At 40.7% G+C, this 57,671-nt stretch carries 55 protein-coding genes (2 of these 55 only partly in view); 37 read left to right on the forward strand and 18 right to left on the reverse strand.

Going from position 1 to position 57,671, the window contains the following annotated elements; all coding sequences use genetic code 11:
- Nucleotides 1-190 carry the 5' portion of an MFS transporter gene (locus F886_RS06915; RefSeq protein ID WP_005303205.1) on the reverse strand. Its footprint begins 1,196 nt before the window's first position, so only the first 190 of its 1,386 coding nucleotides appear in the window; it begins with the start codon at nt 188-190; the stop codon falls past the left edge of the window.
- Nucleotides 191-362: 172 nt separating this feature from the next.
- Entirely contained in the window at nt 363-1,307 is a 945-nt protein-coding gene (locus tag F886_RS06920) for a dihydrodipicolinate synthase family protein (protein WP_000050880.1), read from the reverse strand.
- 187 nt (nt 1,308-1,494) lie between these two features.
- On the opposite strand from F886_RS06920, the gene F886_RS06925 reads away from it, so the two are divergent.
- From F886_RS06925 to F886_RS06965, 9 genes are all read left to right on the forward strand, one after another.
- Nucleotides 1,495-2,385, forward strand: coding sequence for a LysR family transcriptional regulator (locus tag F886_RS06925; protein ID WP_005303208.1), 891 nt, complete (start codon nt 1,495-1,497; stop codon nt 2,383-2,385).
- Nucleotides 2,386-2,521: 136 nt separating this feature from the next.
- On the forward strand, nt 2,522-3,043 hold the full coding sequence (locus F886_RS06930) for a sigma-70 family RNA polymerase sigma factor (protein WP_005303210.1): 522 nt from the start codon (nt 2,522-2,524) through the stop codon (nt 3,041-3,043).
- Complete coding sequence (locus F886_RS06935) at nt 3,044-4,060, forward strand: FecR family protein (RefSeq protein WP_005303212.1); 1,017 nt, start codon at nt 3,044-3,046, stop codon at nt 4,058-4,060.
- A 139-nt stretch (nt 4,061-4,199) separates the two neighbouring features.
- Nucleotides 4,200-7,373 carry a hemophilin receptor HphR gene (locus F886_RS06940; RefSeq protein ID WP_005303214.1) on the forward strand — a complete coding sequence of 1,058 codons (3,174 nt, stop codon included), beginning with the start codon at nt 4,200-4,202 and terminating at the stop codon, nt 7,371-7,373.
- 191 nt (nt 7,374-7,564) lie between these two features.
- Nucleotides 7,565-8,356, forward strand: coding sequence for a Slam-dependent surface lipoprotein (locus tag F886_RS06945; RefSeq protein ID WP_002041986.1), 792 nt, complete (start codon nt 7,565-7,567; stop codon nt 8,354-8,356).
- Nucleotides 8,357-8,459: 103 nt separating this feature from the next.
- A complete protein-coding gene (locus tag F886_RS06950) occupies nt 8,460-9,926 on the forward strand; it encodes a hemophilin secretion modulator (RefSeq protein WP_081402219.1) in 1,467 nt (488 codons plus the stop codon).
- 10 nt (nt 9,927-9,936) lie between these two features.
- Nucleotides 9,937-10,857 (forward strand): energy transducer TonB, encoded by a 921-nt coding sequence (locus F886_RS06955; RefSeq protein ID WP_005303217.1) that lies wholly within the window; start codon nt 9,937-9,939, stop codon nt 10,855-10,857.
- A gap of 32 nt (nt 10,858-10,889) precedes the next feature.
- The gene (locus F886_RS06960; RefSeq protein ID WP_081402120.1) at nt 10,890-11,489 is read left to right on the forward strand and encodes a biliverdin-producing heme oxygenase; all 600 of its coding nucleotides are present in this window, start codon (nt 10,890-10,892) and stop codon (nt 11,487-11,489) included.
- 28 nt (nt 11,490-11,517) lie between these two features.
- On the forward strand, nt 11,518-11,958 hold the full coding sequence (locus tag F886_RS06965; RefSeq protein WP_005303220.1) for a YbaN family protein: 441 nt from the start codon (nt 11,518-11,520) through the stop codon (nt 11,956-11,958).
- 5 nt (nt 11,959-11,963) lie between these two features.
- Here the strand turns inward: F886_RS06965 and F886_RS06970 are convergent, their stop codons facing one another.
- Nucleotides 11,964-12,239, reverse strand: a complete 276-nt coding sequence (locus F886_RS06970) for a hypothetical protein (protein WP_005303222.1) — start codon at nt 12,237-12,239, stop codon at nt 11,964-11,966.
- Nucleotides 12,240-12,561: 322 nt separating this feature from the next.
- Here F886_RS06970 and F886_RS06975 point away from each other — a divergent pair, with 322 nt between their 5' ends.
- Nucleotides 12,562-13,269, forward strand: a complete 708-nt coding sequence (locus F886_RS06975; RefSeq protein WP_005303224.1) for a YoaK family protein — start codon at nt 12,562-12,564, stop codon at nt 13,267-13,269.
- Nucleotides 13,270-13,419: 150 nt separating this feature from the next.
- Nucleotides 13,420-15,333, forward strand: a complete 1,914-nt coding sequence (locus tag F886_RS06980) for an esterase/lipase family protein (protein WP_005303227.1) — start codon at nt 13,420-13,422, stop codon at nt 15,331-15,333.
- A gap of 54 nt (nt 15,334-15,387) precedes the next feature.
- On the opposite strand, the gene F886_RS06985 is transcribed toward F886_RS06980, so the two are convergent.
- The 7 genes from F886_RS06985 to betI form a co-directional block, all read right to left on the reverse strand.
- The gene (locus F886_RS06985; RefSeq protein WP_005303228.1) at nt 15,388-16,722 is read right to left on the reverse strand and encodes a basic amino acid/polyamine antiporter; all 1,335 of its coding nucleotides are present in this window, start codon (nt 16,720-16,722) and stop codon (nt 15,388-15,390) included.
- 5 nt (nt 16,723-16,727) lie between these two features.
- The gene (locus F886_RS06990; protein ID WP_005303230.1) at nt 16,728-17,606 is read right to left on the reverse strand and encodes a homocysteine S-methyltransferase family protein; all 879 of its coding nucleotides are present in this window, start codon (nt 17,604-17,606) and stop codon (nt 16,728-16,730) included.
- A gap of 216 nt (nt 17,607-17,822) precedes the next feature.
- Entirely contained in the window at nt 17,823-18,293 is a 471-nt protein-coding gene (locus F886_RS06995; protein ID WP_081402121.1) for a hypothetical protein, read from the reverse strand.
- 90 nt (nt 18,294-18,383) lie between these two features.
- Complete coding sequence (gene mqo / locus F886_RS07000) at nt 18,384-20,024, reverse strand: malate dehydrogenase (quinone) (protein WP_005303233.1); 1,641 nt, start codon at nt 20,022-20,024, stop codon at nt 18,384-18,386.
- A 510-nt stretch (nt 20,025-20,534) separates the two neighbouring features.
- Entirely contained in the window at nt 20,535-22,193 is a 1,659-nt protein-coding gene (betA, locus tag F886_RS07005; RefSeq protein WP_005303235.1) for a choline dehydrogenase, read from the reverse strand.
- 95 nt (nt 22,194-22,288) lie between these two features.
- Nucleotides 22,289-23,761, reverse strand: coding sequence for a betaine-aldehyde dehydrogenase (gene betB / locus F886_RS07010; protein WP_005303237.1), 1,473 nt, complete (start codon nt 23,759-23,761; stop codon nt 22,289-22,291).
- On the reverse strand, nt 23,754-24,377 hold the full coding sequence (gene betI, locus F886_RS07015; RefSeq protein ID WP_005303239.1) for a transcriptional regulator BetI: 624 nt from the start codon (nt 24,375-24,377) through the stop codon (nt 23,754-23,756). The genes betB and betI overlap by 8 nt, the downstream gene beginning before the upstream one ends.
- A gap of 265 nt (nt 24,378-24,642) precedes the next feature.
- Between betI and F886_RS07020 the strand changes: the two genes are divergently transcribed.
- The 4 genes from F886_RS07020 to F886_RS07035 all read left to right on the forward strand — a co-directional run bounded on the left by F886_RS07020 (nt 24,643) and on the right by F886_RS07035 (nt 29,846).
- Nucleotides 24,643-26,265, forward strand: a complete 1,623-nt coding sequence (locus F886_RS07020) for a BCCT family transporter (RefSeq protein WP_005303241.1) — start codon at nt 24,643-24,645, stop codon at nt 26,263-26,265.
- A 120-nt stretch (nt 26,266-26,385) separates the two neighbouring features.
- Nucleotides 26,386-28,452 (forward strand): choline transporter, encoded by a 2,067-nt coding sequence (locus F886_RS07025; protein WP_005303243.1) that lies wholly within the window; start codon nt 26,386-26,388, stop codon nt 28,450-28,452.
- Nucleotides 28,453-28,463: 11 nt separating this feature from the next.
- Complete coding sequence (locus tag F886_RS07030; RefSeq protein ID WP_004794054.1) at nt 28,464-29,078, forward strand: MarC family protein; 615 nt, start codon at nt 28,464-28,466, stop codon at nt 29,076-29,078.
- Nucleotides 29,079-29,330: 252 nt separating this feature from the next.
- Nucleotides 29,331-29,846 carry an acyl-CoA thioesterase gene (locus tag F886_RS07035; protein ID WP_005303245.1) on the forward strand — a complete coding sequence of 172 codons (516 nt, stop codon included), beginning with the start codon at nt 29,331-29,333 and terminating at the stop codon, nt 29,844-29,846.
- Between the two features lie 115 nt (nt 29,847-29,961).
- On the opposite strand, the gene F886_RS07040 is transcribed toward F886_RS07035, so the two are convergent.
- Nucleotides 29,962-30,162: a hypothetical protein gene (locus F886_RS07040; protein ID WP_005303247.1), complete on the reverse strand. Its 201-nt coding sequence runs from the start codon at nt 30,160-30,162 to the stop codon at nt 29,962-29,964.
- 499 nt (nt 30,163-30,661) lie between these two features.
- On the opposite strand from F886_RS07040, the gene F886_RS07045 reads away from it, so the two are divergent.
- On the forward strand, nt 30,662-31,660 hold the full coding sequence (locus F886_RS07045) for a CobW family GTP-binding protein (protein ID WP_005303248.1): 999 nt from the start codon (nt 30,662-30,664) through the stop codon (nt 31,658-31,660).
- A gap of 42 nt (nt 31,661-31,702) precedes the next feature.
- On the opposite strand, the gene dctA is transcribed toward F886_RS07045, so the two are convergent.
- Nucleotides 31,703-32,965 carry a C4-dicarboxylate transporter DctA gene (gene dctA, locus F886_RS07050; protein WP_005303250.1) on the reverse strand — a complete coding sequence of 421 codons (1,263 nt, stop codon included), beginning with the start codon at nt 32,963-32,965 and terminating at the stop codon, nt 31,703-31,705.
- Nucleotides 32,966-33,153: 188 nt separating this feature from the next.
- On the opposite strand from dctA, the gene F886_RS07055 reads away from it, so the two are divergent.
- The 5 genes from F886_RS07055 (at nt 33,154) to pgaD (ending at nt 38,127) form a co-directional block, all read left to right on the forward strand.
- Nucleotides 33,154-33,684, forward strand: a complete 531-nt coding sequence (locus F886_RS07055) for a YaeQ family protein (protein ID WP_005303252.1) — start codon at nt 33,154-33,156, stop codon at nt 33,682-33,684.
- A gap of 87 nt (nt 33,685-33,771) precedes the next feature.
- Nucleotides 33,772-34,110 carry an FKBP-type peptidyl-prolyl cis-trans isomerase gene (locus F886_RS07060; RefSeq protein ID WP_002117532.1) on the forward strand — a complete coding sequence of 113 codons (339 nt, stop codon included), beginning with the start codon at nt 33,772-33,774 and terminating at the stop codon, nt 34,108-34,110.
- Between the two features lie 243 nt (nt 34,111-34,353).
- Nucleotides 34,354-36,348 carry a poly-beta-1,6-N-acetyl-D-glucosamine N-deacetylase PgaB gene (gene pgaB / locus F886_RS07065; protein WP_005303254.1) on the forward strand — a complete coding sequence of 665 codons (1,995 nt, stop codon included), beginning with the start codon at nt 34,354-34,356 and terminating at the stop codon, nt 36,346-36,348.
- A 13-nt stretch (nt 36,349-36,361) separates the two neighbouring features.
- Nucleotides 36,362-37,618, forward strand: a complete 1,257-nt coding sequence (gene pgaC / locus F886_RS07070) for a poly-beta-1,6-N-acetyl-D-glucosamine synthase (protein WP_004794047.1) — start codon at nt 36,362-36,364, stop codon at nt 37,616-37,618.
- Between the two features lie 89 nt (nt 37,619-37,707).
- On the forward strand, nt 37,708-38,127 hold the full coding sequence (pgaD, locus tag F886_RS07075; protein WP_005303256.1) for a poly-beta-1,6-N-acetyl-D-glucosamine biosynthesis protein PgaD: 420 nt from the start codon (nt 37,708-37,710) through the stop codon (nt 38,125-38,127).
- 44 nt (nt 38,128-38,171) lie between these two features.
- On the opposite strand, the gene F886_RS07080 is transcribed toward pgaD, so the two are convergent.
- From F886_RS07080 to F886_RS07095, 4 genes are all read right to left on the reverse strand, one after another.
- Nucleotides 38,172-38,732, reverse strand: a complete 561-nt coding sequence (locus F886_RS07080) for a TetR/AcrR family transcriptional regulator (protein ID WP_005303259.1) — start codon at nt 38,730-38,732, stop codon at nt 38,172-38,174.
- A gap of 28 nt (nt 38,733-38,760) precedes the next feature.
- The gene (locus tag F886_RS07085; RefSeq protein ID WP_005303261.1) at nt 38,761-39,639 is read right to left on the reverse strand and encodes an alpha/beta hydrolase family protein; all 879 of its coding nucleotides are present in this window, start codon (nt 39,637-39,639) and stop codon (nt 38,761-38,763) included.
- Between the two features lie 35 nt (nt 39,640-39,674).
- Nucleotides 39,675-40,463 carry a crotonase/enoyl-CoA hydratase family protein gene (locus F886_RS07090; RefSeq protein ID WP_005303262.1) on the reverse strand — a complete coding sequence of 263 codons (789 nt, stop codon included), beginning with the start codon at nt 40,461-40,463 and terminating at the stop codon, nt 39,675-39,677.
- A 194-nt stretch (nt 40,464-40,657) separates the two neighbouring features.
- Nucleotides 40,658-41,602, reverse strand: a complete 945-nt coding sequence (locus F886_RS07095) for a DMT family transporter (protein ID WP_005303264.1) — start codon at nt 41,600-41,602, stop codon at nt 40,658-40,660.
- A gap of 402 nt (nt 41,603-42,004) precedes the next feature.
- On the opposite strand from F886_RS07095, the gene pnuC reads away from it, so the two are divergent.
- Nucleotides 42,005-42,586, forward strand: a complete 582-nt coding sequence (gene pnuC, locus F886_RS07100; protein WP_005303266.1) for a nicotinamide riboside transporter PnuC — start codon at nt 42,005-42,007, stop codon at nt 42,584-42,586.
- A 14-nt stretch (nt 42,587-42,600) separates the two neighbouring features.
- Nucleotides 42,601-42,900 (forward strand): hypothetical protein, encoded by a 300-nt coding sequence (locus F886_RS07105; RefSeq protein ID WP_005303268.1) that lies wholly within the window; start codon nt 42,601-42,603, stop codon nt 42,898-42,900.
- Between the two features lie 46 nt (nt 42,901-42,946).
- Here F886_RS07105 and F886_RS07110 read toward each other — a convergent pair whose 3' ends face one another.
- Nucleotides 42,947-43,759, reverse strand: coding sequence for an IclR family transcriptional regulator (locus F886_RS07110; protein WP_005303269.1), 813 nt, complete (start codon nt 43,757-43,759; stop codon nt 42,947-42,949).
- A 273-nt stretch (nt 43,760-44,032) separates the two neighbouring features.
- On the opposite strand from F886_RS07110, the gene F886_RS07115 reads away from it, so the two are divergent.
- The 14 genes from F886_RS07115 (at nt 44,033) to F886_RS07180 (ending at nt 57,489) form a co-directional block, all read left to right on the forward strand.
- Nucleotides 44,033-44,338: a non-heme iron oxygenase ferredoxin subunit gene (locus F886_RS07115; RefSeq protein WP_002117586.1), complete on the forward strand. Its 306-nt coding sequence runs from the start codon at nt 44,033-44,035 to the stop codon at nt 44,336-44,338.
- Nucleotides 44,339-44,365: 27 nt separating this feature from the next.
- Nucleotides 44,366-44,665 carry a recombinase-like helix-turn-helix domain-containing protein gene (locus F886_RS07120; RefSeq protein ID WP_005070730.1) on the forward strand — a complete coding sequence of 100 codons (300 nt, stop codon included), beginning with the start codon at nt 44,366-44,368 and terminating at the stop codon, nt 44,663-44,665.
- A gap of 16 nt (nt 44,666-44,681) precedes the next feature.
- Nucleotides 44,682-45,749, forward strand: a complete 1,068-nt coding sequence (locus tag F886_RS07125; protein WP_005303271.1) for an aromatic ring-hydroxylating oxygenase subunit alpha — start codon at nt 44,682-44,684, stop codon at nt 45,747-45,749.
- Nucleotides 45,742-46,506 carry an SDR family oxidoreductase gene (locus F886_RS07130; protein ID WP_005303273.1) on the forward strand — a complete coding sequence of 255 codons (765 nt, stop codon included), beginning with the start codon at nt 45,742-45,744 and terminating at the stop codon, nt 46,504-46,506. Before F886_RS07125 ends, F886_RS07130 begins: the two co-directional genes overlap by 8 nt.
- Before the next feature lie 11 nt (nt 46,507-46,517).
- The gene (locus F886_RS07135) at nt 46,518-47,447 is read left to right on the forward strand and encodes a VOC family protein (RefSeq protein ID WP_005303275.1); all 930 of its coding nucleotides are present in this window, start codon (nt 46,518-46,520) and stop codon (nt 47,445-47,447) included.
- A gap of 28 nt (nt 47,448-47,475) precedes the next feature.
- Nucleotides 47,476-48,687: an NAD(P)/FAD-dependent oxidoreductase gene (locus F886_RS07140; protein ID WP_005303276.1), complete on the forward strand. Its 1,212-nt coding sequence runs from the start codon at nt 47,476-47,478 to the stop codon at nt 48,685-48,687.
- Between the two features lie 42 nt (nt 48,688-48,729).
- Nucleotides 48,730-49,953 (forward strand): MFS transporter, encoded by a 1,224-nt coding sequence (locus tag F886_RS07145; protein ID WP_005303278.1) that lies wholly within the window; start codon nt 48,730-48,732, stop codon nt 49,951-49,953.
- A gap of 23 nt (nt 49,954-49,976) precedes the next feature.
- Nucleotides 49,977-50,498: a cupin domain-containing protein gene (locus F886_RS07150; protein ID WP_002117566.1), complete on the forward strand. Its 522-nt coding sequence runs from the start codon at nt 49,977-49,979 to the stop codon at nt 50,496-50,498.
- Nucleotides 50,499-50,534: 36 nt separating this feature from the next.
- Complete coding sequence (locus F886_RS07155) at nt 50,535-51,359, forward strand: alpha/beta fold hydrolase (protein WP_005303280.1); 825 nt, start codon at nt 50,535-50,537, stop codon at nt 51,357-51,359.
- Between the two features lie 15 nt (nt 51,360-51,374).
- On the forward strand, nt 51,375-52,169 hold the full coding sequence (locus F886_RS07160; RefSeq protein ID WP_004703156.1) for an SDR family oxidoreductase: 795 nt from the start codon (nt 51,375-51,377) through the stop codon (nt 52,167-52,169).
- A 15-nt stretch (nt 52,170-52,184) separates the two neighbouring features.
- Nucleotides 52,185-52,976: an aspartate dehydrogenase gene (locus F886_RS07165; protein WP_005303282.1), complete on the forward strand. Its 792-nt coding sequence runs from the start codon at nt 52,185-52,187 to the stop codon at nt 52,974-52,976.
- Nucleotides 52,977-52,989: 13 nt separating this feature from the next.
- Complete coding sequence (locus tag F886_RS07170) at nt 52,990-54,456, forward strand: aldehyde dehydrogenase (RefSeq protein WP_005303284.1); 1,467 nt, start codon at nt 52,990-52,992, stop codon at nt 54,454-54,456.
- A 40-nt stretch (nt 54,457-54,496) separates the two neighbouring features.
- Nucleotides 54,497-56,137 (forward strand): thiamine pyrophosphate-binding protein, encoded by a 1,641-nt coding sequence (locus F886_RS07175; RefSeq protein WP_005303286.1) that lies wholly within the window; start codon nt 54,497-54,499, stop codon nt 56,135-56,137.
- A gap of 155 nt (nt 56,138-56,292) precedes the next feature.
- A complete protein-coding gene (locus F886_RS07180; protein ID WP_000753763.1) occupies nt 56,293-57,489 on the forward strand; it encodes a hypothetical protein in 1,197 nt (398 codons plus the stop codon).
- Between the two features lie 61 nt (nt 57,490-57,550).
- Here the strand turns inward: F886_RS07180 and F886_RS07185 are convergent, their stop codons facing one another.
- On the reverse strand, nt 57,551-57,671 hold the end of the coding sequence (locus F886_RS07185) for an MFS transporter (RefSeq protein ID WP_005303288.1). 1,178 nt of this gene lie beyond the right edge of the window; the window shows 121 of its 1,299 coding nt (coding positions 1,179-1,299); the start codon falls outside the window, past its right edge; the stop codon is at nt 57,551-57,553.

Below are 57,671 nucleotides of genomic sequence, written 5' to 3' on the forward strand. Positions count from 1 at the left end.
ATTCGGTAATGAGTTGGGGTAAAGCAAAGGCAATTGCTAGAACAGTATACGCGTCAAAAAAGGTCGCTATACCAATGGTAATTCGCATAAATTGCAATCGACCAGTGACTGGTAGTCGTTCTAGTCTTGCAATAATTTCCGCATTTTTTTGATGATGACTAATTTGTTCTACATCCGCTAGATTTGTCATCTTCTATCTCCTTATTACTACATTCCTCGTAGTTTTTTTGTTCTATTTCGCAGTACCTGTTCACCACAGTTTGCATGCTTTTTATTATTGTTTTTAAGAGACATGCCCGATGTTTGGCCTCAGGCAGCGTACAGGAAAAAAAGGCTAGCGTACATGCTAGCCCGAATAGAATTTAAGCAACGGCTTGGGTTAAATCGACCTTGCCAATTCCAGCTTGACGCATTGCATCATGAATTTCTTGCTCAGCACCATCTGACAGTGGAAGCAGAGGTGAACGCACAGTGGCATGGTCCAAAATTCCGCGAGCAACCAGTGCATGTTTAAGCGCGACCGTACCTTCCATGTGTGAACCACGGTGATAAACATTGCGAGTTACTGGTAATAATTGGTCGTGAATAGCACGAGCTTTGGCGTAATCTTTGGCTTTACCTGCTTTAATCATTTCAATTAACAGTTCAGGGGCAATGTTGCCGTAGCCAACCAAAGCGCCGTCTACATCAAACATGGTGTGAAGCAAATATTCATCGTGGCACGTCAACACCTGTAAGTCTGGGCGTTCACGGCGAATAATCGGAATCTCGACATCCCAACGGCGCATATTACGCACACCATTTTTCATGGCAAACACACCTGGCTGTGCAGAAATATCGAGTAGAGTCTCTAGGTCGTAAGTGGCCTTCGTTGCATCTGGATATTGAAATAAAATAGATGGCAAACCACTTTCTTCATAAATTGCTTTATAGCGGTCTTGTGGTGCGCCTTTTTGATAGCCAAAACGCAACCAGCCGTGTGAAGGGTAAATCAAACCTGCCGAAGCACCCGCGCTGACTGCACGTTTTGCTTCTTCTGCTGCAACCGAAGTACCTTCGAGCGTAATCCCTGCGATTACCGGAATTTTGTCATCTACCGATTTAACAAAGCTTTCGATGACCTGCATTTGTTCTTTTTGCGACAAGAATGTTCCTTCACCTGCATGCCCAAGAACAACCAAGCCTTTCACACCATCAATGCTGCCTAACCATGAACCTAAACGTTGAATTGCATTATGGTCTACTTGTCCGTCACGGGTAAAAGGAGTCACAGGTGCTGGGGTTAATCCACGTAAATCTAAACTCATAATCGTACTTCCTATACAGTGTAATTAAATATTCTCTGGTTCTTAATCTGACTTAAATCGTGTTGTAGAGAACATGATTGGAGTATAGGAATAGGTGAGCTATGTAGGAATTACCAATTCTTGAATTTCAGTTATACTGAAAATGTATGGCTCAAAATGCTGCTTATTTACGATTTAGGACGAATCGATGAATTATGAATTATGGAAAATATTTTTAGATGCGGTGGAACTCGGTAGCTTAAGCAAAGTCGCCATGCTGCATAACACCAACCAACCGCAAATCAGTCGGCAAATGAACGAGCTTGAAGCCCAATGTGGTGGTCGTTTGTTTAACCGAACTGGCCGCGGCGTTGAACTCACCGATTTAGGCCAGCATTTACTTCCTAAAATTCGTTCATGGCTAAACGTAACCGACCAGCTCAATAATGAAATTTTACACTCGACCGATACCCCGATCGGGACGGTTCGTATTGCCAGTTTGCCGTCTACTGCACATCCGTTGTTATCGACTCTGTATAAAGTCCTTCAACAAAAATATCCTCTAATTAAACTGTCGGTGCGTGAAGGACAAGGGGTACATTTAGAAAAATGGCTTGAAGATGGCAGCGTCGATTTAGCCATTCTCTATCGGTTTAATCCAACACCTAAACAGGGCGATGTTTACCTTGTCGAAGCTGATACTTACTTGGTCGGCTGTGAAGGAGATGCGCTCACTCAGGCCAATGAAGTCGAATTTAAAGAAGTCAGTGAGTTACCTCTGGTCACGTTTTGTAGACCAAGTAACTGGCGCAATTTTTTAGACCATATGGCCTATGAAAATGGGGTAGAGCTGAATATTGTATTTGAAGCCGACTCGATTAGTTTACAAACCCATTTAGTTTCCGAGTCTCGTATGTACACCATGCTGGGACCGCAAGCGTTAAAGAAGGCCAGCCAATACACCTCAATTCAAGCTGCAAAAATTATTAACCCTGCGCTAAAGCGTTATATTTCTTTGTCTATTTCTAAACATGGCTATTTAACGCCTGCGTGTAAGGCGGTGATGGAAGAAATTAGGAATTTGGCTGATTTGCTTTAAGAAAAGTGCAGCAAAGCAAGCGGGCAATTAATTCAATTTATTAAACAGTGATTTAAGTTTTACTTGAATTATTGCTTGACTTGTTTAAATGATAATTATTATCATTTGTAGGTTCCTTGTTTTGAGTCCAATTGCTGTGAACAAAACTTCTTTGCTTGTAGATCAGTTATATAGAAGTCACCAAAGCTGGCTTCACCAATGGTTGAGACAAAAATTAGGTAATACTGATCAGGCCGCAGATCTGGTTCAGGACACATTTATTAAACTGCTACAAACCCGAGACGAGCTATTCGGCATTAAGGAACCGCGCGCCTATTTGACGTCGATTGCTAAAAACCTGCTGATTGACCAAGTACGCCGTAAACGCATTGAACAAGCCTATTTAGATGGCTTGAGTCAAATGGAATATATGCTTGAAGCGGTGGCTTCACCCGAAGACCAGATGCAAATTATTCAAGCGATTAACCAGCTTTGCAAAGCACTCGAAGGGGTTTCTGAAAAAGCACAGCAAGCTTTTATTTTGCATTATCTCGAAGGCTATACCCATAAAGAAATTGCCGAGCGTTTAAATGTATCGACCAAAATGATTCAAAAATATTTGGCGAGCTGTTTAATTCAGTGCTACCAAAACCGACAAGACATGGACGCTTGCATTTAAATGGCCATGGATAAAAGCAAGCATCACCAACTGGTTGAAGAAGCCGCGCATTGGATTGTTCAACTGAGTTCGGATGATGAAAGCTCACGAAAAACCGCCAAGCAAAAATTTGAAGAGTGGAAAAAAAACAGTGAGCAACACCGCCAAGTGGCTGCCGATATTGAGCAATGTATCGGTTCAATTCAAAAACTTTCCCAAACCAGCGGACATAAAAAAGTTACCAAGGTTGCCCTTAAAGCTGGCCTAAGCTCAGGAAAAGCTTATAAACATTTACGTGCAGGAACAGCTTTTGCCGTTGTGTTTGTTGCCATGAGTGGGGCGTTATTTTATTTAACTGACACCACTGTGGCCTATGTGACTGCCGACATTCAAGGGCAATCGGGGCAGTGGACCACGGAAACCTTGCCAGACGGTTCACGTCTAATTTTACGGGGTAAAAGTGCAGTCAATCTTGATTTTAAAACCAACCAGCGAGTGGTTGAGTTGGTGCAAGGTCAAATTTATGTCGATGTTGCCAAAGATAAGACCAGACCTTTTTTGGTCAAAACCAGTCATGGGCAAATTCAGGCACTCGGCACAGCTTTTAGTGTCAGTTATGACCCTTCGGCAACCGAACTCAAAATGGTCCACTCAAAGGTAAAAGTAGAAGCGACACAGGTTAAAACTACTCAATTGCATAGCACTCGTCAGGCTATTGTCGAGGCGGGACAAGCCATTAAAATGGATAAAAATGGCGTGCAAAAACTGCCTGCACTTAATATCTATAACGAACAACAAAAATGGCAAAAGCATCAGCTTATGGTAGAAAACCTGCCGCTGAATCAGGTGCTACAAGAGCTAGACCGCAACTACAAAGGCAAAATTATTTTTAATGATGCGGCGCTGCAACATGTGCGGGTCAATGCTGTGTTGCCTTTAGACCAAACCACAGAATCGCTTAAGCTTTTGGCTACGGTTTTTCCTGACCTGAAAATTAAGCAAATCACGCCGTTTGTGGTCATGGTTTCTTTAAAATAATAAAAAATTAAATTTATTTTCAATTTTAGGTTCCACTTTTTTGAAAGTCGTTCGTCATAGTAAGTAGAAGCAATAAATATGGATCATTTTAATCTGCTGTATTGAATGATTCTTATTACGATTTACTGGGGCGGGGCAAATGAAAAAAGCAGGAACGGGGCAAAAGCGGAATCGATCGATTTTTCGATTTTCAACACTGGCGTTTGCCATACATGCTGTGTCGATGGGTGGGCTTGTTGTGCTTCCTATACAGCAGGCCTATGCAGAAACAGCCGGAGTGAAAAGCTATAACATTCCTGCGGGTCGCCTTGCTAACGTACTCAACCAGTTTGCCGAACAATCGGGTACTTCAATTGCAATGGATGCCCAGCAACTCCAAGGGTTACACAGTCTGGGCTTAAAAGGCAATTTTGCTGTCGAGCAAGGTTTTGAGCAGCTTTTAAAATCAACTGAATTTAATGCTGTAAAAGTTGGGCAGGGCTACACACTCAGCAAAAAATCTACACCACGCGTCACTTCATCTAAGGTTCAAGCTTCTAGCCTGCCACCAAGTAGTGCTGTAATTGAAGAAGATGCGTCGGTACGACTTACGCCAATTGTGGTGTACGGCAAAGAAGACCGTGACACAGAAGGCTATAATAAAGTTTATGACGCAAACCGTTCTTCGGTCTATGCGGGCAAAGACTACGTTGAGCGATTTAAAGGAACCAACCCAGCCGATGTTTTACAAGGCATGGTGGGAGTCTATAGCGGCGATGCCCGTAATAGTGGCGCACTCGACCCAAGTGTACGTGGTGTGCAGGGTGTTGGTCGTGTGCCTTTAACCATTGATGGCACTGAACAGTCGATTGCCGTGTGGCGTGGCTACAACGGGGTAAACAATCGAAACTATATCGACCCCAATCTCATTGCGGGCATTGAAGTCATTAAAGGCCCATCTTTAGAGCGAAATACCACAACTTCTGTAGGTGGCGGTGTAGTCGTTAAAACGCTAGAGGCCGATGACATTGTTCGTCCGGGTAAGTCTTTTGGTGCCGAGTTAAAAGTAGAAGGCTCAACCAACTCAATTGATCCGTCTTTGCCGGACATGAGTAAAGTGGGCCAAAACTACGATGACACAACGCCTTGGATCGAGATGAATGGGGCGAAATATGACCCCGATATTTATAAAAAGAACCGGACCAGAAGTGATAACTCTCATTTTTCGGGCGATGACTTGGCGGGCCGACTGGCAATTGCCACCAAGCAAGACAAATTCGATTTACTGGCTGTTTATGCAGTACGTGAGCGCGGCAATTATTTTTCGGGGACACATGGCGCGGGCTACTATAAACGAGCGACGCCAGACAGTAGTCTCGATTTTATTCCTTACTTTGCCTATGCCTATCAACCGGGCGATGAAGTTCCCAACACTTCAAGTCATATGGAGTCGTGGTTGTTAAAAGGGACCTATCGCCCAACCGATAGCCAGACTCTTAAACTGACTTACCGAGATACCAAAAATATTTTTGGTGAAATTATGCCATCTCGAATTGTTTGGGGTATTACGCCTGACTTGGGTGTTCCGCAGTGGCCCTTAAGCAATATTCACTCTAAAGCTTATAGCCTCGAATATAAGTTTAAGCCTGAGAATAATCGCTGGATTGATTTTTATGCCAACATTTGGCAAACCGACACCGAAAGCCAGACATACACACGTGGTGGGTGGCCAACCACAATCGACTTTCGAGATAACACTATTATTAACACGGCGATAAGCCATTCTGACAATACGCGTAAAGGCATTACGGTTAGTAATAAAACTCGTTTGCTTGACCAGCTTGATTTGACGCTCGGTGGACGTTTCTTAAAAGAAAAACTGACGTCTGACGATATATATGGCGAATTTGGCCCAAGTTATTCGCTCTATCAGGCACTGCCACGAGCAGGGCGCCGTGAGGAAAAAACGTTCGACTTTAACTTTAATTATCGACCGCTGTCTTGGTTAAGTTTTGATGCGGGTATGCGTTATCGCTCGTATTGGGCTGTTGATGACTTTTTAAATAAGTCTTTGCAGAGCGAGATTGACCCGAATTTAAATCCGCTGTTTACCAAAAAAAGTAGGCTTAAAGAATATACCTTTGAATATCAGACCATGCCTGAGAGTTACACCTCGACTCAGCAGCGTTTAATCAATGTTTTAAAACAGCGCTATGCCACAAAAAATCCTGAATGGGATGGACAGCTCGATACCGTGCCTGCATCAGAGAGCACGTTGTATAACATGATCTGGTCACAGAAAAATACGCTGAGCTGGAAAGCTGATGCCAACGGGCAATTGTCGCTTGCCGATAACCCTTTAAACCAGCTCAATGCCTCTGGACAAAAGTACGTCGTAACTGGCGGTAATTTTATGTCGGTGGTAGACCAAGTTCCGGTTGAGTCCGCCGACAAAGTAAAAGATAGTGGCTGGGCACCGCAGTTAGGTGCCTCAATTCACCTCACGTCAAACAGCAGAATTTATGCACGCTATGCAGAGGAATATCGCTTACCAAGTTTGTTTGAAAGCACTGTCGGTTTTTCTGCCATGTTGCCATATCAAGCAATCAAACCTGAACACGCTTTTAACTACGAAGTCGGTTATGTCTATGACATGCGTGATTGGTTCAGCACAGCACGCAATGCCGACATTAAACTCGCTTATTACTACAACAAAACCAAAAATGTGATTGAGCGTGACCAAAACCTTATTTTCACCAATATGGATGAGCAAAAGCTGTCAGGTCTAGAGCTACAAAGCCGTTTTGATAATGGTGGTTTTTTCACAGACTTGAGCGTGGCCTATAACTTAAAAAATGAAGTGTGTGACACCAATAGTGCCATTAACAAAATGATTTTAGGCGGCACGGTTCAAACCGAGCAGGGCCTTGAGTTCCGTGAACCCTATCAGCGTTGTGTCGATGATGGTTTCCCAAATGGTTACTTGGTGACCATGGCTACACCCGAACTCAGTTTTCACGGTTTGCTTGGCGCACGCTTTTTTGATGAAAAGTTAGAACTCGGTGCACGTGCAACATTTTATAAAGCTTATGAAAGCCCGCTACGCAAAAACAATGATGCTAGCGTCAATAAAGGCTATTACCTCAATGTGCCTTTGGCTTGGGATGACACGTGGATTTTTGATGCCTATGCGCGTTATCAGGTCGATAACTACAACACCGTTGAGTTTGTCGGCAGTAATCTTTCTAACCAGTTTTATATCGATCCTTTAACTCGTAGTGCCATGGCTGCACCCGGCCGAACGATGAAAATTAGTTGGACCACTAAATTTTAAACAGAATTTGATTGCCTCTACACATACATAAAAGGGGAGTCAGGTAACGGTAAATAATAATATTGAATGATTATTATTTACAAAAAGCCCGAGTAGGTTTGCAGCTGGGCCTACTCAATAAACTAAAAATAGCGAAATCGTTATTTTAAATTAAACAATAACTTAGTTTTAAAAAGATGGAGTAACAACAAATGAAAATCTCTCAATTGTTCTTGGGTCTCGTTGCTTGTTCAACTGCATTTGCTTATGCAGGAATTGATGGTATTTCGAGTAATGAAAGTAACATCAAAATCGGTGCTGCTGCCAATGCAAGCCATCCGGGTGGTGTAGCAGCGGTATCGGTTCAAGCTGCGGGTGCGCCATATAACGCTTTTACAGGTTTTAGTTCGTTAAAAGGTTTGGCTCAGGCTTTTGCTGCTCAGGGAACGAGTAATACCAATGTAACGGTTGGCAGCAAAACCTTTAATATTTCGCATATTCCAGTGTCTGCAATGCCACCTTCACACAGTGCATTAGGTAATTTTAACTTTGGTCAGGTGGGCACACAGGAAGTCTATTTTGGTGAATGGTGGAAAGCGGGCGACACGCCGGCAAGCGCGAGCCATACCGTTTACTACGCGGGTGATAACACCAATACCACGGTTCCAACCGCGGGTACTGCAACTTATACCGTTGCAGGGATTAACGGTTCTGGAAGCAATCTGTTAAGTGGTACGTTCACGGCAAATTATGGCGCGGGTACACTTGAAGGAACGCTTACCGGAACAGGTACGGCTGTTTCATCATTAAGCCTAGATGGTGTGGCATTTAACCCGGGTACTGCTGCGTTTGCAGGTTTGGCAACGGCTAACGGTACGGCTGGTGTCGACAACTCTGGTGTGGTGCAAGGTCAATTCTTTGGTGCAAATGCTTCGGCTTTAGCGGGTATTGCCCAGTTTGATAACGTGTCTTACAACACTGCATTTGGCGGTGCTAAAAATTAATGGATGCAAAAGGAATCTACATACGTAGGTTCCTTTTGTTTTTTGGGCTTTTGCTTGGTTGCTTCAGGTTTATTGTTTTATGAAACGAACGCTTTTGTGCTGTCTGACATTGTTGAGTTGTCCATTTTTATATGCCGACGAAGACACACAGCTTCGTCTCAATCAAAGCTTGGACCAAACGCTTTTACAAGAACAGCGACAGTTTCACGAGCAGGGAACCATTCGTAGTAGCGAGCAATTACCAAAACTTCAAATTAATGGACAAGAATATAGTGTTGAGCAAAATTCGGATGATCTTGCCAAGGCGTTATATTTGGCAGTCATGCAAAAACAGTGGCTCAAAGCCACAGTTTATTTAGACCATTATAAGAAATATGTTGGCTATGATCGGGCTTTAACCGACTTTGCCGAAGGGGCAGTTGCACGTTCTCAGGGTCAACTGAAATTGGCTGAACAAAAATTTCAAAGCAGCCTAAAACAACAACCTCATAATTTAATTTGTGAACTTGAGTTAGCGCGCGTGCTGTTTGAACAACAGAAGAATAAGGAAGCAGCACGCCTTTTTATTTCCATTCAAGACAAACTGAAACAAAGTGACCCTGCGGTAATCCCGTCTGGGGTTTTAACCACAGTGAATACCTTTGTTCAGGCATTAAAAAAAAGAGACTCTTGGCAAGGTTCGGTTTCAGCGGGTTACACCTATGTCAGTAATTTAAATAGTTCGTCGGAACAGAGCAAAACATGGACGCTTTATGGCAAAGATAGTAAAGGTAATATTATCCCGATTGAGCAAGTTACCCGTGGGACGCCTAAAGCTGAGTCGGCAACGGGTTTAGATTATGAAGCCAGTCTGATTAAACGCTATGCGATTAAGGGGCATCATGGCGTGGCTTTACGTGCGCTGGCGTTTGGGCAGTCCTATAACGACCACGCGGCATTTAATGAATCTACCATTAACATTAATGCAGGCTACAGCTACTTTGACTTAAAAAATCAAATTGGGGTGAGTCCGCTATTTGAACATAAACGTTATGGCAATGATGGTCTTTACAATGCATGGGGGGCGCGTGCCGAATGGATGCATTTTATCTCGGCAGATAAAGCCTTCAAGCTTGAGGCTGAGGGTAAAGATTTAAATTATCAGAAATATAAAACCCTAAATGGGGTGGAAAGCTCGGTCTTTGCAACTTTCTGGAAGATTTTTCCAGACCAGTGGACTGTTTTTAGTGGTTTAGATGTAGTCGACCATTCGACCCAAGAAAAATATATGGCTGCCTATCAACAGCAAGGTGTGCGTTTAGGCTTAAGTAAGTCTTGGAGTGCTGGTTTTAACACTACTTTATTGAGTTCTTACCGTTGGCGCCAGTTTGATAAATACGCAGAAACTTTCTTAGCTCGTCGTCATGATTTTGAACAGAACTATACCTTTGTTGTGCAAATGCCGCGCTTTGAGTTTTATGGCATGACACCCAATTTAACCTATCGCTATAACCATAATAAAAGCAATGTCGATTGGCTGTATTCCTACGATAAACACAACATTAGCCTCAAGCTTGAGCATCGTTTTTAGGGAATAAGCCATGAAATCAAAATTATTATTCCCTACACATAAGCCGATGTTTATGTTGCCTTTACCACAAGGGCCGAAGCATTTTTATAAGTGCTTAACCGTAGTGGTGGTGATTGGTCTGCATGTGTTTGTTGTCTGGATGCTGAGTCATTTAATTGAACCTTATACTTTTCAAGCAACCCCCAAAGTAGATGCCTTAAAAGTAAGTTTTGTGTCATTGGCGCCTGCTAAAAAGCCATCGGCTGAAAAGACCGAAAGCCAACCTAAAAAAAGTGTAACGCCTCAATCTACGTTAAGCAGTTCAGTATCTTCAGTACCTGAAGAATCAAGAAACTCACCTACAAATATTCAAACATTAGCGTCAAAAACTGCCTCTAAAGAGGTCGTGCAAAATAATTTAAATGACAAACAGCAAGCACAACCCAAAACGACTTTAAACAATTCAACTTCGCTCCAACCATTGCAGCTTACAGAGCGGCGAGCGGTTCATAACGATAAAAAACTGAGTTCGACAGACCTTGAACAAACGCAAACGGAGCATTTGCCACAAAACACTAATAGCGAAACCAAAAGTGGCGGCGTCAAAACACCCGCAATGCAGCAAGAGTATTCCAAAGCACCGAGCACTCAAGTTGAACACGATGACGTTGTTCAGGTGAGTAGTGTGGATGTGCTGAGTTTTGGCGGGCTTGATTATGATGACCGCGAGTTAAAACAACAAAATCGTTTGGTTGAGCTTCGTATTCGCATTAATGAAAAAGGGCAGCCGATCGACATCCAATTACGTCAAAGTTCAGGCATTCAAAGCCTTGATGAACGGGTCATGCAAGCTACACGTAAATCCAGATTTAAACCCCACAAAATTAACGGTCGAGCCGTGACCATTGTTGTGGATTTTCCAGTCCAACTCAAACTCAATCGGGGCCGTTAACCGATGATTAATATCTATTTTGCAGGAGAAAGATGATGAACTCATCTACAGACCAAATCATTAGCAACAGCTTGTCTTTACGTTTGAAACAAGAAACTGCTGCTGAACACGAACGTATGCATCAATTAATGTCAGAGGCAAAGGTATTTTCAAGTAAAGAAAAATACGCGCAATTTACGTTATCTCAATATTACTTTCAGCGTGAAATTGAACATCTTTTTGAAAAAGAGGGTGTGGCAGGACTGATTCCGGACTTAGACATTCGTGGCCGCTCAAAACAAGCACTTGCCGATTTAAATGATTTGGGTATTCAACCCAACGGGCAGCAATTACAGAGTGAAAACGTACAATTACCCGAAGCTTTAGGCTGGATTTATGTGTCTGAAGGTTCAACTTTAGGGGCTGCATTTTTATTTAAAGAAGCTCAAAAGCATTTGGGTTTTTCTGAAACGTTTGCTGCGCGTAATTTAGCGGCCTATCCCGAAGGACGCGCTAAAGTCTGGAAACGTTTTGTACAAGCACTTGATGAAACAGGCTTTGACCAAACCCAGCAAGACCGAGTCGTTCAAGGGGCGTTAGATGCTTTTGGATATTTTGGTCAAGCGCTTGATCAGCTTGATGAATTGAAATAATAAAAAGTGGATAAAGGGAATACCCGATATGGACAAACTCAATCAAGTAAATGTGATCGTAAAACATGAGCAGTCGCTAGCACCTGCTCAACCAGTCAGTAAGCTTGCCCGTTCTGTTTGGGCGCGTTGGGTGTTTATTGGTTTGGCTTGGTTGTGTATTGCGCTTGGCATATTGGGTATTTTTATTCCGGGTTTACCCACCGTTGATTTTATAATTTTGGCTGTGTTCTTTGCGGCTAGAGGCTCTGAAAAACTTCATCAATGGTTTCGAAATCATCGTTATATCGGTCCACTCATTCGCGAGTGGCAAGAACATCGGCGTATTCCTAAAAAAGCAAAATACATCTCGACGTTGAGTATGAGTTTGGCTGCGGGACTGATGATTTGGACCATTCCGCATCCGTGGTTTGTCTATCCGGCAATTTTATGTATGGCAGGGGTATTGGTGTGGATGTGGCTTAAAAAATGAAAGAATTATGATTGGCACTGTTGCATAGTACGCTTCATGGTTTTTACAAAATCACGCGGTACTTCAGGGCTTTGTAAACTTAAACTGCCAAGTTTATGCATGAGTTTAGGAGAGTATTGACGTTCTAAACGATGATAAATACATGTACAACTTGCATGGCTATGACCTGCTGCCATACATTTTAAATAGAAATCACGTTGAGCATTATTTTTTTGACCCGCGAAGGCAATAGATGCAAATAATAATCCACCTAGAAAAACTGAAAAATTATAAAGTGACATATATCTACTCTTGGTTGTTGTTTTTCATTATCCATATCTTGGCATAACTTTTTCAGGTTCAAAACCAATTGATATCAACTTGCGGCTTCATCATAGTTATAACAGTTTTAGAGGTCAAATTGATTTGAAGTTGAGAACCGTTTATTGTTTTAAAAACACTCAATTTTAATTGTTGCCATTTTAAAGACAGTGTTACGACATTACGCACCCTATTTTTTTACATCATTTTTTGTTTTCATAAACACTTTAGTATTACTTATTTTTTAAATCATTTATATACAACTTACTTGTTTTAAAACTCTAATTTAACAGGATATTTTATATGGCAGATACCCCAATTCAAAAAGAGACAGAAAGTACCTGGGCAATATGTCGAGATCCTGTTTTACTGACCATGGTGGGTGGGGCGATTGATACCATTGGCTTCATTGCATTGTTTGGTTTTTTTACCGCTCATGTTACGGGAAACTTAGTGTTGGCAGGCGCTGCATGGGTTAAAGGCGGCGCTGGTATATGGATTAAGCTCGCAGCAATCCCGCTATTTATTTTGACGGTAGTGATCACCAAACTGTTAATTGACCGTAGTCAGATTAAGCACAAAACACTGTCTTATTTATTTTTATTTGAAGCTATTTTTCTATGTGCCTTTATGGTTGCAGGACTTTACTTTGAACCATTTAAAAATCCGGATGCATTAACAGTTGCAGTAACAGGCGGGTTGGGTTTAATTGCTTTGGCTATTCGTAATACGTCCAGCAAAACCCTCATTAAAAATATTAGTCCAAGTACCATGATGACAGGCAATACCACGCAGCTTGGTATTGATATTGCTAACCTACTTAAAAACAATAACGCGGCCAATCGAGCAAGTTTTCTAAAAAGTGCCAGTATTGTGATTGGTTTTGTAATTGGTGCTTTCTTGGGAGCGATTCTCTATGTCTATTTTGACTTCTGGAGTGTAGCGCCATTTATATTACCTATTTTGTATTTCTCTTATTTAGCTTCACAGCAAAAGTTCAACCAAGCTTGATTAGAAAAAAATAACAAATTAGCCTGAATTAAAATGAGTTCAGGCTTTTTTTCGTAATAAAGGAAAATGGAAGCTGAGCCGAAATTGTTCGTTCACTGCTTTACAGGCATAATGACCAGATGGGGAATACATTCGATTAAGGAATGCACAATGACAAAGTCTTATCATTATTCAATCATAACAATAATGGCTTTGCTCAGTGGCTGTCAGGTCATTAATTTAAAAGAAAGTAATTTAAGTAACGCTTTAAAAAGTAAGAATGAAAGTATTCTGACCGACGGCACCTTAAGCCATCAAACTCAAAACTTACTGTATTTAGTCAAAAAAAATGAAAAATCTTGTCTGCAAAATTTTGATGATTGTTTAAATAAAATTCAAAGCTTGTCTGAAAATAGCAGCCGAGAAGAACGCTATGCTGCGCTCAGTGAAATCTATTTAGCCAAGGCTTTAGACGTTGGACGTAATAGCCAATGTAATGTCATTAATAAAAGTAGCAGTTGCCTTGAGCAAGAGTTAGCGCTGTTTGATAAAAGCTTGCGCTATAGTTATGTCTATTTATTTGACTCTGAAGAGTCGCCTTTCGATCGGGTATTTGACCATCGCCAAAATCAGGTGCGTATTTTTTATAACGTGGCTTTGTCGAAGCTCATGACCACGTATTTTAATCATTTAAATACACATCGCTTTCCACCGTTGCTTAAAGCAGATGGGCATGAGTACCACGTCAATTTTGACCATGCTGTAGATGTACAAAAAATTGAAGTCGATACTTTTCGCTCTAGCTATAACATGAACTTTTCTGGCTTTAATACAGTTAACCGTAAGGATGGTTTAGGGGCAGAGTTTATTGTTGGGCGTAAAGAAAATGATGTAAATCACGGCTTCATTTTAGACCCTGATGCTTTTTACGCTCACCAGAATAATCCGAACATACATTTACCACGCTTCTTTCCTGTCACTGCCATTGCTTACCCAAAACAAAAAGCGACAGCAGATCAGGTCATTGCTGGGGCAGATTTAGAAATTGCGATGTTTGATCCATATCGACAAGACCGCGTAAAGGTTGAAGGTGTGGACTATCCGCTTACTGCAAACTATTCGGCGCCTTATGGGCTGTGGTTGTCAAAATATAATTTAGGTGCAGCAGGTTATTGGTCTTTAATTAATAAAGAAAACAATTTGATCATGCCGCATTTATATATGCTGGAACCCTTTAACCCCAATAAGAAAATCATTGTATTTATTCATGGCTTAGCAAGTAGCCCAGAGGCGTGGGTAAGTTTGACTAATGACATTATGGGCGATGCCGAGTTAAGACAAAACTATCAAGTTTGGCAGGTGTTTTATTCTACCAATATGCCCATTTTTGAAAGTCGTTTTCAGATTTATTCATTGTTGAATCAGGCTTTCCAAAACATTGCCAAAGACAGCTATGCTGCACACGATGCAGTGTTGGTTGGACATAGTATGGGCGGAGTCATTAGCCGTTTATTGGTAAGTGATGCTGATGTTTCAGAGCAAGCCATGCAAAAAATGAATGAAGCGCAGTTAAATCGTTTAAAAGAAAATCCAGTCATTCGAGAGCGTTTTCAGTTCAAAGCTTTGCCTTATTTTAAGCGGGTTGTTTTTGTTTCTGCACCGCATCATGGTACAGATTACGCTGACCGATGGTTTACCCAAATTGCACGCCGTGTTATTCGTTTGCCCGCCGATTTCTTTATTGCAGTCGAAATGAGAGATGAGAAAAATACGAAACTCAGAAAAGGTTTAATTGAAAATGGAGCGAGTAATTTAAGTCGTTCTTCTAGTTTTATGCAGCTTACGCAAGCCATTCAACCATCGTCTAACGTGGTCTATCACTCGATTATGGGCAATATTGATGGTACGGCAGATAAGTTAAAAAGCAGCGATGGAATTGTGCCGTATCAAAGTTCACATTTAGGTGGTGAGCAATCGGAACTGATTATTAAAGGTGGGCATTCAATTCAAACCAGCCCAGAGGCGATTTTAGAATTACGCCGTATTTTACGGTTGCATTTAAAGCAGTCACAGCCTTCAAAATAGAATTTTTGTTTTTAGACAACCACTGCTGAAATGGGTCAGCAGTGGTTGAAATAATTAATTTAGCTGATTTTGTTTGAGCGATTTTTTGTGCTCAAAGTAGCTGATTGAAAAAATAACCAAGCCGACTAAATACAAGACCACAGACAGGAGCAATAAATCTAATCCTGCTGCATAGAGTAACCAAAGCGCATAAATTGAAGCGACGCTTGCAATGGCAATATGTGGGGTACGTTTGTGGCGAATTGATTCTTTAAGATAAAAAGCAGACACCAGAAAATAAGGTAGTAAAATCATTACCGATGAAATCAATAAAAGCTGGGTATAGTTTTTATTGAAAAAATATACGGCAATCAATGCGCCTTGCACGACCAGAGTGGTGAGCCAAAGCGATGAAATGGGTACATTATTTTGATTATTCTTTAAAAATAATTTCGGGAATGCGCCATTTTTTGCAGCCAAATATGGAATTTCAGTTGCAAATAAAGTCCAGCTTAAATAAGACGAAGCAACTGAAATAATAAGCCCAATGGTAATAACGATAGTGCCTGGCAAGCCTATGAGCTGCTGCAAAATGGTTGCCATTGATGGGTTATGCATACCAGCAAGCGCTTCACGACTCACCACGCCATAGGCCAATACTGTGACCATCACGTAAAAACTTAATGCCAGTAATACACCCAAAATGGTCGCTTTACCAATGTCATAACGGTTTTTTGCACGCGATGATAAAACCACAGCACCTTCAATACCGGTAAATACCCAAAGGGTAATTAGCATCAGGTCTTTTACTTGCTGCCAAAGCGGAACTTTTAAAGAGAAGTCATTTAAGTTGAGTTTGAACAAATCAAATTTAAAGGCAATAAAGGTAAAGAAGATAAAAACCACCATTGGAATGATTTTGGCAATGGTTGCCAGTAAATTCACAATCGCAGCTTCTTTAATGCCTCGACTCACTAACCAGTGCACCAGCCATACAAAAATGCTTGAGCCAATCAGAGAGTAGAGCGTATTGCCTTCACCAAAAATAATATGGTCTTTGCTATCGGTAAACATGCCGACGCCTGAAAAGGCAATCACTACATAGCCGACAATACCAATGGTGGTACATAACCAATAGCCCCAAGCCGAGCAAAACCCGATTAGGTCTCCAAAACCTTCCCGTGCATAGTTATAAATACCGCCGTCAAGATCTGGTCGTTGACGCGTTAAATGCAAGAGCGTGAGGGCCAAGAAAATAATGCCGACCCCGGTAATGAGCCATGCAACAAGAAGGGCAGAGCCGTTAGCGACTTGAGCCATATTTTGCGGGAGGCTAAATACGCCTGACCCCACCATAGAACTAAAGACCAGTGCTGTAAGAGACAATAGTCCAATTTTGGCAGCAGACATGGTATTTATTCTTTAAAAAATTGAGAAAGTTCAGCAATGTGTTCTGGACCAATGCCACAACAACCGCCGACTAGACTTGCACCTGCTTTTTGCCATTGTTTAGCAAAACCAAGATAAGCTGGAGCATCTAAGTCTTTACGAATTTCATCCAGACCATCGTTGGCAGTAGCGCTTTCATCTTGCGGTGGAAAAGCATTGGCATAGGCACCAATCTGCACCGACTCTGGAATGAGTCCTTTAATTTCTTTAATCGCTTGCAGGATCACTTCAGGTTGGCAGCAGTTAAATAACACTGCTTTGGCATTTGATTGTTTGATGAAATCAGCCACTTGTTGCATGTTTTCGCCAGAGCGAAGTAATGCTTGTTCGTGTTTGATTTCATCTTGCAGCGTGAATGACACCCAATAGTCTTTACCATCTTTTGGTAATAGCGCATGCACTGTTTCAACTTCTTTTAAGCACGATTGAGTTTCAGCGAGCCAGAAATCAACCTCTGGTGCCAATGTGTTAATGATTGGCTCAGCAAGGTTTTTAGCTTGTTCAGGTTGGAACAAGTCTGCACGGTAAGAGCCAAATAATGGCGGTAAGCAGCCTGCGATTTTGACATTTTTGCCGCTTTCTTTAACTGCATTTTTTGCTTGTTCAATAGCAACTTGAATTAAACGCACGCCGTCAGTTTCAAAGCGTTCTTGTCCAATATGAAAAGGCACAACAGCATAGTTGTTAGTCGTAATAACTTCTGAACCAGCATTAATAAAATCGAGATGTACTTCTTTTACTGTTTCTGGTGCTTCAATGAGTGCAAGCGCAGACCACTCTGGTTGACGAAACGGAGCGCCACGACGGGCCAATTCACGGCCTAAACCGCCATCTAAAATCTTCATAAATTACAACATAAAGGGAGAAAAAATATTTGATTAATCTAGCGCGTAGATGAGCCGTGTACAATCGCGAATATGCTCGATATATTTCTAAATAAATTAGATTGTTATGAATATTTTTTCTTAAAAGGATTTCTGTAGACGATGTTCAGTTTTATTGATGAACTTCATGTGAAAAAGAGTGTGTATTTATTTGAAAATATAGAATAAAAAACGATCTTATAACGCGCCAAATTGTTGCCAGCTTTCACCCGTGTGCTGGGTTTTATAATAGGCTTGAAGTTGTTCAAGTTGCGTAAAATGTATGCTACACCAAATTAATAAACTGATGAATAATAAAAGCTTACATAAGCTGCGAGTCTTGTTCTGAGAAATAAAAGCAAGCACAGCAAAAAACAGCACAGGTAAAAATATAAAGAATTGAGCAGGGGAGAAAAATAAATGAGCAGTACTGAAATATAATGCGGCTGCACTCATCAGCACATTTAAAACAGAACATAGTTTTTGATATTTACCGAGCTTAAATGCATAAGCAGTCAGAGCAAGTAACACCGCTGAGCTGACATAAATGGCTGTACCGCCAATCATCCACATATAAAACCCGCTTACCAAAAGATAAGCCAGCAGCAAAAAAAGCACGAGCTTAAAACAAAATGACAAGAGGCGAGGTGATGATTTTAAAGGCGTCATAGCGAATCTAAATATCTCAGCTGAGGTCTTAAAAAACAAAAGGACGAATCGAAATTCATCCTTTTGATATTTATTTATACATCGTCAAACTTAATTTGCTTTTGCAACTGGGGCAGTAGCAGTTTCATCGTTTGCAGCTTTGAACGGAGATGTATAGTTCAAGCCAAGTGTAGAACTTGTGTACTGACGAACTTTGTCGAGTAACACAGGATCTTTGCTTAAGTCTTGTTTATAAGAGACTACAATTTCATGAAGCTTCTGGTTCCACTTACCTTCAGTTTGCTGAGGGAAAGCTTTTTCAAGCAAGTTAAGCATGATGTATGGAGAAGTCGAAGCACCCGGAGACGCACCTAACAATGCAGTTACAGCACCATCTTTAGACGCAAAGATTTCTGTACCGAATTGAAGCGTTGCTGGTTTACCTGGTTCTTTCTTGATGATCTGAACACGTTGACCACCTTGGCTTAAACGCCAGTCTTCAGCTTTCGCATCTGGGTAGTATTTACGAAGTTCATTTAGACGGTCTTGGTCTGACATCATGACTTGGCTAACCAAGTATTTAACAAGATCAAGGTTTTCCAAGCCAACAGTCGTCATTGGTAAAACGTTGTTTTTGTTTGTTGATGCAAGTAAATCAAGCTGAGAACCATTTTTCAGGAACTTGTTTGAATATGTTGCAAATGGTCCAAACAATACATATTTTTTACCGTCGATATAACGTGTATCAATATGTGGTACAGACATTGGAGGAGCACCAAGTTCAGCACGGCCATAAACTTTTGCTGTGTGCTGAGCAGTAATTGCTGGGTTATCAGTAATTAAGAACTCACCACCAACAGGGAAGCCAGCATATTGTTTCGCTTCTGGTAAACCAGTAAGTTGCAATAATTTAACTGCTGCACCACCTGCACCAATAAATACAAAACGTGTTTTAACGTGGTCTACTTTACCAGTTTTCAAATTTTTGAAAGACACAGTCCAAGTTTTGTCATCATTTTGGCTGATGCCAGTCACTTCGGTTGAAGTCTGTAATTTGAAATTCGGGTTTTGATCTAAACGATTCACTAATTGTTTAGTGATAGAACCATAGTTTACGTCAGAGCCAACATCCATACGGGTTGCTGCAACTTTTTGACTAGGGTCACGATCGTTCATGACTAAAGGAGCCCATTGTTTAATCACAGCTGGGTCTTCAGTAAATTTCATGCCTTTGAACAGCGGGCTTTGGATCATGGCAGCATAACGCTTTTCTAAGAATTGAACGTTATCGCCCCAAACGAAAGCAATGTGTGGAACTGGATTAATGAATGATTTAGGTTCAGCTAAAACGCCTTGTTTTACCTGATATGACCAGAACTGTTTTGCTACTTCAAACTGAGAAGCAACTTTTTCAGCTTTGGCAATTTCCATCTTACCGTTTTTCTCTTCGGTATAGTTCATTTCCATAAAGCCAGAGTGGCCTGTTCCGGCATTGTTAAAGCCGTTTGAACTTTCTTGAGCAACTTGGTCAAGACGTTCATACATACGAATTTGCCAGTTTGGTTCAAGCTCGGTGAAATAAGTACCAAGAGTAGCACTCATGATGCCGCCGCCAACAAGGACAGCATCAACAACCGGCTCATCTTTTGCAGTTTCGACTTGTTTTGACGCAGTTGGTCTAAACAAGAAAACAATACCTGCAATTAAAATAAGAATGATTAATACCAGAAGGTATTTCAAAAACTTTTTCATGTAAGGGGGACCTTAAAATAAGTTATTTGAGTCACTTAAGGAGTGAGGAAACCTAGACAGCGTATCCAGACAAAAAGGATATAAATGCGAAACTGAATTCTCAAAATTAGAGAACTTCGAAAAAAATAAAAATTACTTGGGATTATCGCAAACACTCTATATTTTAGACTAATTTTGCATTGACAAGACAATTTTTATAATAAATGGGGTTCATCAAAATCATAAATATGATTTATATTTAATCAAATTGAGCTTTTGAAAGAGAGTTTAAGTTAATTATTTTGTTTTAAGTATTTGAAGTTAAAATAATAATATTAATTTGGTTAAAGTTGGATCATTTGAAGAATATTTGCCTATAAAAATAGATTAAATTTTATTTCATCCCATATTTATGTAAATAAGCTCCTTACACATGCTTATTTCCTGTCATACATAGTTCTTATTAATATTGGCTCAATGAATATGAAATTAAGGGCATATCTCTGCATAAGAAATATGCCCTTTAAGATTTTATGAGGCTACATAGAAAGGTGCAGTTGAACGTGGTAATGAGTCACGTCCACGAATCTGGTCTGCAATTTTCTCGGCAATCATAATGGTGGTTGCATTTAAGTTACCGGTAATAATCAGCGGCATAATTGAGGCATCAACTACGCGCAAACCATTCATACCATGTACGCGACCTTGACCATCTACGACAGCCATTTCGTCTTCGCCCATCTTACAGCTACAAGATGGATGGTAAGCAGTTTCTGCGTGGTTACGAACAAAGTCATCAAGCTCTGCATCAGTTTGCAAATGTTTGCCCGGGCTAATTTCTTCACCACGATATGGATCAAGCGCAGGTTGCTGCATGATTTCACGAGTGATACGAATCGCATCACGGAACTCACGCCAGTCTTGTTCCGTCGACATATAGTTGAACAAGATACTTGGATGCTCAAACGGATCTTTTGATTTCAGTCTAATACGGCCACGTGAAGGTGAGCGCATTGAACCTACGTGTGCTTGGAAACCATGCTCTTTCACTGCATTACTGCCGTTGTAGTTAATAGCAACTGGCAAGAAATGGTACTGAATGTTTGGCCATTTGAACTCATCTGAACTACGAATAAATCCACCTGCTTCAAACTGGTTACTTGCGCCAATACCTGTACCGTTAAATAACCACTCGGCACCAATGGCAGGTTGGTTATACCATTTCAAGGCAGGGTATAAAGAAACGGGTTGCTTACATTTATATTGTAAGTACATTTCTAAATGATCTTGCAGGTTTTCACCTACACCCGGTAAATCATGAACGACATCAATGTCCATTGATTTTAAGAAATTGCTTTCGCCAACACCTGAGCGCTGTAAAATTTGAGGTGAAGCAATTGCGCCTGCACACAGTAACACTTCGCGTTTAGCCAGAGCACGTTGTAAGTTGTTTTGATCAGCGCCAATAATGTATTCAACACCAATCGCTTGTTTTTGATTAAACAAAATTTTATTGGTCGTAGCATGAGTCAAAATAGTCAGGTTTGGACGACCTTTTGCCATATCCAAATAACCACGTGCGGTACTTGAACGGCGACCTTTTGGAGTAACTGTACGGTCCATTGGACCAAAGCCTTCTTGCTGGTAACCATTTAAGTCGTCAGTACGTGGGTAACCTGCCTGTACACCAGCTTCAACCATGGCATGGAACAAGACATTGTTGCCATTTTTCGGCGTAGCAACGGATACAGGACCATTGCCGCCATGATAGTCATTTTCACCAATGTCACGGGTTTCAGCTTTTTTGTAGTAAGGTAAACAGTCTGCATAAGACCAGTTTTCAAGGCCTTTATGAGTTGCCCATTGCTCTAAATCCATTGCGTTACCACGGATATAGCACATGCCATTAATTAAAGATGAGCCACCTAAACCTTTACCACGACCACATTCCATACGACGGTTATTCATGTGTGGTTCTGGGTCGGTTAAATAAGCCCAGTTATAGCGACGACCTTGAAGAGGGTAGGCCAAAGCTGCCGGCATTTGTGTACGGAAATCCAAGCGATAATCCGGGCCACCTGCCTCTAAGAGTAAAACGGTGGTATCTTTGTCTTCAGTCAGACGCGCAGCGAGTACATTTCCGGCAGATCCTGCGCCAATAATAATGTAATCATATTCTTTAATATTCATAACTATCCTTTTTTTACTAACAGTTTGCCTGAGCAATCTATAAAGACTGCTCGGCATATGTGATTTAGGTTGAAGTGTCTAGAGCGATTTAGGCATTAAAAAATGCTTTGATAATCGCCAAGTTCAACTTGAATAGATTTGATACGGGTATAGTGCCCAAGTGTAGTCAAGCCATTTTCTCGGCCCACGCCAGATTGTTTGTAGCCACCCACTGGCATCTCGGCAGGCGATTCGCCCCACGTGTTAATCCAGCAAATACCAGCTTCAATCTGGTGAATAATGCGATGAGCGCGGCTAATGTCTTGCGTAACAACGCCAGCAGCTAAACCAAAGGTGGTGTCGTTAGCACGACGGATGACTTCTTCTTCGGTTTCATAGCTTAAAATGCTCATGACAGGTCCAAAAATTTCTTCTTGAACAATGGCCATCTGGTCAGTGCAGTCGCTAAATACCGTCGGTAGTACGTAAGCGCCGTTAGCAAGTTCGCCTTCTGTTGCGCGGCCACCGCCAATTAACACTTTAGCGCCTTGTTGTTTGCCTGACTCAATGAAATACAACACTTTTTCCATGTGAGGGAAGCTAGTGAGTGGACCGAAGTTCGTGTCTTCAGCCATTGGGTCGCCAATGCGAATACGTTTTACACGTTCTACAACCGCTTTTTCAAAGTCGGCTAGAAGTGATTTTGGAACAAATACGCGTGTACCGTTGGTACATACCTGACCTGAGCTAAAGAAGTTTGCCATGACTGCAATATCTGCTGCGCGGTTAAGATCAGCATCTTCACAAATAATCAGTGGAGATTTACCACCAAGTTCCATGGTCACTTCTTTTAGTGTAGAGCCAGCAGCGCTTGCCATGACTTTTTTGCCAGTTTCCACACCACCAGTGAATGAGATTTTTTCAATCACAGGATGTTCAGTGAGCCACTGACCGATTTCACGACCAGCACCTTGTACTACGTTAAATACGCCGTCTGGTAAGCCAGCTTCTGTATAGATTTCAGCAAGTTTAAATGCAGTAAGTGGAGTGGTTTCACTTGGTTTGAAAATCATGGCATTACCCGCAGCAAGGGCAGGGGCAGATTTCCATAAAGCGATTTGAATTGGATAGTTCCAAGCCCCAATACCGGCAACCACACCTAAAGGTTCACGGCGTGTATAAAAGAAACTTGATTCGCGAAGCGGAACTTGGTCCCCCTGAATTGCGGTTGCAAGTCCTGCATAATATTCGAGTACATCTGCGCCAGTCACAATGTCGACGGTAGATGTTTCGCTAAAAGCTTTACCTGTGTCAAGTGTTTCAAGACGGGCAAGCTCATCATTTCGTTCACGAAGAATGTCGACAGCACGGCGTAAAATACGTGAACGCTCCATGGCAGTCATGGCAGCCCAGATTTTTTGTCCTTGTTGGGCACTTTGTACAGCAGCTTCAATATCTTGTTCAGAAGCTTGTTGAAGAGTCGCGATTGTCTCGCCGTTGGCAGGGTTAATACTATTAAATGTTTTTCCACTGGTTGCGTTAACGTAGTGTCCATGGATATACAGTTGATGAACTTGTGCATCACTCATTTTGTCTCTCCTGCAAAGGCTTGTTCGCAAATTGAACTTGCGTTTGTACATAATCGTAAGCAATGGAACGGGCAAGATTGCTGTCAAATTCGTTATGACGGCTTAAACTGCCTCGTAACCATAATCCATCAATCAATGCTGCCAACCCTCTAGCGGCAACACTGGCCTGTTGTTCATTCATTAACTTGAGGAAATAAAACTTCAAGTTAGAGTACAGGCGTTGATCATTAATCTTTTGCAAGCGGCTTAAGTCTGGTACATGCATACTCGCTGACCAAAAGTCTAACCAGACCCGCATTGCTTTTTCATTGACCTGACTAATGTCAAAGTTCGAGTCGATAATGGCCTTAATTTGGCTCTCTGGATGCGAATCTGCTTCTGCTCTGTACTGTTCGGTTTTACGACGCAGAACATTTAACATTTCTTGCATACAGGTATTTATCAACCCTTGTTTGTCGCCAAAATAATGGCTGACAATGCCGGTCGACAGCTCGGCTTTTTTTGCAATTTGAGCAATGGTGGTATTGGATAACCCCACTTCATAAATCACGTCGAGTGCGGCATTCATAATTTCTTCACGTCGCACGTGCTCTGGTTTTACTCTGCGTTTTGTCATGTTTTTCCACATCAGCACTTTTAGTGGTGCTTTAAATTCAGCATGTTAACTTGCAGAGCATCATAGCACTTTTTTTATCATACTTGTTATTGATTGAACGTTCAATCAATAACAAGTATGATATATAAAAATCAATGAATTTTTGAAGATTAGCACGAGGAATAAAGCGCTAAAATCAAAAGTTTTTAAGGATAGGATGATGCGCATAAGTACATTACTTATCACGTTATTTTGAGAAAATACACCGATTGCAAGGAGCAATAAGATGGTGTTGAAAAGTGATAAATATTCTTCAGACCATATTCGGTTAAATCGTTTTGTATTTTGGAGTTCAGCCATCAGTATTGGCATTTTTGGCCTACTTTTTGTGCTGTTTCCTGAAAAAAGTCAGTTTTGGCTGACCTATGTACAAGAGCAGGTAAATCACTTTTTTGGGTGGTATTACATGTTGGTTATTGTGCTGTGTTTGGGCTTTGTCGCTTGGCTCGCTTTTTCAAAAGTAGGGCAGATTCCATTAGGAAAAGACCACGACAAACCCGAGTTTAGTTATTTGGCTTGGACTTCAATGTTGTTCTCGGCAGGGATTGGTATTGCACTACTTTATTATGGTGTTGCTGAACCTGTTGATCACTTCTTAAGACCACCCGAAGGTGAGTTAGGAACCATTCAGGCAGCCCGCAATGCCATGACTTATAGCTTTTTGCATTGGGGCATCCATGGCTGGGTACTCTATGCATTGCTCGGAGTCACTTTAGGTTATTTTGCTTTCAGACAAAATTTACCACTAGCTTTGCGTTCAGCGCTTTACCCAATTTTTGGCGAGCGAGTCCATGGCTTGGTCGGTGATTTCGTGGATGGTTTTGGAATTTTAGCGACGGTTATTTCTCTGGTCACTAACTTGGGAATCGGAGCATTGGTGCTGGTATCCGGCATTTGTTATTTACTTCCGCAAATTCCTAATAACTCAGTGACATTAATTGCTGCTGTTCTCATCATGATGAGTGTTGCCACGATCACGACAGTGGTTGGCATTGAAAAAGGTTTGGCGTGGTTATCGCGTATTAATTTACGTTTGCTGTATGCCTTACTTCTATTTGTATTTTTAACAGGTCCTACAAATCATTTATTAAATGGTCTTGTACAGAATATGGGAGATTATCTAAGCAATTTTATTGGTAAAAGTTTTGATATGTATTTATACAATCAAAAAGCCAGTGGCTGGCTAGGGTCGTGGACCGTATTTTATTGGGCTTGGTGGATTGCATGGGCACCTTTTGTCGGCATGTTTATTGCGCGTATTTCAAAAGGACGTACGATTCGCGAGGTTGTTTTAGGTGTATGCCTGATTCCATTAGGTTTTACGCTGGCTTGGATCTCGGTTTTTGGAAATACTGCCATTTACTTTATCTTGAACCAGAAACAAAAAGTTTTGGGCGATATGGTTTTAACTGATCCGGCATTGTCTTTATTTAAGTTACTCGAATATCTGCCGTTTAATCCGTATGTTGCTGGCATTGTTGTTGTAATTTGTTTCGTTTTATTTTTGACACCAGTTGGCTCTGGTACACTAATGATCGCTAATTTGTCCTCAAAAGGGGGCACCAATGATAGTGATTCACCGATCTGGTTACGCGTTTTTTGGTCTGTGGTAATTACCATTGTAAGTATTGGCTTGCTTTTGGCCGGTAGTTTTAACTCCATGCAAAGTGCTGTGGTGTTATGTGGTTTACCATTTTCAGTCATTATTTTGCTCTATATGTTTGGTTTAGCCAAAGCGTTAAAGCAAGATGATTTTGACCCTCAATTAGTGAAAAAACAGTTAGCTGTTTCAAAAGACATTTCGGTTCCGTCGAATTGTGACCAGAATAAAGTGACTGAGGTTTTATAATCTCAACCAATCACATCTATATATTATTTTTTGCGTTTAAAGTCGTCTTTTCATTGTTTTAAATAAGAGTGAAAAGACGAAATTAAATATTTTGTTTTTATTTTATTCCTTGAGGATTGTATGGCAACAGATAATCCAAGAGCAGTTGATGATTTAACATTATCTAAATCTAAAAAAGACCCGCTCAACCGTGTGGTTTTTTATTTTTCAGCTGTACTTATTTTAATTTTTTCTCTCGTCACGTTTTTGTTCAATGATTTTGCAAATAGAGTCATGAACGCCGTACTTCAATGGGTAACCTCAACCTTTGGTTGGTATTATCTACTTGCCGCAACTTTATATATGGTTTTCGTGATTTTTATTGCCTGTTCAAGATACGGCAGTATTAAATTAGGACCTAAGCATTCAAAACCTGAGTTTAGTTTACTCAGTTGGTCTGCGATGCTGTTTTCGGCTGGTATCGGTATCGATCTGATGTTCTTCTCGGTCGCTGAACCATTATCTCATTATATGCAACCTCCAGTCGGAGCAGGTCAGACTTATGAAGCAGCACGCCAGAGTATGGTCTGGACCTTATTCCACTATGGCTTAACCGGTTGGTGTATGTATGCCTTGATTGGTATGTCATTGGGATACTTTAGTTATCGTTATAATTTGCCACTTACCATTCGTTCTGCACTTTACCCAATTTTCGGGAACAGAATTAATGGGGCAATTGGGCATAGTGTTGATACGGCTGCCGTCATCGGGACAATTTTTGGTATTGCAACGACCTGCGGGATTGGAGTAGTACAGCTGAATTATGGCCTACATGTGTTATTGGGGTTACCAGAAAATATCTGGATGCAATTTATCCTGATTGCTGTCGCGGTCGGTATTAGTGTTATTTCAGTGACATCTGGGGTCAATAAAGGCCTACGGATTTTATCTGAAATCAATATTTATGTTTCGGTTGGATTATTGCTGTTTATTTTATTCTTAGGAAATACTGAGTTTTTACTTAACGCCCTTGTTCAAAATATTGGTGACTATTTAACTCGTTTCCCTGCTTTAGCGTTACAAAGTTTTGCTTTTGAACAGCCTAAAGAGTGGATGAGCAGTTGGACTTTCTTCTTCTGGGCATGGTGGATTGCGTGGTCTCCATTTGTAGGACTCTTTCTGGCACGTATCTCAAGAGGACGTACCATTCGTGAGTTTGTATGCGGTACCTTAATTATTCCGCTTCTATTTACACTCACATGGTTATCCATTTTTGGTAATAGTGCACTGCACAGCGTTATTTTTGAAGGCAACCAAACCTTAGCAGCGACTGTGTTAGCAAATCCGGCTCACGGTTTTTATGACCTGTTAGCGCAATATCCGGGCTTTACCTTTATCGCTTCAATTGCCACCGTAACAGGGCTTTTGTTCTACGTGACTTCTGCCGATTCGGGAGCGCTGGTTTTAGGTAATTTCACGACTAAACTTACGAATATCGATAATGATGCTCCGCGTTGGTTAAGCGTATTTTGGGCAGTGGCAATTGGTTTATTAACGCTTGCTATGCTCATGACCAACGGAATTACTGCTTTGCAAAACGCGACCATCATTATGGGACTACCTTTTAGTTTCGTGATGTTCCTTGTGATGGCTGGACTTTATAAGTCACTGAGGCTTGAAGATTACCGGCAAGCCAGTCGAAGTATGAATGCAGCTCCGGTAGTAGGCAATGTCGATATTCTGAATTGGAAACAGCGTTTAACTCGAGTGATGCATCATCCGGGAACCACTGAAACTCAACGCATGCTAGATGCAGTTTGTCTACCGGCTGTTCAGGCCGTTGCAGGTGAACTTATTAAGCAGGGCATGAATGTAGATGTGCAGCAAACGCCGCTTGAAGATGAAGAAACGCTTTTCCATCTGGATTTCACTATTCATTTGGAAGAAGAACAAAACTTTGTTTACCAGATCTGGCCTGTACGCTATAGCGCACCGAACTTCAGTCAACGTGTAAAACGAGGTAAACAGTTCTATTACCGTCTTGAAACCTATCTTTATGATGGCTCTCAAGATAACGATCTGGTCGGTTATAGTAAAGAACAGGTTATTAATGACATTTTAGATAAATATGAAAGACATATGACGTTCTTACATATTAATCGTATTAGCCCAGGGAATCGTCCATTGTTCCCAGATCCACAAGCTTAAGAGGAAAATGCATGGCTTCTCCTTATCTACATTCTTTTGCTTTATTTTTCTCGTTGCTCAATCCATTTCTAATGAGCATCTACATGATTGGCCTGATCCGTCATTCAGAAGCCAAGGTGTTTAATAAAGCACTGATTCAGGGAAGTTTGATTGCTTTTGTCGTGTTCATGCTATTTGCATGGGGCGGCGAAACAATTTTTAGTAAATATCTGAATGTACGTTTTGAAGCCTTTCAGATATTTGGAGGCCTCATCTTTTTAGTGATTGGCTATCGCTATGTTTTTCAGGGTGCCGATACGATTGGTGAAATGCGCGGTGCACCAGAACATCTGGCTGGCACCATTGCCATGCCGTTTATGATCGGTCCGGGCACCATTAGTGCTGCTGTGGTTACAGGTATTGAAATGTCAATTGGTGAGGCAGCCCTAGTGATTGCCTTCACCTTATTTTTAACCTGTAGTATTTTGATTTTGATGAAATTTTCACATGATCATTTACGCTATAAACATGCCAAACATATCGATCGCTATTTTGATATTGTCGGGCGTTTATCTGCTTTATTAATCGGTACGATCGCTATTGATATGATCATTAATGGTGTGACAGGCGTTATTACTAAAGTATAGCGAGCGACTTATAACATCGTGCTATGCCATTAAGTGTGGAATAAAATGGCATAGCATCTTCTAAAAAAACTAAGATAAATAAAAAAAGCTTTAAAAAAGCACTTTAAAAATAATGCCTTAAAAATTTAAATTTTAAAAAACAATCAAAGATATTAAAAAATACAATGCTATGTTGTGGATTTAAGCATGTTTTTTTTGTGAATTATCAACCATAATGTTTACTGAGCTTGTTTTAAGACACAGAGTTTAGCTATGCCTACATTAGATGAAATAACCACAGCAACTGATGATCAGTCTGAATTGACGATGTCAGTTTTGATGACGCCTGATATGGCAAATTTTTCAGGTAATGTTCATGGTGGTACGATTCTAAAACTACTAGACCAAGTCGCTTACGCTTGCGCAAGTCGTTATTCGGGTGGCTACGTAGTGACTTTATCTGTAGATAAGGTAAATTTTAAAGAACCTATTTATGTAGGTGAGCTGGTAACCTTCTTGGCAAGTGTTAACCATGTAGGCCGTACTTCAATGGAAGTCGGAATACGTGTTGAAGCCCAAAATATTCAGAAGCGCACAGTACGCCATACCAATAGCTGTTATTTCACTATGGTTGCTGTTGATGAACAGGGCAAGCCATGTGAAGTGCCTCATTTAAAACTTGATACAGAGTGGAAGCGTTGCCGCTTTGAAGCAGCTGAGCACCGTAAAGTTTTACGTCTACAAGAAAACCATAACCCATCTTGTAGCATGTATAAAAAATCTTCTTAAAAAAAAGGATCGAACCGCAGCATGGTTCGATCCTTTTTCTTCTTTACTAAAATTCAGCGTCCATATTTCATTTCAGTAAAATTATCTCTGAGCTTGGAGGAGAGTGCTGAGAGAATTAACGAGTTGCAGGAGCAGCTTCAGAAGCAGAACCTACAGCATCAGATGCAGCATTTGCAGTGTTTGCTTGTTCTTGAGTTGAAACAACAACTTTTTCTTCACCAGCAGTAGTATGTGCTTGGTCGTGCTTAGAAGCAGCGAAAGTTGAAGCAGCAGTTAAAGCAAGTGTAGTAGCGAGTAAAGTTTTAGCTAATTTCATTTTATGGCATCCTTAAATTTCATTTAAAAATAAATTAAACCTAATCGTTCGTACCTACATGAAACCTGTATGGCTGAATGACTAAGCTAGGACACATGCTAAGCCGAGGTTTGGATTACATCAATTAACTTAACAATCTATTACGGCTATCTTAACAATATGAAATATACGGACCGTTTATGTGCGGAATCTGTAAAATTAAAGGGCTTAATTACACCTTAAAATGTGTAAAAATATTTCTTATCGAATGAAAAAAGATCAATCGTGTTACGTAAAACTTACACTCTGGCATGAATTGTGAATGCGCATAAATAGAATATTCCGTTTGAATTTTAATTATCAAAAGTTAATTTAGATTTTGAGTGAGATGTATATCACATATTAAGTGTTTTGGCCTGATAATTGAAAAGTATATCTTCAAAGTGAAAAATCATTTTCATGGGATTTAAACAGTGATATACCTTTCTTAGTTTTGAAACTTTGTTGATTTGAGTCGCTTGTGAAATTTATTGCCCAAAAAACTGTTCCTACCCATATTATTTCCGGTTTTTTAGGGGCAGGCAAAACCACATTATTACAGCATTTATTAAGTCAGAAGCCTAAAGATGAAGTCTGGGCTGTATTAATGAATGAGTTTGGGCAAATTGGAGTAGACCAACAACTCTTACCTCAAGATGAAGGCTATGCAGTCAAAGAATTATTAGGTGGTTGCTTGTGTTGTAGCAGTCAATTGCCTATGCATATTGCTTTAGCTCGTCTATTGAGTGAACAAAAGCCAGATAGACTCTTTATTGAACCGACAGGACTTGGGCATCCTTCTCAATTATTTGACCAACTGACTGAGCCGCATTGGCAAAGTAGTTTAGCCATGCGAGCATTAATTACTGTTGTTGATGGTAGCCGTTTGCACGATACAAATTGGGTTAAACAAAACCTTTATGAAGATCAGTTAAAAGCTGCCCAGATTGTGGTGGTGTCACATACTGATGTGATGACTTTTGAAGATGATCAGGCGCTTGAATTATTAATAGATGAATACAAGCCTTATCACCAAGAGTGGATTAAAACTGAAAATGGTCAGTTAGCATTAAATAAAATTGATATAGCTGCTCGTTTAACTGAGCGATCTATACAGCCTTTACTTAAACTTCAAAAGCAAATGACTGAAATCGAGGTTAAGAAGGAAATTCAACAATTACCTTATCATTATGTCGAGTCGGCACAAGGCTATATTGTGGCAGGTTGGAAATTACCTAAACGCTGGAAATTCGATTTTTATAATTTGCTAGATTTATTGTGTGCGCAGCAAGACTGGCTTCGAATTAAGGGAATTTTTAACACAGATCAAGGTTGGAAAGTTTTTAACTTTAATCCTGATCAGTTTAATTATAAGTCTGGTGAAGAGGGTATTGATAACCGTATTGAAATCATTAGCGAACATAACCATGATTGGTTGGCTTTTGAAACAGCATTACTTGCCTGTCAGCTTGAAGAATAGAGAACATTAAACCAAAGACGATTTAATGTTCTCATAATGGATTTAAGGTTTTGTATCTAATACTGCTTTGGCTTGAGCATGATCAATATCTTTTTCCCAGTGTGCAATCACTACAGCAGCAACACAGTTACCGATTAAGTTGGTACAGGCACGAATAATGCCAATGAACCAATCTACGGACAGTAGAAGTACTAAGCCAATCGCAGGAAGGCTTGGAATAACTGAAAGTGTTGCTGCAAGAATAACTAAAGCTGAGCCGGGAATACCATGTGCACCTTTAGAAGTGATGAGTGAAACTAGCAAAATAGCCAGTAAGTCATGCATAGACAAATCAATATTGCAGGCTTGTGCAATAAAGATTACCCCTAAAGTTAAGTAGATTGAAAACCCATCTAAGTTAAAAGAGTAACCCGTAGGAATGACCAGACCTACCGTTGAATCTTTAATTCCCAGATTTCTGAGTTTTTTCATAATTTGGGGTAAAACAGAGTCAGAAGATGCTGTACCCAAAACAATCGCTAACTCATCTTTAAAATAAGCCACAAATTTGAAGATGTTGAGACCTGCAAGTTTTAAAATTGAACCTAAGACAACCACAACAAATAAAATGCAGGTCGCATAAAACAGTAGAACCAAATAGCCCAATTGTAGAAGTGAATCTAAACCAAATTTGGCTGTGGTATAGGCCACTGATCCGAATACACCAATCGGCGCTAAACGAATAATCAGACCCATAATTTTGAAGAAGACTTCTGAAAAAGCTTCAAGCGCCTGACGTACTAACTCTGCCAAATGTTTAGGAATTAAAAGTAGTGATACACCAAATAAAATAGCGATGAGTAAAACTTGTAAAATATCGCCGTTTGCAAAAGCAGCAGTGAATGTTTTCGGAATAATATTGAGTAGAAATTCCGAACCTGTGTGCATTTCATGAGCACGTTCGGTATAGGTGCTTAAATCTTTTGCATCTAAATGGCTGATATCGATATTCATACCGACGCCCGGTTTAAATACATAAGCCACAATAATGCCTAAAACTAAAGCAATACTGGTGACCACTTCAAAATAGAGAATGGTTTTTGCACCGACTTTGCCCATTTTTTTGATGTCATTTGCACCATAGATTCCCAGTACAACGACACAAAACACAATGGGTGCAATCAGCATTTTAATCAAAGAAATAAAACCATCGCCCAATGGCTTTAAAGATAGGGAGAAATCATGAAAACCAGCCCCAACTGCAACTCCTAGCAAGAGAGCACAAAGAACCTGTAAAAATAAACTACGTTTAAGCTTCTGCCACATAAGTCATCAATTTTAGCAAGAGGAGAATATTTCTCTTTCAAGCAAAAAGCCGGCCAACTCTAAAGCAAGCTGAGCGTTTTGGAAGAATATGCAAATTTCCAATTACTATGCGGTGGATTGCTTAGTTTTTTTATAATTTTTACCTAAAATCGAGTATCCTTAGCGCCAAATTTTGGAACATATTAATCATGGCGCTTAAAGCAACAATTTATAAGGCAGACTTGAATATTGCCAATATGGATGACCATATTTATGGTGATTATCAACTGACGCTTGCCTTGCATCCTTCGGAAACTTTAGAACGTTTAATGGTTCGTTTGATGGCTTTTGCCCGCTTCGCAAGTGATGAGCTTGAGTTTACTAAAGACCTTTTTGAAACTGACGAGCCGGCGTTATGGCAAAAAGATTTAACGGGTCAATTAGAAACCTGGATTGAAGTCGGTTTGCCGTCTGAAGATAAAGTTAAAAAAGCCAGTGCGCGTTGTAAAACGGTTGCGGTTGTTGTTTATGGCACACAAGTCGAAGACTGGTGGAAGCGAAACAGTAAAATTAAAACTTTAAGTAACGTTCAGGTGTGGCAAATTGCCCCTCAAAGTACAGCCGAGCTTGAACAGCTCTGTGAGCGTACGATGCAACTACAATTAAATGTGATGGACAACGAGTGGACGCTTTTAGGTGAAAAGGGTCAGGCAAATGTTGTTTGGACACAGTTACAGTAATTTAGAAAAGCGCAACAAATTCTACAGATTCAGTTGGTACACTAAGTACCAATTGCGATTTTAGAAATTCAGTTTAAGGGTTAAACCATGTCAAATGAATTAGAAATTATCGATTTAAAAGTAGGTGAAGGCAAAGAAGCGGTTAAAGGTGCTTTGATTACAACTCACTATACAGGTTGGTTAGAAGACGGTACTAAATTCGACTCTTCAATTGACCGCGGTAACTATTTTGAATGTGTGATTGGAACAGGTCGTGTAATTAAAGGCTGGGACCAAGGCATTATGGGAATGAAAGTTGGTGGCAAGCGTAAGTTAATCGTGCCTGCTCATTTAGCTTATGGTGAGCGTAAAATGGGTAAGATTATTCCAGCGAATTCTAATTTAATTTTTGAAATTGAATTATTTGATGTCAAAACTCGTGACTAGTGAAAAATTGAAAGCCCTTTAGGGGGCTTTCTTGTTTATATGAGCTTTAAATATAAATACATTATTAATTTATATTTTAGCTTTTTGAATATTTAAGATTATTTTCAGATTATTTGATTATAAATGCTGACTGAAAAACTGTTCATTTGTGAGCAGTGTGATATTAAGACCAACTTTCAAAAAGTTTGTGCCTAACATCAAATTTCACATAAGTAATCTATATTGTTATTGAGACGCTATTTCATGATTATCCGCTTTGCATCTCCTTTGTTGAACATATCACTTGGCTTGGCTTTGGCAGGTTTGTCAGGCATGGCATTAGCCAAACCACCTAAACTGGACGCTTCAACACTCACGGTGATTGGTTATCATGAAATTACCGATACTAAAAATGCGTTAATTCCTCAATATGCAGTGACGACTCAACAATTTACACAGCACGTTGAGTGGCTACAAAAAAACGGGTTCCATTTTATTACGGTTGATCAGTTGATCCGTGCTCATCAGGGTAAATTTCAACTGCCTACAAAACCAGTTTTATTAACTGTAGATGACGGTTATCAGTCTTTTTATCAAAATGCTTATCCAGTTCTTAAAGCTAAAAAAATTCCGGTTGTTTTGGCTGTAGTGGGTTCATGGTTAGAGCCAAAAGCTGGCCAAAAAGTAGATTTTTCAGGGGAAGAAATTCCACGTGATAAAATCTTAAGCTGGAATGAACTTAAAGAAATGCAAGATAGTGGTTTTGTAGAAATCGCCAATCATAGCTATCATTTGCATCGTGGTATTACAGGTAACCCGCAAGGCAACTCTGAACCTGCTGCAACGACTCGTTTTTATGATGTTAAAACTCAAACTTACGAAAACGATAAACAATATCAGGCACGAATTTATGACGACCTGAAAAAGAATAATGATTTATTAAAAGCGCATGGCTTACGTTCGCCGCGTATTATGGTGTGGCCATATGGTCGCTATAATATGCAAACTGTCCAAATTGCAAAAAAATTGGGTATGCCAGTGACCATTACACTTGATGATGGGGCAGACCACGCAAAACAATCTCTACAAAATATGAGCCGTATTTTGGTAGAAGGTGGAATGACAACTGATGATTTGGCTCAAGAAATTAAAAACCGTGAATTAAATTTAACGGATAATAATCGTCCGCAAAAAATCATGCATGTCGATCTGGACTATATTTATGATCCAGACTCGAAACAACAAGAGCGCAATTTAGGTCACTTGTTAGATCGAATTAATGGCATGGGTGTAAATACAGTTTATTTACAGGCATTTTCAGATCCAGATGCGAATGGTTCTGCGGATATGGTTTATTTCCCAAACCGCCATATTCCAATGCGTGCAGACTTGTTTAACCGTGTTGCATGGCAAATTCAAACGCGCACTTCTGTAAGCCGTATTTATGCGTGGATGCCGTTATTGGCGTGGGAACTACCAAAAACCGATCCTGTTTCTAAGAACCTGGTGGTAACTCAGCAGGAAAAAGCGGGTGAACATCTTAATATGGGTTATATCCGTTTAAGTCCATTCTCAGCAGATGCACGCCAAACTATTCGTGAAATTTATCAGGATTTAGCTAAATCAACGCCGTTTAACGGACTTTTATTCCATGACGACGTCACCTTATCTGATTATGAAGATGCAAGCCCTGATGCTTTAAAAGCCTATGCAAAACAAGGTTTGCCAACTGATTTAGCAAAAATCCGTGAGAACGATCAAGACTTGCAGAAATGGACTGCATATAAGACAAAATATTTAGATGATTTTGCAATGCAACTCGTTGATGACGTGAGACAATATGAGCCGTTCTTGGTGACTGCACGTAATTTATATGCGCAAGTGGCTTTAAAACCATATGCAGAAAACTGGTATTCACAATCGCTTGAAGAGTCATTAAAGCATTATGATTTTACAGCTATTATGGCAATGCCTTATATGGAGCAGGTCGATAATTCAGATCAGTTCTATAAAGACATGATTGATCGCGTGAAACAATATCCTAATGGCCTCAAGAAAACTGTTTTTGAATTACAGGCCACCGACTGGCGTAAAAATGAAAAGGTACCTTCAACTGAAATGGCAGCAACAATTCATTCACTGTATCAGCAAGGTGTAATGCATGTCGGATATTACCCTGATGACCCAATCAAAGATCACCCGGATGTTGACGTAATGCATAAAGCATTTGCTGAAAAATCATCTCGTCTTGTGCCGTAGTCGAGGCTGAAACATGACAATCTTTGCTGCAATATGGTCGCATGCCTTAAAATTCGTTTTTTACTATCCCTTATTCATGTCGTATTTATGGATGATGGGTGCGATCATTTTCTATTGGAGAGAACGTCAGGCTCCGCCTTACGATCAACCAGCTCCATTGGAAAGTTATCCAAAAGTCGCTGTATTAGTTCCTTGTTTTAATGAAGGAGATAATGCAGAGGAAACCATTAGCCATGCTTTAAAACTGGACTATCCTCATTTTGAAGTCATCGCGATTAATGATGGCAGCTCAGATAATACAGGTGAAGTACTTGATCGTTTAGCAGAACAACATGAAAAATTGCGTGTTGTTCATTTGGCGCAAAACCAAGGTAAAGCCATGGGGTTGCAAGCCGGAAGCTTAATGACCGATGCCGAGTTTTTAATTGGTATTGATGGTGATGCTTTACTTGATCCACATGCAGCAAAGTGGATGATTCGTCATTTCCTTGAAAATCCAACGGTTGCAGCTGTTACTGGAAACCCGCGTATCCGTACTCGCTCAACTTTGTTAGGGCGTATTCAGGTTGGTGAGTTTTCTTCGATTGTGGGCATGATTAAACGTGCACAGCGTACCTTCGGTCGCTTGTTTACCGTGTCGGGCGTAATTACGGCTTTTCGTAAAAGTGCCGTTCACCAAGTCGATTATTGGTCACCAAATATGTTGACTGAAGATATCGATATTACTTGGAAATTACAGCGTGCAGGTTGGGATATTGAGTTTGAACCGAATGCCTTGGTTTGGATTTTAATGCCTGAAACCCTCAATGGGTTGTGGAAACAACGTTTACGTTGGGCAATGGGTGGTGCACAGGTATTAATTAAAAATATTGATGTGTTCACTAAACCAAAATTGAATTTTTTATGGCCGTTAATGTTTGAGCTTTGCTTAACTTTAGTCTGGTCATATTTAATGCTAGCGATGGCTTTGTTGTGGTTGGTACATTTTATTTTACCAGTCCCTGCATTAGCTGTTGTGAGCTCCCCATTTTTACCGTATGGTACTGGTATTTTATTGGGGGCAACCTGTCTAATTCAGTTTGCTTTAAGCAAATGGATGGATAGTCGTTATGAACCACATCTAGGAAAAAACTATTTCTGGATGATCTGGTATCCATTGGTCTTTTGGCTAATCACTATTTCAGCAACTATTGTGGCATTTCCAAAAGTCTTACGACGTGGAGATGAGAAACGAGCACGTTGGGTGAGCCCGGATCGGGGCATTCGCTAGAATGAAATGCAAGAGTCATGAGATTTTAAAGATCGTGCTGTATTGATGTCTGGGGAAAAACCACAGCACTTCGTTAGGTAAAGAGAGAAATGAAGACAGATTCGTTGATTATTGATTTACGCCGTCAATTACCATGGCATAAACGCTATGCTTCTACAACAAGCACAGCCATGATGTGGGCGGTTTGGTTGTTGTTGTGGCGTCCGTTCGTGTTTGTATGGCTATTGGTTGAATTACAAAAAACTCATTTGGTACACCGTTTATTTAGTGCCTTTGGTGTAGGAATTGAACATGGCCTTACCGCATTAATTGCTTGTGCAATTTGCTTATTGTTATGGAGCCATTTGCTACCAGAGCGCCGTGTCGGTGGCAGTGCACTTAAAGCAAAACAGACTGATGATTATGCGCGCTACTTCGATTTACCTGAACATGAAATTGAGCAGGGGCGTAGCCAAAAAATTACAGTCGTTCACCACGATGAATTAGGTAAAATCGTTAGAGTTGAATAAGCCTGATTAAAAAAATAAAGCCCACTTCAAGTGGGCTTTATTTTTTATGAACTGAGAAATCCAAGAATACGTTGTTTGACTTGATTAATATAAAACTCATCATGGGTGACACGGTACATCAAGATTGCTCCTTCATAATCAGCAATACTTTGTTTTGCTAAAATCTCTGCTTGATCTTGAGCAAGGCTCTTCGCAAAAATAGATTGGATCGCACGTTGCCAGTCCTCAAAAATGCTGCGTATTTTGGCTAAAATTTCAGGTGAGCCATATGCTGCTTCCATAGAAATAATACCTATTAAGCAACCATTCACTCCTTGTGTAAAAAAATGAATAGCACGCTCATGCATTTGTTCAAACCGTTCAATGGCTGAGAGTTCAGAATTTACCGTATTTCCAAATAAAGAATGAATTAAATATTGATGAGTACCATTTAACACTTCAAGCAAAAGCGCTTCTTTATTTGGATAATAATAATAAAAAGAAGCTTTGGTGAGGCCGCAAGCTTTTGCCAGCATGTCCATGCTCGTTCCTGCATATCCATAAGTTTTGAACTGCAAAGCGCAGTGTTTAAGCAGATCTTCTTTGGTCAGTTTTTGCGGTCTCATTTCACATTATCCAAAACATAAAGCAGTTTTATAAAAAACCATCAAAAGTGGTGCGGATTTTATTCCAGATGTGTTCAGCATCTTTTTTAAAGTAGCCTATGTGGCCAATGGTTTTCATAGCAACATCTTGAGGTTGAAGACTGACGTATGAGACTTGAGCTTGTCGATAATGCTGCATAAATGCCCGACATGAAGCGGGTAAAGCCCAATCATCATCTAGGGCAGAGACTGCATAAATTGGGGTTTTGACAGAAGCATATTGTTCAATTAAGTGTTGTTGTTCTGGATCAGCAAAAAAATACTTAGGGTTTTTACACCATTTACGCCACTGTTTATAAACATTTAAGGGTAAATCAGAACCCATATTAAATTTGCTCCAAGGCAAATAACCTGTCACGGCAACGATAGGTGGAAACACAATATTCCAGACCACTTGAACTTTAAAGCGTTCTTTCAGTGGCATATAGCCGTGCCAGCCAGCACCTGTACCAAATGTATAGCAGGCCAGTAATTTATCATGATTAGGTAGTAGACCTAGCGCATGGCCGCCATAGGAATGACCAACCATGAAAAGAGGTAATGGCTCTTTTGATAGATATTCAATTGCACCTGCTAAGTCATATTGCCCCCAATCTAAATAAGACATATTAAATCCTTTTAAAGATTTTGGACTCGATTTTCCAACGCCTCGATAGTCAAATGTGAATATCTGATAGCCAAATTGCGTCATATATTCAGCGAAGCGACGGTAAAATTCATGTGGCACACCCGTTGCTCCCGCAACGACAATATTTGCTTTAGCTGATGTTGTTGTAAAGTAACGTGTGCCCTTGAGTTGATAGCCATCTAAAGCTGGGAATTGTACAGTTTGGCTAAGCTGTTCATTGATTTGAGTTGCTGATTGCATTGCTTTTCTCTTTATTTTTCTAGCGTGATGAAATTTTATTTACCTTTAAAAACAGGTGGTCTTTTTTGTAACATGGCAAACACACCTTCTTGAACATCTTCTGTGGTGAGTAAAGGTTGAAGATGGCCCTGTAATTGACTAAATGCAGTTTCATAACCTTCATTAATGGCTTCACGGGCAGAAGCGAGAGTCGCTTTTACAGCAAGTGGTGCAGCTTGAGCAATATGTTCAGCCAGTTCTATTGCACGGTTGATTTGAGTACCTTCTGGGCATATCTCTGTAATCAGGTTCATATCAAAGGCGGCTTTTGAATCAAAAGAGTCACCGGTGAGTAAATAGCGCATGGCTTTGGCCCAACCTGCGGCTTGAGTAAAGCGTGCTGTAGCTCCACCAAAAGGTAAGATGCCGCGCTGAACTTCCATCTGTGCAAACTGAGTATTTTCACTTGCTAAGGCAATGTCTGCATTCAGAAATAGTTCGATACCAGCGGTGTAGCAATAACCTTGTACCGCAACAATCAATGGTTTACTCAGTTTTCGTCCCACTGTACCCCAAGGGTTCACTTCTTCATCACTAAAATCAAAAACACCTGTAGCGAGCTTGGGTTGTAACTCAACTAGATCTAATCCGGCCGTAAAATGGTCGCCATGAGCAAAGATAATTGCACAACGAAGAGCATCATTATTTTCATATTCAGTAAGCGCCTGTGATAAATCTTTAATCAGGTGGCTATCAAAGGCATTACGCTTTGCTGCTCGATCTAGACCAATTAAAAAAATATGTCCACGAGTTTCACGGCTGACTTTTCCTTCTTGATTTGACATTTTTCCGATGTCCTTTGTTTATTTTTAATAAGTTTTTAAACGATCGTTTAAAAAGTGTCAAATACAATTTGTTGACTATTCCGTAAATAAAAATAAAAGGAGGATTAAAATAAAACTAGGTTTTTATTATTAAGGTCAAGGTAAAGATGAGGGGGAGAATAACCTGATGAGTGCTCTCAATCAGGTTATAAAGATTATGAGGGGCGACGTGAATACATCAATAACCCTAGGCATAACAAGGTTAAACCTAAAATAAGATGTGAGCTGAGCTGCTCATGGTTGAACCATGTTCCCCAAAATGTGGCTAACACTGGGGTGATAATGGTAATAAGTAGCACAGTCGTTGGTTGTAGTATTTTGATGAGCTGATAATAAAAAATCATGGCAAGCACAGATGAAAAAACCGCGCTATAGAGCACTGCTAAAGAAATTTTCAGACTTGGAAATTCAGTTGGAAGATGTGACCAAAAGAAAGGTAACAAGCATACATAACCGACCCATGAGACAAGAGTAGCACCTGTCATTTGTGTAATGGGTGGAATATGCGCTCCGACAGATTTCACGGCAAACGTCGACAAGACATAAAACAGCATCGCAATCAGCTCTAACATAATACCGATGCGGTTGAGCTGAAAACCTGATGAAGACAGTCCTAAAGTAAAACTCATCCCGACAAGAGCAATACCGAGACCAAGCCATTGCCATACTGAAAATCGTTCGCGTCCTAATAAAAAGGAGCTAATCAGGCCAGATACTAACGGAGAGGTGCCGTAAATAATTGAAATAATGGCAGAGGGGACTTTATCTGCACCCATATAGCAAAACGCCATAGAGCCAAATAAGCCAATGGCTCCAGCACAATAACTTAAAACAGCTTTTTTACTAAAGATGAGCTTTAAGCGAAAAAATCTTAGACACAGCAAGGCGATTGGAATCGCCAGACTGAACCGAATAAATAATCCCCATGCCCAGTGAATTTCTTGTACTGTCCAGACGGCTGCGAGTGGAGTAAGCGACCAAATAATGACGACAGCAATAAATTGGCCGGCTGTAGCAAGGCGAGTCGGAGATGAAGATAATGCTACAACCGGCTGAATCTGCGGGGTGGGTATACTCTGTTGTTCAAATAATGGCTTCATATAAAGCTCCAGAAAGTTTGTTCTTTGGTGTTTAAAAAGGGCATAAAAAAAGCCGCGTTTTATGGCGGCTTGTGATGAAAATCAGAGGATATATTACAAATTAAATATCTCGATTTTCGTATCTAAAGCGCCAAATTGTCCAAAATAAGGACGTCGCCAATTGACCACATAGAACTTAATCTCTGCGGCGTATGATTGACGCACTAGACAACATTGGGCTTTAGATAAAAACATGATAAGTATATTAAAAATACAGATGTAATTTTTATAGCATAGAAATAGAAAAGTACAAATTATATTCAAGCATGAGGCATGGTTTTTTTGATTACTTTAAATTAGTAGTTTGCTTAGCTTCATATTTTTCTCATAATACCTCGTCAAATTGATCTCAATAAGCAGCTTATGTCACCTCTAGAAATCTTTGCGGTCTTAATTAGTCTCATTGGAGTTGGATTAACCGTCATCCGTAATATGTGGTGTTGGCTGTTTAATTTCTTTGCCTTTGTTTTATATGCCTATTTGTTTTACGAATTTAAGCTATATGGCGAAACAATTTTGCAATTCTTTTTTATGGTCGTAAATTTTTATGGCTTTTACTATTGGTTCAAAGGAAAGCAGCAAGATCACGACATTCGAATTGAACCTATTGCCGTTCAAACCGCTATCATCCAAATGATTATTGCTGCGGTAGGTGGTTTACTGTTTGGTTTAATTCTTAAAAACTTTACCGATGCAGCAGTGCCTATGCTCGACTCCCAGCTTGCAGCATTTAGTTTACTTGCAACGTATTGGACCAGCCGAAAGCATATTGCGACTTGGGTACTATGGGTATTTGTCGATATTATTTATGTGGGCATGTTTATCTATAAAGATTTATTTTTAACAGCTGCTTTATATGCAGCATTTGTTCTGATGGCCGCTTATGGTTGGTATCAATGGGAAAAGGTTAAAAAGAAACAGCTTTTAGCCTCTAACCAGCTTTAATTTGGAGAGTGGTCATGTTGTTGAGCTTAGATGTTTATAAACAACAACAGTTTGATCTGATTGCTGCAAAAATAATGGCAGAGCCAAAACAGTATTGTGAATTTAGTTCAGTGTCAGATTTTTATAATGCTGAATGGCTCAAAGATTTCCCACAAGGTAGCCAGATTTCTGCCACTGGCTTAGATGACGGTGCTGAAGAGTTTTATGCGGTTGTTCAATTTAAACAGCAGTATTTAAAATTTGATATTAAAGAAAGCCTTTCGGTACTGATTTTTCAAGATATGAATGGGAAAGTATCTAAGCGTAATTTTTAATTTAAGAAATAAAATCACAAAAAAAGCGACTTAACGTCGCTTTTTTTTAATAAATAAATTTGGAAATTTTATTTGCTGTTTCAACAACGAGGCTTGCGATATCTTCTTTAAATGTTCTTTCATCGTAAGTCGTAATTGGACAACTCACAGAGATAACAGCAACCATTTTCCCGTTTGACTGTTTAAAAATAGGTGCCGCACAGGCTGCCATATCATGATTGTAATGACCCCAGCTCACCATGGTTTTTTGGGTTTTTACATAGACTAATCTTTGTAATAGGGTTTTTAAATTGGTTGGAGTCAGTTCAGAAAAACTATCCCAATCATCAAAGTTACGATAACGCTGACGTACTTCAGTTTCAGGTAAATCAGACAATAACATTTGACCAATAACGGTTGCATGAGCAGGCCAGCGAGTCCCTAAGCTAATGTTGCTCGTGAAGGTTCCCATCGACTGAATGTTATTTACAAAGACAATATGAGTGCCTTCTAAAATTGAAAGGTGTACCGCAAGTTTGGTTTGGTCACGTAGTTCTTTCATTAATGGTGTCGATAAATCGAGTAATGAAAGTTTAGATAAACTGTTAAAACCAAGCTCCATGACTTTAGAATCGAGAGCATAAGTTTTTTGAGATGCTTTTCTTAAATAGCCACAAGATTCGAGTGTATAGATCAGACGAAATGCACTAGAACGGTTCACTTCTAAAATTTCAGCAATTTCTGTAATGGTCATTTCTTGCGCTTGTTGGTTAAATGCTTGCAAGATAGCTAAACCCCGTACAAGTCCGGGTACTAAATAACGATCATCATTTTTTGTTGTTTCTGATTCTTGCGAATCTTCTTCAATTGCTATGCTCATTCGTGTCATTTTCCTATAAATAAAACATGATTCAATTTGGGGCATGCTGCTTTATTTTATAACTATTGTAATTGTTAAAAATGCATAAAACAATTTTTATATTCAAAACTTTGTTTCTTGTTTGAAACGTAACAAAATATTTAAAATTAATTAAGTAAATGAATTTTATATTTATTTTTACTTTGACAAAAAATGATCAAGGGTATTATGCTTAGCCTGTGTTTTGAAAATCAAATTATGTTTTGTATATAAAACAAAATGAGGACGCAAGGTATGAGTTGGATCTCAGTTTGTCAGCAGGGTGACGTTAGCGAAGATGAGCCGAAAGCCATCGAAATTGAAGGGAAAAAAATAGGCGTATTTTTCGTCGACGAAAATTACTTTGCTATCGAAAATGTTTGCCCTCATGCGTATGCCTTATTAACCGAAGGATTTATCGAAGATCAAACTGTTGAATGTCCATTGCATGAAGCAATTTTTGACATTCAAACAGGTGAGCTAAAAAGTGGACCCGGGTGTAGAAACCTATGTACTTACCCAGTTCGTGTTGAAGGACAGGATATTCAAATTCAACTCTAGTCCTCACATGTACAAGGAAGCAGAACAATGAAGACATTTAATGAAAAGTTGGCAAGCTGGATTCATGCAACGCCGGCAACCGAAGCAGGCATCAACAATATTCAAATTCCTGGTCAATCTGAATTGTTGGTTTGGCAAACACGTTATAAAGAACCAACGCTCTATGAACAAGATTTTGTAAAGAACTTGATTCAGGCATTTTCTGCGGGCGCAACAGAGTTAGATGACGTTGTTTCTGCACTTAATCAACAGGGTTTCCGCTGTGAATCTGGTGATGAATGGACTTCTGCAAGCTTTACAGAAGAAATGCAACGTTTAGGTTATTGATTCAGGGACGAATAAAATGAACGCAATCGTATCAACTTCACAAAGCGCTGAAGAATATTTAGAACTTGGTTTACGTGACCAATGGCATCCTGTTTTAGCAAGTTGGGAAGTCGCTGCTAATCCAGTTGGAATTACTCGTTTAGGCGAAAACATTGTGGTTTGGCGTGATGCCGAAGGTCAGGTTCATGCACTTGAAGACCGCTGTCCACACCGCGGTGCTCGTCTTTCCCTTGGTTGGAACTTAGGCGACCGAGTGGCTTGCTGGTATCACGGTGTTGAAGTTCGTGCTGATGGTGTGGTTGCCGATGTGCCAGCCGTTCATGAATGTCCAATGACTGGAACGAAATGTTTAAAGAACTATCCGGTAATTGAGCAACATGGCGCAATCTTCATCTGGTTTGGTATCGATGCAAATGAACAGCCAAAACCGCTTGAGTTTCCAGAGCAACTTGCAAGCGAAGAGTGGAGTGCATTCCTTTGCCAAGCAGACTGGAAAGTAAACCATCAGTATGCAATTGATAACGTGATGGACCCAATGCATGGTAGTTATTTACATGCGACATCGCACTCGATGGCAGATGGTGATCGTACCGCAGAGATGAAACACCGCACGACCGATAATGGCTTTGTTTTTGAAAAAGAAGGTCAATTAGGCGTGAACTTCGACTGGGTCGAATACGGTTCAACAGGTGCGAGCTGGTTACGTCTTTCAATTCCTTACCGTAAACAATTTGGTCCAGGTGGTGAGTTCTGGATTGTGGGCTATGCAACGCCAATTGATGCCAACAATACCCGTGTATTTTTCTGGCGCTGTCGTAAGGTGAGTGGTTGGCAACGTAATGTATGGCGCTTCTTATATCGCAATCATTTAGAACAGTTGCATTGGGATGTATTGGAACAAGACCGAATTATTTTAGAAAACCTTGCACCAAATGCGCGTGAAAAAGAGTTCCTCTATCAACACGATGTAGGTCTTGCACGTTTACGCCGTTTAATGAAAAAAGAAGCTGAAAAGCAATTAAAGAAAATTGCTGCGCTAAATGCATCAAACCGTATCGAGATGCAGGAAGAAGCTCATGGCTAATGTAGCGTTGTTGCAAGGCAAAAAAGTTTTAGTGACTGGTGCTGCACGTGGTTTAGGCCGAGATTTTGCTCAAGCCATTGCCGAGGCAGGTGCTGAAGTTGTGATGGCAGATATTTTGTCTGACTTGGTGCAACAAGAAGCACAAGCGTTACAAAAACAAGGGCTAAACGTTCATGCTGTCACCGTTGACCTTGCCAATGCAGACTCTATTGAAAATGCGGTTGCAAAAAGCGTTGAAGTATTACAGGGACTAGATGGCCTTGTGAATTGCGCGGCACTGGCGACCAATGTCGGTGGAAAAAATATGATTGATTACGATCCTGAACTTTGGGATCGGGTCATGAATATTAATGTGAAAGGCACATGGCTAATCAGTAAGGCATGCGTTCCCCATTTAAAGCAATCGGCTGCTGGCAAAATTATTAATGTCGCTTCCGATACAGCACTTTGGGGTGCACCGAACCTAATGGCTTATGTGGCAAGTAAAGGTGCGATTGTTGCCATGACGCGTTCAATGGCAAGAGAGTTGGGACAGTCTAATATCTGTGTCAACACATTGTCACCGGGGTTAACGTTGGTTGAAGCAACCGAGTATGTGCCTCAAGAACGTCACGATTTATATGTCAACGGAAGAGCGATTCAACGTCAGCAACTTCCACAAGATTTAAATGGAACAGCATTGTATCTACTGTCGGATTTGTCCTCTTTTGTGACAGGTCAAAATATTCCGGTCAATGGCGGTTTTGTCTTTAACTAAGGAGTAGTCAAATGATTACAGGGATCGAGATTTTAAAGTTTGGAGTTGAAGATAGAGCCGCTTCAAACAAGTTTTTGGCAGATTTTGGTTTAAGCCAAAGTACTTCAGATATTGAAGGCACAGATCTTTACCAAACTCAAAATGGCAGCAAAATTTATTTATTTAATTGTGATGATGATCGTTTGCCACCTGCCATTGAGCAAGGTTCAACTTTACGTGAAGTCACGTGGGGTGTTGATAGTCTCCAAGACCTTGAAGACTTGGCAGCTCGTTTGGCTGATGTAGAAGGTTTTAAACGTTCTGAAAATACAGTTCAGTGTCTTGACCCAAATGGCATGACCATTCGTTTTGAACAAAGTTTTGTAAAAGAAGTACCAGAACTTAAAACGGAAGGTATTAACCAATACGGCAACATTCAACGTGTGAATGCAGCAAGTCCTGTCTATGAAAAAGGTCAACCTGTTGCGATTGGACATGTGGTGTTCTTCACACCAGATTTGGCAGCAACTGAAAATTTCTATATTGAAAAAGTAGGCTTTCATTTATCGGATGCCTATAAAAATCGCGGTGCATTCTTACGTTGTCGCGGTGAAGGTTATCACCATGATTTATTCTTGCTCAGTGTTCCAAATAAACCTGCTGGCTTAAATCATGTTGCGTTTGTAGTACGTGATATCCATGAAGTAATTGGGGGCGGTTTAAACATGAATCGTTCGGAATGGTCAACCTTTATTGGGCCGGGACGTCACCCAATTTCTTCTGCTTATTTCTGGTACGTCAACTCACCATTGGGTGGTGCATTTGAATATTACACCAACGATGATTATTTGACCGAAGAATGGCAGCCACGTGTAGAAGAACATCGTCTAGAGCTTTTCACCGAATGGGCGATTGAGGGTGGTCTTGATGACACAACCCGCCGTCAGGTGAAGCCTGTTTAACAGGTGTTGCTGAACAAGGAAGATGGCTATGGAAAAGATCGTAATTGTAGGTGCCGGACAGGCAGCGGGTTGGGCAGTAAGCACACTACGCCAAAACGGTTATGTGGGCGAAATTCACGTGGTTTCAAATGAAGATCAAGTGTTTTATGAGCGTCCACCATTGTCTAAGCAAGTACTTTCAAAAGAAGCAACTTATGAAAGTTTGAATCTGTTCTCTCCTGAACAAGTTCAGGAGTTCAAGGTTCAATGGCATAAACCGGAAATTGCGACAAAAGTCGACCGTGAGCAAAAACAGGTTCATTTAGAAAGTGGCCAAGTTTTGCCGTATGACAAATTGCTGATTGCAACTGGAAGCCGTGCACGTGTGCCAGTCAATACATGGCAGTTCATTCCAAATGTTGTGACCTTACGCAATGTACAAGACTGTGAACGTTTGGCTGAAATTTTAAAGAATGCAAAAAATGTCGCTGTGATTGGCGGTGGCTGGATTGGTTTAGAAATTGCAGCAACTGCACGTAAGCAAGGTAAAGAAGTTCATATTTTTGAATATGGCGACCGTTTATGTGCAAGAAGTGTGAGTCCGGAAGTGTCTGCATTTTTAAAAAATATGCATGAAGCCCAAGGTACACAAATTCATTTAGACAGCAAGAGCCTTCATTTGGTTGAAGCACCTAATCAGAAAGTTGAAGTGGTGAACCATCCTCAAAATAGTCAGTTATTTGACTGTGTTGTGGTAGGTGCGGGCGCTGACATTGCCAAAGAGTTAGGTGTGCACGCTGGTCTCGATGTGAAAGATGGCATTGTGGTGAATTGTTTTGGGCAAACTTCAGATCAAAACATTTATGCCGCAGGTGATGTCGCGATTCATCCGGGCTTGGGTTATTGCATTCAGTCTTGGGCAAATGCACAAAATCAGGCGATTGCAGCAGCAAAGTCAATGCTCGGAATTGAAACTGAATATAGCGATATTCCATGGCTTTGGTCTGATCAATATCACTTTAACATCCAGATTTTAGGTACTTATCAGCCTGAAAAAACAAAGGAAGTGGTCATTCGCCAAGGCGGTGAAGATCAGGTGAGCTATTTATATCTGGACCATGAAAATCGTTTGCTCAACATGATTGCCATTAATGACTCGAAGCTAGTCAAACTGGCAAAACGTTGGATGCAAGCCAACACCGTTTTAGACCCAAAACTATTAGCAGATGCTGAATTTAATGTCATGAAGTTAAAACCGTAAACATTAAATCTGGTTCTCATTACCAAATCGAAGGAATGACACATGAGTAATGAAGAAAAAAGTGGATTGAAGCATTGGGTACCTGCTTTTGTCCTTATGGTGTGTGTGGTACTGGCGTTTTTCGACAAGATTAGTATTGCGGTTTTATTTTCAGATCCTCATTTTCAAAGTGCAATGGGAATTGCTGAAGATAAGGCCAAGCTTGGATGGCTCATGACAAGTTTCTTACTTGCTTATGGTTTTTCATCAGTCTTTCTAAGCTTTTTGGGTGACATCTTTAACCCAAAGAAAATGCTGTTCTGGAGCGTGACCTCTTGGGGTTTACTCATGTTTTGCATGGGCTTCACCACCAGTTATTCAGGCATGTTGATTTTACGTGTACTGCTCGGTTTAGCAGAAGGTCCCTTATTTGCCTTGGCATACACCATTGTTAAACAGACTTACACAGACCATCAGCAAGCACGTGCTTCTACCATGTTCTTACTTGGAACACCGATTGGTGCATTCCTTGGGTTCCCGATTACTGCAAATGTTTTAGCGCACCATGACTGGCACACCACGTTTTTTGTGATGGCTGGTTTAACACTGATTGCCATTTTCAGCATTGTTTTTGGTTTACGTAACTTGCAGCTCAAGAAAACTGTCGAAATTGATGGTGAGAGTAAACGTACCAATTTCAAAGGCCACATTGCCAATACTAAATTGCTGCTCAGTAATAGCGCGTTCTGGTTGGTGTGTCTCTTTAACATTGCATTAATGACGTATTTGTGGGGCTTAAACAGCTGGGTTCCTTCTTACTTAATGCAAGACAAAGGATTCAATCTCAAAGAGTTTGGGATGTATTCAAGCTTTCCGTTCATTGCCATGTTAATTGGCGAAATTATCGGTGCGTTTTTATCTGACAAGTTAGGCCGCCGCGCAATTCAAGTATTTAGCGGTTTATTACTCGCAGGCATCTTCATGTATGTGATGGTCATTATGACCCAGCCATTATTAATTATTGCTGCCATGTCTTTAAGTGCTATGGCATGGGGTTTTGGAGTAGCAGCTGTATTTGCTCTGCTTGCAAGAGTAACGACCTCAAATGTAGGGGCGACTGCGGGTGGAATATTTAACGGTTTGGGTAATTTTGCAAGTGCAATTGCGCCTGTTCTTATCGGTTACATCGTGATGCAAACACACAGTTTTAATTTAGGAATTACCTTCTTGGCTGCTGTCGCTGTCATTGGGTCGTTGTTCTTGGTTCCTCTTTTAAAACGTTATTAATTCACTGTATAGGAGTTTAAAAAATGACTACACAACAATTCGAATCGTGGGCACAACCAGAGGGTGCTTCTTTAGAAGATTGGTTAAACACACGTATTGCTCGCTTTGAGACACGTAAATACGACTTCGATGCTTTGAAGTTCCAAGCAGATTACGACCCGAAATATCGCCGTGCACAAATGCGTTACATGGGTACGGGTGCAACAGGTGTTGCGAATGACGGCAACACTGTACCAGCAGAAAACTTCACGTTTTCAACCATGGTTCTGCCACCACAGTGTGAAGGCCCTTTGCACATTCACCATGATGTTGAAGAGGTGTTTTTTATGCTCCGCGGCGAAATTGATTTGTTCATTGAGCACAACGGCGAAAAATTTGAGACCCGTTTAAAAGAGCGTGACCTGATTTCAATTCCACCGGGTATTTACCGTGGTTTGTTTAACCCAGGACAAGAAGATGCCTTGATGTGTGTGATGTTGGGAACAGGTAAACCAACTATTCCGAACTATCCACCAGAGCATCCATTGTCTCAAATCAAACGTTAATTGTTTGATGAAGTGAATGAAAGGAAAGAATTGAAAATGATGACACTCATTGAAAGGTTAGCAGAATTTCCGGTGAAAACCGTTACTGTTCAAGGCCAGCAGCAAGCCTATCGGGAAGCCGGTCAGGGCGAGTACCTTGTGCTCTTGCATGGTATTAGTTCAGGTTCTGCTTCATGGGTAAACCAACTTGAAGTGCTGTCTCATCATTTTCATGTCATTGCCTGGGACGCACCGGGCTATGGCAAATCAGATGAACTTTTAACGGATCAACCCAATGCTACCGACTACGCAAAGCGTTTGGTTGCATTGTTCGATGTTTTAAAAATTGAAAAAGCAATTGTGGTTGGACACTCATTAGGTGCCTTACAGGCGAGTGCATTTGCTGCACTTTACCCAGAGCGAGTGGAACACTTGGTTGTTGCTAACTTAGCGCAAGGTTACCAGCGCCACGATGAGCAAACACAAATTCAGGTTTTTGAAAAAAGACCAAAAATGTTGAAAGAACTTGGCGCTAAAGGAATGGCTGAAAGCCGTGGACCTCATTTGATTTATAAACAAGAGCCACAAGCCTTAGCCTTAGTTTCAGAGGTGATGCAACAGTTGACCCTACAGGGTTTCACACATGCATCGTACTTACTCGCATATGACGAAATACGTAATTACTTAACCGATTTAAAAGTCCCATGCACAGTCATTGCAGGGCAGCAAGATCAAATCACTCCTGCGTTAGGTATACAAGAGCTTGCTCAGGAATTGCAGTTGGAACAGCGCTTCGTCATAGAAGATGCAGGACATTTAAGTTATGTCGACCAACCGCAAGCATTTAACCAAATTATGTTGACGATTCAGGAACAATCGTAAGAGAGATTAAGGATTATGAGCTTCCAAGTTGAAGGAAAAGTTGCAGTTGTTACCGGTGGCTCATCTGGGATTGGGCTGGCTGCTGTTGAAATACTGGTTGCAGAGGGTGCAAAAGTTGCTTGGTGTGGTCGCGATGAAGAACGTTTAAATGCTTCTAAGCACTATATTTTAGAAAAATTTCCACATGCCAATATTTTTACCAAAGCATGCAATGTATTGAAAAAAGAAGAAGTTCAGCAATTTGCTAAAGACGTCAAACTCAATTTGGGCAATGTGGACATGCTCATTAACAATGCTGGGCAAGGCCGTGTTTCAAATTTTGAAAATACGCAAGATGAAGACTGGATGAAAGAAATTGAGCTGAAATATTTCAGTGTTTTACATCCGGTAAGAGCTTTTCTTGATGACTTAAAACAGTCGGCAAATGCCTCAATTACCAATGTGAACTCATTACTGGCATTGCAACCTGAACCGCACATGATTGCGACTTCATCTGCACGCGCTGCACTGTTGAATTTGACCCATTCTTTAGCGCATGAGTTTACTCAATATGGCGTTCGTGTGAACTCGATTTTACTCGGAATGGTCGAATCTGCGCAGTGGAAACGCCGTTATGAAACCCGTTCAGATTTAAATCTGTCATGGGAAGAATGGACCGGCAATATCGCAAAAAATCGTGGTATCCCAATGCAGCGTTTAGGCCGTCCAGAAGAGCCTGCACGTGCTTTAGTTTTCTTGGCATCACCATTGGCATCTTATACCACAGGTTCGGCAATAGATGTCTCAGGTGGTTTTAACAAACATTTATAAATATCAGGTGCTGTCATGAAAAAGTTGATGATGATTGGTTTTGGCGCAATGGCAGCAGAAGTGTATGCCCATTTGCCTCAAGATCTGCAACTTAAATGGATTGTCGTGCCATCTCGCAGTATTGAAAAAGTGCAGTCACAAGTGTCTTCCGAGATTCAGGTGATTTCAGATATTGAGCAATGTGATGGTGAGCCTGACTATGTCATTGAGGTGGCAGGTCAAGCAGCAGTGAAAGAGCATGCTCAAAAAGTTTTAGCGAAAGGCTGGACCATTGGTCTGATTTCGGTGGGTACTTTGGCTGATAACGAGTTTTTGATTCAGCTTAAACAAACTGCCGAAAAAAATGATGCACATCTGCATTTGCTTGCAGGGGCTATCGCAGGCATTGACGGTATTTCTGCTGCTAAAGAAGGTGGTTTGCAAAAAGTCACTTACAAAGGTTGTAAAAGTCCAAAAAGCTGGAAGGGTAGCTATGCAGAACAATTAGTGGATTTAGACCATGTTGCAGAGGCTACAGTCTTTTTTACAGGAACTGCCCGTGAAGCTGCGACCAAATTTCCAGCCAATGCCAACGTTGCAGCAACCATTGCACTTGCAGGGCTTGGAATGGATGAAACCATGGTTGAGTTAACTGTTGATCCAACCATCAACAAAAACAAACACACCATTGTGGCAGAAGGTGGCTTTGGGCAAATGACCATTGAACTGGTGGGCGTACCGTTGCCAAGTAACCCGAAAACATCAACTTTGGCTGCGCTTAGCGTGATTCGTGCTTGTCGCAACAGTGTAGAAGCAATACAGATTTAAGAAGGATTTGATCATGGCAAAGGAAATTTATATTGCAGGTGAATGGCGATTAGGCCGTGGTGCAGTCATTCAAAGCCTGTTTCCGGCAGATCAGTCGGTAAACGCTGAGCTTTCAACGGCAACGCTTGATGATGTAAATGAAGCAATTGAAAAAGCAGATCAGGCTTGGCGTGAGCCGAGCTGGAGAAACAGCTTACCGCATGAGCGCGCACGTATTCTCTACAAAGTTGCAGACATTATTGAAGCACGTGTAGACGAATTAGCGAAATTACAAACACGTGATAATGGTAAGCCTTTAACCGAAACTCGTGGTTTGGTGATGAGCGCTGCGGCGACTGCACGTTATGTTGCAGCAGCATGTGAAACGATGAATGATGGGCTCACCACTCAACGTGCTCCAGACTTTATGACCATGAGCGTGCATGAACCTGTGGGTGTTGTAGCAGCAATTACGCCTTGGAACTCTCCAATCGCGAGTGAGGTTCAAAAGCTTGCTCCAGCTTTGGCAGCAGGAAATGCCGTGGTTTTAAAACCAGCAGAAGCAACTTCACTGATTGCTTTAGAGCTTGCCAAGATTTTTGAAGAAGCTGGCTTACCAAAAGGCTTACTCAGCGTGCTAGTTGGTCGTGGTTCTGTGATTGGTGATGCCATTGCTCAGCACCCATTGGTTCGTAAAATCTCTTTTACAGGTGGAACAACCACGGGGCGTCATTTGGCACATATTGCCGCAGAAAAACTGATTACCACTTCGCTTGAGTTAGGCGGAAAGTCACCAACCATTGTTTTACCAGATGCAGATGTCGAACTAGCTGCTAAAGGTGTCGCGTACGGAATTTTTAGCTCAGCAGGCCAAGCGTGTATCGCAGGTTCTCGCTTGTTTATTCATAGCAGTCTTTACGATCAGTTTTTAACGCATTTGGTTGAAATAACCAAAGGCTTACGTGTGGGCCACCCGGAACAAGCTGGTGTGCATTTAGGGCCACTGGTTAATGACAAACATTTGCAGTCAGTTGACCGCTATGTGCAGCTTGCTAAAAGCGAAGGTGGTCAGGTTCTGATTGGTGGTGAAGCGCTTACCACTGGTGACTATGCCAAAGGAAGTTATTACTTACCGACCATTATTACGGGCTTAAATAACAGTGCTCAAACCTGTCAGGAAGAAATTTTTGGCCCTGTTTTAGTGGTTATGAAATATGACAACGAGCAAGATTTAATTGCTCAAGCCAATGACAGTTGTTTTGGTCTTGCCGCAGGTATTTGGACTGAAAGCTATCGTAAAGCTTGGCGCATCGCACGTGTGTTAGAGGTTGGAACGGTATGGATTAATACCTATAAAAAGTTCTCGATTAGTGCGCCGTTTGGTGGCTTTAAAGACAGTGGGATTGGGCGCGAAAAAGGCCGTTTGGGCATTTTATCGTACATGCAACAAAAGAGTATTTATATGGGGCTGAATGAACAGCCTAACCCTTGGTGCGATTAATAAATTCAAGGACTGAAAAAACAAATTTTGAGGAACAGACATGACTGAACGTGTAAATGTAGGCGAAGCAATCGCAAGAGTTTTAGAAGCGCACCAAGTTGATAGTATTTATGGTGTTATTTCCATCCACAATTTACCTATTGCCGATGCAGTAGGGCGCCGTGAAAAAATGCGTTTTGTCGCAGCACGCGGTGAGGCTGGCGCGGTCACCATGGCAGATGCACACTCACGCTTTAAAGGCCTAGGTGTAGCGTTGACCAGTACGGGTGCTGGTGCAGGTAATGCGGTGGGGTCACTCATTGAAGCAATGAACGCGGGTAGCCCTGTATTGCATTTAACGGGTCAAGTTGAGCGTGAATATCTCGACCGTGATGCGAGCTTCATTCATGAAACTAAAGACCAACTTACATTCTTACGTGCATCAAGCAAAGCGGCATTTCGTATTACCAGTCCAGACAATGCTGTTGGCGTGATTCGTGAAGCAATTCGAGTAGCAACTACAGTTCCAATGGGACCGGTAAGTGTTGAGTTACCCATTGATGTACAAGCAGCAGAAATCGATTTGCCACTTAATCTTGGGCCAGTGAAAGCACTTGAGTTGCCACAGGCAGAGCAAGCAGAAATTGATCTTCTTGTCAGTGAAATCAAAAAAGCAAAACGTCCAATTTTCTGGATTGGTGGTGGAACTTTAAATAGCGTTGCCGAAGTTAAAGGCATTGCAGATTTAGGTATTCCAGTAGTGTCGTCTACGCACGGCCGTGGTGTGTTGGCAGATGATCATCCACGTAGTTTAGGTGCTTTTCATAACTCGGCAGGTGTTGAGCAGTTATTAAAAGATGCTGACTTAATGGTTGTGATGGGTTCACGTTTACGTAGTAATGAAACAAAAACTTATTCGGTTGAATTCCCTGAAAATATTATTCAGGTGGATGCCAACCCAGTGGCTCAGCAACGTAATTACAAAATCCGCAACTTCATTTGTGGCGATGCCAAAGATGTCTTAACACGTGTGTTGGAAAAACTTCAAGGCACTTCAAAAGTTGATGCCGATTACGATGCTGCTGTAGTGGCAGCAAAACAGGCTGCAATTGATGCACTGCGTAAGCAAATCGATCAGTACGCTTTAATTTGTGATCACTTGCGTGCAGCTTTACCTCAAGACGGCATTTTTGTACGTGACATCACCATGTCAGGTAGCACATGGGGCAGTCGTTTATTCCCTGTACAAGCACCAAATCAAAACATTCACTCACTCGCGGGTGCAATTGGTTTAGGCCTTGCAACTGCAATAGGTGCTTCGGTTGCTAACCCTGACAAAAAAGTGATTGGTTTAGTCGGTGATGGCGGCTTAATGCTGGGTATTGGTGAAATTGCAACTATGGTGCAAGAAAACACCAACATGGTCTTAATGATTATGAATGACGGTGGTTATGGCGTAATGCGTGGCATTCAAAATAACTACTTCGGTGGTCGTCAGTATTTCAATGAATTGCATACGCCAGATTACAAACTTCTTGGCGAATCAATGGGTGTGAAAAGCTGGAAAGTGGGTAGTGCAGATGAGTTTAAAACGGTTATTCAAGAGGCAGTCGCTTTTGAAGGGCCAACTGTGATTGAGCTCGATATGAACTCGATTGGACCATTAAACTTCGCGGGTCCACCGCAAAAGAAACTGTATTAACCAGTTTGGATGGTTTAGTACATATGCGATGGGAGCTGCTAAGCCATCCTTTTTTTAGATAAATTTTTTTGTCTAAAAAACAATAAAAACGAAGTTTTACAGGTAAAACAAATAAAGTTCCAGCAGGACGCTGGAACTCAATCAAGGATGTAGAGATGAAAAAGACTTCATTGATCATGGCATTCATTGCACCGCTTACGCTGGGGGTAAGCGTCAATGCATTTGCAAAAGACTCATTGCTTGAATGGAAAAGTGATGACGGCACCGACTCATTAAAGTTAGGTGGGGTGGTTCGGTTAAATCAACGCTATGAAGATTGGGAAGGGCCAAACCGTGGTTTTGGTAAGCTCCATTTTGATATTTTCAGGGTCGATCTCAAAGGTAAATTTGATGATGCCTACATCAATGCCAGTTATATGTTTCAAGACCAACAGAAAACGTCCATTGAAAAAGCATATGTTGGCTATAACTTAGATGCCAATAACAGCATTGAAGCGGGTCTGGTCTATAAACCTTTCACGATTTATCCATACCCACAAAATGGCTGGACCTATCACATTCCATTCTTTCTAGGTTATGGCAATAACATTGCACCGGGGATTAACTGGAATTATCACGACAAAGACTGGGATTTAAAACTCGGTTATTACCCGCAAATGTTAGAGACGAATTTGCGTTATTCACCAGAGAGTGCAACTTATGATGACTTGGCTGGAAATGCATTTCCATCTCAAAAAGCCTATCAAAATGAAAAGCGTAATCAGGTGAATACCCGCATTGTTCGCAAGTTAGAAACTGATTTCGGTAAGCAAGAGTTCGGTGTATCGGGTGCAATTGCTCAGTTACATAATGATATTACCGATAAAGACGGCAAATATTATGCAGTCGGTTTGCATACTGAAAACAACTACAAACGCTTTAATTTACAAAGTTCTGTCATTCATTATCAATACGATGCTAAAAATCCGGATGGTGTAAATAGTGATATGACTTTAATGGGGGCGAATGGACTTACACCTGCTTATTTCATTGCTTCAGAAGGTACGATTGCCAGTTTAAACCTTGCTTATACGTTGCCTGTCACTAATATGGGCAAGCTAAAATCCATTAAGTTTTATAATGACTATAGTTATCTGGATAAAAAACGTGATGATTGGTCAGATTCGCAAATGAACACCACAGGTATGATGTTTATTGCTTCACCATTTATGGTTTGGGCGGATTATACGTGGGGTAAAAACTCCAACATCATTGGTGGGGCAACCAACTCAACGGGTTATACCTCTGCAACCTCGCCAAACAGTGATAAATGGCTATACCGTATTAACTTTAATATTGGCTTTACTTTCTAAAGTGAATAACAATAAAAAACCACGCAATCGGCGTGGTTTTTTATTTAATAATTTAAAGCGTTTAATATCTGTTTTTTTCAAACTTATTCCAAAATACAAAAGCAGTCACAAAGGCCAAAATTGTTAGCGCGAAAATATAATACATCGCACCAATATCACTATATTGGCTGAGCCAATGCACT

It is taken from the genome of Acinetobacter sp. NIPH 542 (assembly GCF_000369825.1).
GTDB classification, from domain to species: Bacteria; Pseudomonadota; Gammaproteobacteria; order Pseudomonadales; family Moraxellaceae; genus Acinetobacter; species Acinetobacter oleivorans.

Bases quoted from the DNA above. Each gene is read 5' to 3' on its own strand.
- F886_RS07020 (WP_005303241.1), top strand. From the start codon at position 24,643: ATGGTGTTGAAAAGTGATAAATATTCTTCAGACCATATTCGGTTAAAT.
- F886_RS07180 (WP_000753763.1), top strand. From the start codon at position 56,293: ATGAAAAAGACTTCATTGATCATGGCATTCATTGCACCGCTTACGCTG.
- betI (WP_005303239.1), bottom strand. From the start codon at position 24,377: ATGACAAAACGCAGAGTAAAACCAGAGCACGTGCGACGTGAAGAAATT.
- F886_RS06935 (WP_005303212.1), top strand. From the start codon at position 3,044: ATGGCCATGGATAAAAGCAAGCATCACCAACTGGTTGAAGAAGCCGCG.
- pgaD (WP_005303256.1), top strand. From the start codon at position 37,708: ATGAAGACAGATTCGTTGATTATTGATTTACGCCGTCAATTACCATGG.
- F886_RS07120 (WP_005070730.1), top strand. From the start codon at position 44,366: ATGAAGACATTTAATGAAAAGTTGGCAAGCTGGATTCATGCAACGCCG.
- F886_RS07030 (WP_004794054.1), top strand. From the start codon at position 28,464: ATGGCTTCTCCTTATCTACATTCTTTTGCTTTATTTTTCTCGTTGCTC.
- F886_RS06965 (WP_005303220.1), top strand. From the start codon at position 11,518: ATGGACAAACTCAATCAAGTAAATGTGATCGTAAAACATGAGCAGTCG.
- pgaB (WP_005303254.1), top strand. From the start codon at position 34,354: ATGATTATCCGCTTTGCATCTCCTTTGTTGAACATATCACTTGGCTTG.
- F886_RS07055 (WP_005303252.1), top strand. From the start codon at position 33,154: ATGGCGCTTAAAGCAACAATTTATAAGGCAGACTTGAATATTGCCAAT.
- betA (WP_005303235.1), bottom strand. From the start codon at position 22,193: ATGAATATTAAAGAATATGATTACATTATTATTGGCGCAGGATCTGCC.
- pnuC (WP_005303266.1), top strand. From the start codon at position 42,005: ATGTCACCTCTAGAAATCTTTGCGGTCTTAATTAGTCTCATTGGAGTT.
- F886_RS06920 (WP_000050880.1), bottom strand. From the start codon at position 1,307: ATGAGTTTAGATTTACGTGGATTAACCCCAGCACCTGTGACTCCTTTT.
- F886_RS07095 (WP_005303264.1), bottom strand. From the start codon at position 41,602: ATGAAGCCATTATTTGAACAACAGAGTATACCCACCCCGCAGATTCAG.
- F886_RS07155 (WP_005303280.1), top strand. From the start codon at position 50,535: ATGATGACACTCATTGAAAGGTTAGCAGAATTTCCGGTGAAAACCGTT.
- betB (WP_005303237.1), bottom strand. From the start codon at position 23,761: ATGAGTGATGCACAAGTTCATCAACTGTATATCCATGGACACTACGTT.
- F886_RS06960 (WP_081402120.1), top strand. From the start codon at position 10,890: ATGATGAACTCATCTACAGACCAAATCATTAGCAACAGCTTGTCTTTA.
- F886_RS07145 (WP_005303278.1), top strand. From the start codon at position 48,730: ATGAGTAATGAAGAAAAAAGTGGATTGAAGCATTGGGTACCTGCTTTT.
- F886_RS07025 (WP_005303243.1), top strand. From the start codon at position 26,386: ATGGCAACAGATAATCCAAGAGCAGTTGATGATTTAACATTATCTAAA.
- F886_RS07115 (WP_002117586.1), top strand. From the start codon at position 44,033: ATGAGTTGGATCTCAGTTTGTCAGCAGGGTGACGTTAGCGAAGATGAG.
- F886_RS06940 (WP_005303214.1), top strand. From the start codon at position 4,200: ATGAAAAAAGCAGGAACGGGGCAAAAGCGGAATCGATCGATTTTTCGA.
- F886_RS07060 (WP_002117532.1), top strand. From the start codon at position 33,772: ATGTCAAATGAATTAGAAATTATCGATTTAAAAGTAGGTGAAGGCAAA.
- F886_RS06925 (WP_005303208.1), top strand. From the start codon at position 1,495: ATGAATTATGAATTATGGAAAATATTTTTAGATGCGGTGGAACTCGGT.
- dctA (WP_005303250.1), bottom strand. From the start codon at position 32,965: ATGTGGCAGAAGCTTAAACGTAGTTTATTTTTACAGGTTCTTTGTGCT.
- F886_RS07090 (WP_005303262.1), bottom strand. From the start codon at position 40,463: ATGTCAAATCAAGAAGGAAAAGTCAGCCGTGAAACTCGTGGACATATT.
- F886_RS07035 (WP_005303245.1), top strand. From the start codon at position 29,331: ATGCCTACATTAGATGAAATAACCACAGCAACTGATGATCAGTCTGAA.
- F886_RS06970 (WP_005303222.1), bottom strand. From the start codon at position 12,239: ATGTCACTTTATAATTTTTCAGTTTTTCTAGGTGGATTATTATTTGCA.
- F886_RS06945 (WP_002041986.1), top strand. From the start codon at position 7,565: ATGAAAATCTCTCAATTGTTCTTGGGTCTCGTTGCTTGTTCAACTGCA.
- F886_RS06985 (WP_005303228.1), bottom strand. From the start codon at position 16,722: ATGTCTGCTGCCAAAATTGGACTATTGTCTCTTACAGCACTGGTCTTT.
- F886_RS07040 (WP_005303247.1), bottom strand. From the start codon at position 30,162: ATGAAATTAGCTAAAACTTTACTCGCTACTACACTTGCTTTAACTGCT.
- mqo (WP_005303233.1), bottom strand. From the start codon at position 20,024: ATGAAAAAGTTTTTGAAATACCTTCTGGTATTAATCATTCTTATTTTA.
- F886_RS06980 (WP_005303227.1), top strand. From the start codon at position 13,420: ATGACAAAGTCTTATCATTATTCAATCATAACAATAATGGCTTTGCTC.
- F886_RS07170 (WP_005303284.1), top strand. From the start codon at position 52,990: ATGGCAAAGGAAATTTATATTGCAGGTGAATGGCGATTAGGCCGTGGT.
- F886_RS07080 (WP_005303259.1), bottom strand. From the start codon at position 38,732: ATGAGACCGCAAAAACTGACCAAAGAAGATCTGCTTAAACACTGCGCT.
- F886_RS07150 (WP_002117566.1), top strand. From the start codon at position 49,977: ATGACTACACAACAATTCGAATCGTGGGCACAACCAGAGGGTGCTTCT.
- F886_RS07175 (WP_005303286.1), top strand. From the start codon at position 54,497: ATGACTGAACGTGTAAATGTAGGCGAAGCAATCGCAAGAGTTTTAGAA.
- F886_RS06990 (WP_005303230.1), bottom strand. From the start codon at position 17,606: ATGAAGATTTTAGATGGCGGTTTAGGCCGTGAATTGGCCCGTCGTGGC.
- F886_RS06955 (WP_005303217.1), top strand. From the start codon at position 9,937: ATGAAATCAAAATTATTATTCCCTACACATAAGCCGATGTTTATGTTG.
- F886_RS06975 (WP_005303224.1), top strand. From the start codon at position 12,562: ATGGCAGATACCCCAATTCAAAAAGAGACAGAAAGTACCTGGGCAATA.
- F886_RS07125 (WP_005303271.1), top strand. From the start codon at position 44,682: ATGAACGCAATCGTATCAACTTCACAAAGCGCTGAAGAATATTTAGAA.
- pgaC (WP_004794047.1), top strand. From the start codon at position 36,362: ATGACAATCTTTGCTGCAATATGGTCGCATGCCTTAAAATTCGTTTTT.
- F886_RS06995 (WP_081402121.1), bottom strand. From the start codon at position 18,293: ATGACGCCTTTAAAATCATCACCTCGCCTCTTGTCATTTTGTTTTAAG.
- F886_RS07140 (WP_005303276.1), top strand. From the start codon at position 47,476: ATGGAAAAGATCGTAATTGTAGGTGCCGGACAGGCAGCGGGTTGGGCA.
- F886_RS07135 (WP_005303275.1), top strand. From the start codon at position 46,518: ATGATTACAGGGATCGAGATTTTAAAGTTTGGAGTTGAAGATAGAGCC.
- F886_RS07165 (WP_005303282.1), top strand. From the start codon at position 52,185: ATGAAAAAGTTGATGATGATTGGTTTTGGCGCAATGGCAGCAGAAGTG.
- F886_RS07160 (WP_004703156.1), top strand. From the start codon at position 51,375: ATGAGCTTCCAAGTTGAAGGAAAAGTTGCAGTTGTTACCGGTGGCTCA.
- F886_RS07105 (WP_005303268.1), top strand. From the start codon at position 42,601: ATGTTGTTGAGCTTAGATGTTTATAAACAACAACAGTTTGATCTGATT.
- F886_RS07130 (WP_005303273.1), top strand. From the start codon at position 45,742: ATGGCTAATGTAGCGTTGTTGCAAGGCAAAAAAGTTTTAGTGACTGGT.
- F886_RS07110 (WP_005303269.1), bottom strand. From the start codon at position 43,759: ATGAGCATAGCAATTGAAGAAGATTCGCAAGAATCAGAAACAACAAAA.
- F886_RS07085 (WP_005303261.1), bottom strand. From the start codon at position 39,639: ATGCAATCAGCAACTCAAATCAATGAACAGCTTAGCCAAACTGTACAA.